At 71.3% G+C, this 57,109-nt stretch carries 50 protein-coding genes, 2 tRNA genes and 1 pseudogene (1 of these 53 cut by a window edge); 12 read left to right on the top strand and 41 right to left on the bottom strand.

Translation table 11 applies throughout. The features are described from left to right. Positions 1 to 2,463, bottom strand: partial view of a leucine--tRNA ligase gene (gene leuS, locus ACIRPX_RS05075; protein WP_404188395.1) — the 5' portion only. It extends 408 nt beyond the left edge of the window; only the first 2,463 of its 2,871 coding nucleotides appear in the window; its start codon is at positions 2,461 to 2,463; its stop codon lies off the left edge, out of view. A 420-nt stretch (positions 2,464 to 2,883) separates the two neighbouring features. Between leuS and ACIRPX_RS05070 the strand changes: the two genes are divergently transcribed. Next, positions 2,884 to 4,248 (top strand): cytochrome b/b6 domain-containing protein, encoded by a 1,365-nt coding sequence (locus ACIRPX_RS05070; RefSeq protein ID WP_404188393.1) that lies wholly within the window; start codon positions 2,884 to 2,886, stop codon positions 4,246 to 4,248. After that, positions 4,245 to 5,858, top strand: a complete 1,614-nt coding sequence (locus ACIRPX_RS05065; protein ID WP_404188391.1) for an NADH-ubiquinone oxidoreductase-F iron-sulfur binding region domain-containing protein — start codon at positions 4,245 to 4,247, stop codon at positions 5,856 to 5,858. The genes ACIRPX_RS05070 and ACIRPX_RS05065 overlap by 4 nt, the downstream gene beginning before the upstream one ends. A gap of 72 nt (positions 5,859 to 5,930) precedes the next feature. Here ACIRPX_RS05065 and ACIRPX_RS05060 read toward each other — a convergent pair. The 10 genes from ACIRPX_RS05060 to ACIRPX_RS05015 all read right to left on the bottom strand — a co-directional run bounded on the left by ACIRPX_RS05060 (position 5,931) and on the right by ACIRPX_RS05015 (position 10,945). Next, positions 5,931 to 6,003 (bottom strand) — tRNA-Ala (locus tag ACIRPX_RS05060). A 101-nt stretch (positions 6,004 to 6,104) separates the two neighbouring features. Then, complete coding sequence (locus tag ACIRPX_RS05055) at positions 6,105 to 6,338, bottom strand: hypothetical protein (RefSeq protein WP_003976229.1); 234 nt, start codon at positions 6,336 to 6,338, stop codon at positions 6,105 to 6,107. Between the two features lie 3 nt (positions 6,339 to 6,341). Next, entirely contained in the window at positions 6,342 to 6,515 is a 174-nt protein-coding gene (locus ACIRPX_RS05050; protein ID WP_404188389.1) for a hypothetical protein, read from the bottom strand. A 210-nt stretch (positions 6,516 to 6,725) separates the two neighbouring features. Next, positions 6,726 to 6,798, bottom strand: a tRNA-Ala gene (locus ACIRPX_RS05045). A 72-nt stretch (positions 6,799 to 6,870) separates the two neighbouring features. Then, complete coding sequence (locus ACIRPX_RS05040; RefSeq protein WP_404188386.1) at positions 6,871 to 7,542, bottom strand: histidine phosphatase family protein; 672 nt, start codon at positions 7,540 to 7,542, stop codon at positions 6,871 to 6,873. Beyond that, positions 7,542 to 7,985, bottom strand: coding sequence for a ribosome silencing factor (gene rsfS / locus ACIRPX_RS05035; RefSeq protein ID WP_404188384.1), 444 nt, complete (start codon positions 7,983 to 7,985; stop codon positions 7,542 to 7,544). The genes ACIRPX_RS05040 and rsfS overlap by 1 nt, the downstream gene beginning before the upstream one ends. Positions 7,986 to 8,088: 103 nt before the next feature. Then, entirely contained in the window at positions 8,089 to 9,795 is a 1,707-nt protein-coding gene (locus ACIRPX_RS05030; protein ID WP_404188381.1) for a LytR C-terminal domain-containing protein, read from the bottom strand. Between the two features lie 16 nt (positions 9,796 to 9,811). Further along, positions 9,812 to 10,438 (bottom strand): nicotinate-nucleotide adenylyltransferase, encoded by a 627-nt coding sequence (nadD, locus tag ACIRPX_RS05025; RefSeq protein ID WP_404188379.1) that lies wholly within the window; start codon positions 10,436 to 10,438, stop codon positions 9,812 to 9,814. A 71-nt stretch (positions 10,439 to 10,509) separates the two neighbouring features. Next, positions 10,510 to 10,677, bottom strand: coding sequence for a hypothetical protein (locus ACIRPX_RS05020; protein WP_404188376.1), 168 nt, complete (start codon positions 10,675 to 10,677; stop codon positions 10,510 to 10,512). Positions 10,678 to 10,783: 106 nt separating this feature from the next. Continuing rightward, on the bottom strand, positions 10,784 to 10,945 hold the full coding sequence (locus tag ACIRPX_RS05015) for a hypothetical protein (RefSeq protein WP_404188374.1): 162 nt from the start codon (positions 10,943 to 10,945) through the stop codon (positions 10,784 to 10,786). 127 nt (positions 10,946 to 11,072) lie between these two features. Here ACIRPX_RS05015 and ACIRPX_RS05010 point away from each other — a divergent pair, with 127 nt between their 5' ends. Next, complete coding sequence (locus ACIRPX_RS05010) at positions 11,073 to 12,200, top strand: M48 family metallopeptidase (protein ID WP_404188371.1); 1,128 nt, start codon at positions 11,073 to 11,075, stop codon at positions 12,198 to 12,200. Between the two features lie 30 nt (positions 12,201 to 12,230). Here ACIRPX_RS05010 and ACIRPX_RS05005 read toward each other — a convergent pair whose 3' ends face one another. From ACIRPX_RS05005 to proB, 5 genes are all read right to left on the bottom strand, one after another. After that, positions 12,231 to 13,301: a hypothetical protein gene (locus tag ACIRPX_RS05005; protein WP_404188368.1), complete on the bottom strand. Its 1,071-nt coding sequence runs from the start codon at positions 13,299 to 13,301 to the stop codon at positions 12,231 to 12,233. A gap of 124 nt (positions 13,302 to 13,425) precedes the next feature. Next, a complete protein-coding gene (locus tag ACIRPX_RS05000; RefSeq protein ID WP_404188365.1) occupies positions 13,426 to 14,028 on the bottom strand; it encodes a hypothetical protein in 603 nt (200 codons plus the stop codon). 112 nt (positions 14,029 to 14,140) lie between these two features. Beyond that, the gene (locus ACIRPX_RS04995) at positions 14,141 to 15,427 is read right to left on the bottom strand and encodes a glutamate-5-semialdehyde dehydrogenase (RefSeq protein WP_404188362.1); all 1,287 of its coding nucleotides are present in this window, start codon (positions 15,425 to 15,427) and stop codon (positions 14,141 to 14,143) included. Between the two features lie 73 nt (positions 15,428 to 15,500). Then, entirely contained in the window at positions 15,501 to 15,962 is a 462-nt protein-coding gene (locus ACIRPX_RS04990; protein ID WP_404189258.1) for a hypothetical protein, read from the bottom strand. 173 nt (positions 15,963 to 16,135) lie between these two features. Further along, positions 16,136 to 17,242, bottom strand: a complete 1,107-nt coding sequence (gene proB / locus ACIRPX_RS04985; protein WP_404189255.1) for a glutamate 5-kinase — start codon at positions 17,240 to 17,242, stop codon at positions 16,136 to 16,138. Between the two features lie 211 nt (positions 17,243 to 17,453). On the opposite strand from proB, the gene ACIRPX_RS04980 reads away from it, so the two are divergent. Beyond that, the gene (locus ACIRPX_RS04980; protein WP_404188360.1) at positions 17,454 to 18,851 is read left to right on the top strand and encodes a polysaccharide pyruvyl transferase family protein; all 1,398 of its coding nucleotides are present in this window, start codon (positions 17,454 to 17,456) and stop codon (positions 18,849 to 18,851) included. A gap of 140 nt (positions 18,852 to 18,991) precedes the next feature. Here ACIRPX_RS04980 and ACIRPX_RS04975 read toward each other — a convergent pair whose 3' ends face one another. The 18 genes from ACIRPX_RS04975 to ACIRPX_RS04890 all read right to left on the bottom strand — a co-directional run bounded on the left by ACIRPX_RS04975 (position 18,992) and on the right by ACIRPX_RS04890 (position 42,806). Then, positions 18,992 to 20,233, bottom strand: coding sequence for a glycosyltransferase family 2 protein (locus ACIRPX_RS04975; RefSeq protein WP_404188357.1), 1,242 nt, complete (start codon positions 20,231 to 20,233; stop codon positions 18,992 to 18,994). Between the two features lie 238 nt (positions 20,234 to 20,471). After that, positions 20,472 to 22,556: a hypothetical protein gene (locus tag ACIRPX_RS04970; protein WP_404188355.1), complete on the bottom strand. Its 2,085-nt coding sequence runs from the start codon at positions 22,554 to 22,556 to the stop codon at positions 20,472 to 20,474. A 199-nt stretch (positions 22,557 to 22,755) separates the two neighbouring features. Then, positions 22,756 to 24,252, bottom strand: a complete 1,497-nt coding sequence (locus ACIRPX_RS04965) for a D-ribitol-5-phosphate cytidylyltransferase (RefSeq protein WP_404188352.1) — start codon at positions 24,250 to 24,252, stop codon at positions 22,756 to 22,758. A 185-nt stretch (positions 24,253 to 24,437) separates the two neighbouring features. Further along, the gene (locus ACIRPX_RS04960; protein WP_404188349.1) at positions 24,438 to 25,634 is read right to left on the bottom strand and encodes a hypothetical protein; all 1,197 of its coding nucleotides are present in this window, start codon (positions 25,632 to 25,634) and stop codon (positions 24,438 to 24,440) included. Between the two features lie 97 nt (positions 25,635 to 25,731). Continuing rightward, positions 25,732 to 27,282 (bottom strand): alkaline phosphatase D family protein, encoded by a 1,551-nt coding sequence (locus ACIRPX_RS04955; protein WP_404188346.1) that lies wholly within the window; start codon positions 27,280 to 27,282, stop codon positions 25,732 to 25,734. A 304-nt stretch (positions 27,283 to 27,586) separates the two neighbouring features. Further along, entirely contained in the window at positions 27,587 to 29,023 is a 1,437-nt protein-coding gene (obgE, locus tag ACIRPX_RS04950; RefSeq protein ID WP_404188344.1) for a GTPase ObgE, read from the bottom strand. 136 nt (positions 29,024 to 29,159) lie between these two features. Further along, positions 29,160 to 29,414, bottom strand: a complete 255-nt coding sequence (gene rpmA, locus ACIRPX_RS04945) for a 50S ribosomal protein L27 (protein ID WP_023550764.1) — start codon at positions 29,412 to 29,414, stop codon at positions 29,160 to 29,162. Positions 29,415 to 29,428: 14 nt separating this feature from the next. Continuing rightward, positions 29,429 to 29,749, bottom strand: a complete 321-nt coding sequence (rplU, locus tag ACIRPX_RS04940) for a 50S ribosomal protein L21 (RefSeq protein WP_384260991.1) — start codon at positions 29,747 to 29,749, stop codon at positions 29,429 to 29,431. A 230-nt stretch (positions 29,750 to 29,979) separates the two neighbouring features. After that, entirely contained in the window at positions 29,980 to 30,573 is a 594-nt protein-coding gene (gene rfbC, locus ACIRPX_RS04935) for a dTDP-4-dehydrorhamnose 3,5-epimerase (protein ID WP_404188341.1), read from the bottom strand. An 11-nt stretch (positions 30,574 to 30,584) separates the two neighbouring features. After that, a complete protein-coding gene (locus tag ACIRPX_RS04930) occupies positions 30,585 to 32,585 on the bottom strand; it encodes a glycosyltransferase family 2 protein (RefSeq protein WP_404188339.1) in 2,001 nt (666 codons plus the stop codon). Continuing rightward, entirely contained in the window at positions 32,582 to 33,493 is a 912-nt protein-coding gene (gene rfbD, locus ACIRPX_RS04925; protein ID WP_404188337.1) for a dTDP-4-dehydrorhamnose reductase, read from the bottom strand. Before rfbD ends, ACIRPX_RS04930 begins: the two co-directional genes overlap by 4 nt. Before the next feature lie 84 nt (positions 33,494 to 33,577). Continuing rightward, positions 33,578 to 34,591 carry a dTDP-glucose 4,6-dehydratase gene (rfbB, locus tag ACIRPX_RS04920; RefSeq protein ID WP_404188334.1) on the bottom strand — a complete coding sequence of 338 codons (1,014 nt, stop codon included), beginning with the start codon at positions 34,589 to 34,591 and terminating at the stop codon, positions 33,578 to 33,580. Further along, a complete protein-coding gene (locus tag ACIRPX_RS04915) occupies positions 34,588 to 35,655 on the bottom strand; it encodes a glucose-1-phosphate thymidylyltransferase (protein WP_404188332.1) in 1,068 nt (355 codons plus the stop codon). The genes rfbB and ACIRPX_RS04915 overlap by 4 nt, the downstream gene beginning before the upstream one ends. A 202-nt stretch (positions 35,656 to 35,857) precedes the next feature. Next, the gene (locus ACIRPX_RS04910) at positions 35,858 to 39,703 is read right to left on the bottom strand and encodes an Rne/Rng family ribonuclease (protein WP_404188330.1); all 3,846 of its coding nucleotides are present in this window, start codon (positions 39,701 to 39,703) and stop codon (positions 35,858 to 35,860) included. A gap of 260 nt (positions 39,704 to 39,963) precedes the next feature. Continuing rightward, positions 39,964 to 40,728 (bottom strand): TIGR03936 family radical SAM-associated protein, encoded by a 765-nt coding sequence (locus tag ACIRPX_RS04905; RefSeq protein WP_404188327.1) that lies wholly within the window; start codon positions 40,726 to 40,728, stop codon positions 39,964 to 39,966. 48 nt (positions 40,729 to 40,776) lie between these two features. Further along, the gene (locus ACIRPX_RS04900) at positions 40,777 to 41,769 is read right to left on the bottom strand and encodes a hypothetical protein (protein WP_404188325.1); all 993 of its coding nucleotides are present in this window, start codon (positions 41,767 to 41,769) and stop codon (positions 40,777 to 40,779) included. Between the two features lie 43 nt (positions 41,770 to 41,812). Next, positions 41,813 to 42,112 (bottom strand): hypothetical protein, encoded by a 300-nt coding sequence (locus ACIRPX_RS04895; RefSeq protein ID WP_404188322.1) that lies wholly within the window; start codon positions 42,110 to 42,112, stop codon positions 41,813 to 41,815. Positions 42,113 to 42,251: 139 nt separating this feature from the next. After that, positions 42,252 to 42,806 carry a helix-turn-helix domain-containing protein gene (locus ACIRPX_RS04890; protein ID WP_404188320.1) on the bottom strand — a complete coding sequence of 185 codons (555 nt, stop codon included), beginning with the start codon at positions 42,804 to 42,806 and terminating at the stop codon, positions 42,252 to 42,254. Between the two features lie 216 nt (positions 42,807 to 43,022). Between ACIRPX_RS04890 and ACIRPX_RS04885 the strand changes: the two genes are divergently transcribed. After that, positions 43,023 to 44,114 (top strand): ABC transporter permease, encoded by a 1,092-nt coding sequence (locus tag ACIRPX_RS04885; protein WP_404188317.1) that lies wholly within the window; start codon positions 43,023 to 43,025, stop codon positions 44,112 to 44,114. Between the two features lie 95 nt (positions 44,115 to 44,209). Here ACIRPX_RS04885 and ACIRPX_RS04880 read toward each other — a convergent pair whose 3' ends face one another. From ACIRPX_RS04880 to ACIRPX_RS04865, 4 genes are all read right to left on the bottom strand, one after another. Next, positions 44,210 to 45,163 (bottom strand): hypothetical protein, encoded by a 954-nt coding sequence (locus ACIRPX_RS04880; RefSeq protein ID WP_404188315.1) that lies wholly within the window; start codon positions 45,161 to 45,163, stop codon positions 44,210 to 44,212. After that, positions 45,163 to 45,813, bottom strand: coding sequence for a cytochrome b N-terminal domain-containing protein (locus tag ACIRPX_RS04875; RefSeq protein WP_404188312.1), 651 nt, complete (start codon positions 45,811 to 45,813; stop codon positions 45,163 to 45,165). Before ACIRPX_RS04875 ends, ACIRPX_RS04880 begins: the two co-directional genes overlap by 1 nt. After that, positions 45,810 to 45,998, bottom strand: a complete 189-nt coding sequence (locus ACIRPX_RS04870) for a hypothetical protein (RefSeq protein WP_404188310.1) — start codon at positions 45,996 to 45,998, stop codon at positions 45,810 to 45,812. The genes ACIRPX_RS04875 and ACIRPX_RS04870 overlap by 4 nt, the downstream gene beginning before the upstream one ends. A 227-nt stretch (positions 45,999 to 46,225) precedes the next feature. Then, positions 46,226 to 46,639 (bottom strand): arsenate reductase ArsC, encoded by a 414-nt coding sequence (locus ACIRPX_RS04865; RefSeq protein ID WP_404188307.1) that lies wholly within the window; start codon positions 46,637 to 46,639, stop codon positions 46,226 to 46,228. Between the two features lie 102 nt (positions 46,640 to 46,741). Here ACIRPX_RS04865 and ACIRPX_RS04860 point away from each other — a divergent pair, with 102 nt between their 5' ends. Next, positions 46,742 to 47,050 (top strand): ArsR/SmtB family transcription factor, encoded by a 309-nt coding sequence (locus ACIRPX_RS04860; RefSeq protein WP_404188305.1) that lies wholly within the window; start codon positions 46,742 to 46,744, stop codon positions 47,048 to 47,050. 110 nt (positions 47,051 to 47,160) lie between these two features. Next, on the top strand, positions 47,161 to 47,931 hold the full coding sequence (locus ACIRPX_RS04855) for an aquaporin (protein ID WP_404189253.1): 771 nt from the start codon (positions 47,161 to 47,163) through the stop codon (positions 47,929 to 47,931). A gap of 124 nt (positions 47,932 to 48,055) precedes the next feature. On the opposite strand, the gene ACIRPX_RS04850 is transcribed toward ACIRPX_RS04855, so the two are convergent. After that, complete coding sequence (locus tag ACIRPX_RS04850) at positions 48,056 to 48,430, bottom strand: ArsR/SmtB family transcription factor (RefSeq protein ID WP_404188303.1); 375 nt, start codon at positions 48,428 to 48,430, stop codon at positions 48,056 to 48,058. 163 nt (positions 48,431 to 48,593) lie between these two features. On the opposite strand from ACIRPX_RS04850, the gene ACIRPX_RS04845 reads away from it, so the two are divergent. Continuing rightward, positions 48,594 to 49,958, top strand: coding sequence for an FAD-dependent oxidoreductase (locus ACIRPX_RS04845; RefSeq protein ID WP_404188300.1), 1,365 nt, complete (start codon positions 48,594 to 48,596; stop codon positions 49,956 to 49,958). Between the two features lie 326 nt (positions 49,959 to 50,284). Here ACIRPX_RS04845 and ACIRPX_RS04840 read toward each other — a convergent pair whose 3' ends face one another. After that, on the bottom strand, positions 50,285 to 51,115 hold the full coding sequence (locus ACIRPX_RS04840; protein WP_404188297.1) for a S1 RNA-binding domain-containing protein: 831 nt from the start codon (positions 51,113 to 51,115) through the stop codon (positions 50,285 to 50,287). 680 nt (positions 51,116 to 51,795) lie between these two features. Between ACIRPX_RS04840 and ACIRPX_RS04835 the strand changes: the two genes are divergently transcribed. Together ACIRPX_RS04835 and ACIRPX_RS04830 are read left to right on the top strand one after the other, a co-directional pair. Then, the gene (locus tag ACIRPX_RS04835; protein WP_404188294.1) at positions 51,796 to 53,154 is read left to right on the top strand and encodes an alpha/beta fold hydrolase; all 1,359 of its coding nucleotides are present in this window, start codon (positions 51,796 to 51,798) and stop codon (positions 53,152 to 53,154) included. After that, positions 53,154 to 54,743 (top strand): alpha/beta fold hydrolase, encoded by a 1,590-nt coding sequence (locus ACIRPX_RS04830; RefSeq protein WP_404188291.1) that lies wholly within the window; start codon positions 53,154 to 53,156, stop codon positions 54,741 to 54,743. Before ACIRPX_RS04835 ends, ACIRPX_RS04830 begins: the two co-directional genes overlap by 1 nt. A 77-nt stretch (positions 54,744 to 54,820) precedes the next feature. Here ACIRPX_RS04830 and ACIRPX_RS04825 read toward each other — a convergent pair. Then, positions 54,821 to 55,060, bottom strand: a pseudogene (locus ACIRPX_RS04825) (aminoglycoside phosphotransferase family protein); the annotation flags it as partial. 589 nt (positions 55,061 to 55,649) lie between these two features. On the opposite strand from ACIRPX_RS04825, the gene ACIRPX_RS04820 reads away from it, so the two are divergent. Then, complete coding sequence (locus ACIRPX_RS04820) at positions 55,650 to 56,087, top strand: hypothetical protein (protein WP_404188288.1); 438 nt, start codon at positions 55,650 to 55,652, stop codon at positions 56,085 to 56,087. A gap of 71 nt (positions 56,088 to 56,158) precedes the next feature. Beyond that, a complete protein-coding gene (locus ACIRPX_RS04815) occupies positions 56,159 to 56,542 on the top strand; it encodes a hypothetical protein (protein WP_404188286.1) in 384 nt (127 codons plus the stop codon). Positions 56,543 to 57,109 lie beyond the last annotated feature (567 nt).

Raw genomic sequence — 57,109 nt, 5'->3', positions numbered from 1 at the left:
GCCCTCCAGGTCCTGGCGCACGCCGTCGATCGCCTTGTGCAGGGCGCGCAGCGTCTCCTCGTCGGGCGCGGCGTCCGAGACGGTGACCGCGCCGCTGTCCTCGTCCACGACGTTGCGCCACAGCCGCTGCAGCAGCCGGAACTGGCCCACCACCGCGCGCGTGTCCCACGGCCGTGACACGTCCAGCGGGCCCATCGCCATCTCGTACAGGCGCAGTGTGTCGGCGCCGTACTCGGCGCAGATCTCGTCCGGGGTGACCGCGTTCTTCAGGGACTTGCCCATCTTGCCCAGCAGCCGGGAGACCTTCTCGCCCTGGTGGTAGTACGCGCCGTCGCGTTCCTCCACCTCGGCGGCCGGCACCGCGATGCCGCGGCCGTCGCGGTAGACGTAGGCCTGGATCATGCCCTGGTTGAACAGCTTGTGGAACGGCTCCGCGGAGGAGACGTGCCCCAGGTCGAACAGCACCTTGGACCAGAAGCGCGCGTACAGCAGGTGCAGCACGGCGTGCTCGGCGCCGCCGACGTACAGGTCGACGCCGCCGTGCGGCATGCCCTCGCGCGGGCCCATCCAGTACCGCTCGATCTCCGGGTCGACCAGCTCGCGGTCGTTGTGCGGGTCCAGGTAGCGCAGCTCGTACCAGCAGGAACCGGCCCAGTTGGGCATGGTGTTGGTCTCGCGGCGGTACTTCTTCGGCCCGTCGCCCAGGTCCAGGGTGACGTGGACCCACTCGCCGTTGCGCGACAGCGGCGTCTCGGGCTCGGTGTCGGCGTCGTCCGGGTCGAAGGTGCGCGGCGAGTAGTCGTCGACCTCCGGCAGTTCCAGCGGCAGCATCGACTCGGGCAGCGGGTGGGCGATGCCCTCCTCGTCGTAGACGATCGGGAACGGCTCGCCCCAGTAGCGCTGGCGGCTGAACAGCCAGTCGCGCAGGCGGAAGTTGACCGTGCCCTCGCCGATGCCCTTGCGCGCCATCCACTCGGTGACGCGCGCCTTGGCCTCCGCGACGCCCAGCCCGTCCAGCGAGATGTCGTCGTTGGAGGAGTTGATGATCCTCGCGTCGTAGGACGCGAAGGCGTCCTCCCACGTGGAGGTGTCGGTGCCGCGGCCGTCGGTCGGCTCGACGATGCAGTGGATCGGCAGCTCGAAGGCGCGCGCGAACTCGAAGTCACGCTGGTCGCCCGCCGGGACGGCCATGATCGCGCCCGTGCCGTAGCCCATCAGGACGTAGTCGGCGATGAAGACGGGGACCTGCTCGCCGTTGACCGGGTTGGTTGCGTACGCGCCGATGAAGACGCCCGTCTTGTCCTTGGCCTCGGCCTGGCGCTCGACGTCGGACTTCGCGGCGGCCTGCGCGCGGTAGGCGGCGACGGCCTCGGCGGGCGTCGCGTGGCCGCCGGTCCACACCTCGTGGGTGCCCTCCGGCCAGGCGGCCGGGGTGAACTTCTCGACCAGCGGGTGCTCGGGGGCCAGCACCATGTAGGTCGCGCCGAACAGCGTGTCCGGGCGCGTGGTGAAGACCGTGATGCGCTCGCCGTCGATCGGGAAGTCGACCCGGGCGCCCTCGGACCGGCCGATCCAGTTGCGCTGCTGCAGCTTGATCGCCTCGGGCCAGTCCAGCGCGTCCAGGTCGTTCAGCAGCCGGTCGGCGTAGGCGGTGATCCGCATGTTCCACTGGCGCAGCTTGGCCTTGAAGACCGGGAAGTTGCCCCGCTCGCTGCGGCCGTCGGCGGTGACCTCCTCGTTGGCCAGCACGGTGCCCAGGCCGGGGCACCAGTTGACCGGGGCGTCGGAGGCGTACGCCAGGCGGTACTCGCCCAGGACGTCGGCGCGCTCACCGGCGCTCAGCGCGTCCCAGGAACGGCCGCCGGGGACGGCGCGCTCACCGGTCTCGAACTGGGCGACCAGGTCGGTGACGGGGCGGGCCTTGTCCGCCTCCTCGTCGTACCAGGAGTTGAAGATCTGCAGGAAGATCCACTGGGTCCACTTGTAGTAGTCCGGGTCGATCGTGGCGAACGACCGGCGCTTGTCGTGGCCCAGGCCCAGCGCCCGCAGCTGCCGCTTCATGGCCTCGATGTTGGCCTCGGTGGACACGCGCGGGTGCGTGCCGGTCTGCACCGCGTACTGCTCGGCGGGCAGGCCGAAGGCGTCGAAGCCCAGGGTGTGCAGGACGTTGTGCCCGGTCATGCGCTGGAAGCGGGCGAAGACGTCGGTGGCGATGTAGCCCAGCGGGTGGCCCACGTGCAGGCCCGCACCGGAGGGGTAGGGGAACATGTCCATGATGAACTTCTTGGGCCGGGCGACGACCGCGGGGTCACCCGCCAGGTCGCCCTCGGGGTTCGGCGCCGCGTACGTGCCGTCGGCGTCCCAGAAGTCCTGCCAGCGTGCCTCGATCTCGGCCGCCATGGCGGCCGTGTAGCGGTGCGGCGCTGCCGCCTCGGCGGCGGCAGCGGGGTTCGTCTCGCTCATGATCCTCAAAGCTCCATCGATCGTCTCTGCCGACTGCTGCGACTTCCCGGAAACGAAAAATCCCCTCGCACAGGAGGGGACGCCGCGCCGATTCCGACCATCCGGGTCGCCCGGCGGTCGGGACTGATCAGCGCGGCTCGCTAAGCAGAAGGCGTACGGCACGCATGCGGTTAGGGTACCGCAGCGCTTGAGCACGACGCGACGCGCTTGCGTATGGGTCTCTGGCCCCGGTGTCACACCCGGACAACAACTGAACAGAAGTCAAAAGTTACTTCGCGTAACAGCCGACACCTGGACATCGCAACAACCGCACTGTCCTTGCATAACAACCCAATAACTCAAACCTCGTACCCATCGGTATGGCGCCACCTAGAGTTCGGCAGCGGGACCGCTTTCCCGATACTGCTCGGAGTTGCCCCCATGAACCCTCGTCGTAGCAACAGCACGCTCCCCAAACCCGGCCGGTCGGCCTACGGGGTGGCGTCGGCTGTCGTGCTGCTGCTCATACCCGCCGTGGTCATCCTCGGCGGCGACTGGCTGCAGCAGTTCCTGAACTTCGGTGCGGGCGTCCTGTCGCTCGTCTGCCTCACCTGCTCGGTGATCTGGGGCCTGGTGGCCCAGGACCGGCTCATCCTCAACATCCGCCAGCGCATCGTGGCCCAGGGCATCCACCGGGTGACGGCCGTCGCCTCGATCGCCTTCCTCCTGGTGCACATCGGAGTCAAGCTCGCGCTGGACCACGCCGACTGGATCGCGGCCGTGATCCCCTTCGGCTGGCTGTTCACCGGCACCGGCACCGCGAACCCCGGCAGCGCCACCCTCGTCGGCATGGGCTCGCTGGCCGCGTACCTCATGATCTTCGTCGGCATCACCGGCGCCCTGCGCAACCAGTTCGCCTCCCCGGCACCGGTCGCGGCGCGCTGGCGCGCGATGCACATGCTGGCCTACCCGGCCTGGTGCGCGGCCCTGATCCACGGCCTGTTCGCGGGACGCCCGGCGAAGACGTTCTTCATGGTCTCCTACGAGCTGTGCGTGGTCGCGGTCGCCGCGGCCCTCGCCCTGCGCGCGGCCCCGCGCCCGTTCAAGCGGAAGGTCGCCGACCGCCTCGCCGTGCTCCTGGGCAACGACCCCGGGGCGGCCCGCGAGGAGCTGGAGGCCAGCCGCGCGCGCGTGGCCGACGCCGCCGCCCCCTCACGCCCACGCGCGCGGGGGGCCGAGACCGCCTCCGCGCTGCCGGGCTACGAGAACACCCGGGCGCCGAGGCAGCCAGCGGCGGACGCGGGGGCGTCCGCCACGGCCGGCTTCTACGACACCGCCTCCTCCCGCGCCATGTCCCCGGAGTCCACCGGCGGCTTCGCGGCCGCCTACCGCGCCGTCACCCCGCAGCAGCAGGGGCGCCAGCAGTACGGCGCCGACCGGACCGCCCGCATGGACCTCCCCCTGGACATGCAGCCCACGGAGGCGATGCCGCGCGCCGACGCCGCCGGCACCACCGCGGGCAGCTGGCCCGTCCCCTCGCCCCCGCCGGTCGGCGAGGCTCCCCCGTCGGCGTACGACCCGCTCCAGGACACGGGATACAACATCCCCACCTACGACAATTCGGGCGCCGCGGCCTATCGCAACAGTGATGTGTACGACACCGGTGAGACGAATGCCCAGTACGGCGCGTACAACTCGAACGACACGTACAACAGCGGTCCCGCCGACGAATCGACGCCCGGTGCCTCCTGGGACGCACCGGGTTCGGGCGAAGCGTGGAACACGCCTTCCGGAGGCTATAGGTGAACGAGGCCCTGCCCGACGTTCCAGAAGTCCGCGTGGTCGGACTTCCGCAACTCACGTCTGGCTTCGACCTTGTCGAACGGCTGGATCTGTCCATGCACCTCAAGGTGCACGGCCCGCTCGAGCCGCTGGGCGGCGAGCAGCTCGCGAAGCTCGCCGAGAACATCAACCTGAAGGGCCGCGGCGGCGCCGGCTTCCCCTTCCACAAGAAGCTGCGCTCGGTCGCCGAAGCGGCGATCAAGCGCGGGGTGCGGCCGGTCGTCGTGGTCAACGGCAGCGAGGACGAGCCGGCCTGCCGCAAGGACACGGTCCTGATCAACCGCGCCCCCCATCTGATCCTGGACGGGGCACTGCTGGTCGCGGAGGCGCTGGGTGCCCGCACGCTCGTGGTGGGGGTCACCCGTGAGTCGACGCAGCGCTCCATGGAGGCCGCCCTCGCCGAACGGGGCCTCAGCAACGGACGCCGCTCTGCGCTCAAGGCCTGGGTCCAGCGCAACCCGGTCCGCATGGTCACCGGCGCCGCCGCCTCCCTGATCCGCTCGATCGACGGCGGCCCGGCCATCCCGCCCGGCCGCAAGATCAGCGCCTCGCAGAGCGGCGTCGGCGGCGCGCCCACCCTGCTGTCGAACGCCGAGACCTTCGCCCAGCTCGCCATCGCCGCCCGCATCGGCCCGGAGCGCTACGGCAACACGGGCCTCTACGACGAGCCGGGCACCGTCATGCTGACGGTCTCCGGCGCGGTCGCCCGCCCCATGGTGCTCGAGGTCCCCACCGGCGTCCCGCTGCGCTACGTCCTCCAGCTGGCCGGTGCCCCGCCCGTCCCGCAGGGCGTGCTGACCGGCGGCTACCACGGCAAGTGGATCGACGCCGCGACCGTCGACGAGGCGGTCGTCTCCCGCAACTCCCTGGACGCGGTGGGCGGTTCGCTCGGCGCGGGCGCGATCCTGCCGATCAGTCAGGAGACCTGCCCGCTGGGCGAGTCGCTGCGGGTGGCGCAGTGGCTGGCCGACGAGAGCGCGGGCCAGTGCGGCCCCTGCTACCTCGGTCTGCCGGCCGCCGCACGCGGCATGGAGGACATCCTGGGCGGCGGCGGCCCGGCCGCCCTGGAGGCCCTCAAGCAGGTCGCCAAGAACGTGAAGCGGCGCGGCGCGTGCTCGCACCCGGACGGCTCCGCGATGTTCCTGGAGTCGACCATCAAGGCCTTCACCGACGACCTCGCGGCGCATGTCCTCGGAAACGGCTGCGGACGGCCCGTGGAGGGCGTTCTGCCGCTCTTCGAGGGCGGCCAGATGCCCGCGGGCATCACGGGCGGCGCGCAGCCCGCGGAGACGGGCGCCAGCCGTCAGAAGATCTACGTCGACTGGACCCTGTGCCGCGGCCACGGCCTGTGCGCGGACATCCTCCCGGAGGTCTTCGAACTCGGCGCCGACGGCTTCCCGACCGTCGCCCAGGCCCAGGTGCCGCGCTACGCGGAGGCCAAGGCGCTGCGCGCGGTGCGCCGCTGCCCGGCACTCGCCCTGCGCATCGAGGAGGAGGCGCCGCGCGACCGGGCTCCGTCCCGCAACCTGCCGGTGCTCTCCCAGGGCCGCGGACGGCGCGCGCTCGGCCGCTGAGCCGTGTGACGGCCGATCGCCCCGTACACACAAAAATCCCGCCGGATCTTCACGATCCGGCGGGATCTGCCGTGGAGCTAAGGAGAATTGAACTCCTGACCTCCTGCATGCCATGCAGGCGCTCTACCAACTGAGCTATAGCCCCGTGCAGTGGTCCGCCAGGTTTCCCCGGCGGCGACGCCAACATTACACGGTCCAGCGGGTGCAACACCAAATCGTTTCCGTGGGCCCGGCGGGGCCGGCACGTCAGGCGGTGACGAACGAGTAGAACCGCTTGAGCGTGCAGTGCTCCTCGAGCAGACGGCCGTAGATCGGCTCGCCCTCCAGCTCGCGGTACGTCTCGATCGGGTCGCCCTTTATGATCAGCGCCCGCGCGCACTCCTCGCACCAGTACTGGTAGTCGGGGTTGACCGGCTCCATGTCGCGGACGATCGGCGTACCGCTGCCGCACCAATCGCACTTGCGCCTGTGTGCACCCATCGATCAGCTCCAGCTGTGGCCGCAGGCCGTGCACACGTAGGAGATCCCGCCGTTGTCGCCGAGGACTTGTGCGACATGTGCGGAACCGCAGGAAGGGCAGCTCAGACGGGTGACCGTGTCCCGTGCAGATGCCGCTTCGAGGAGGTGGCCGACCTCCTCGACGATGCTCGCAGGCATCACAGCTCCCTCCCGTCGGGCCGCGGTCCCTACCGGCCGTTTGATTCTGCCACGGCCAGGCCAATACGGTCAGCGACGCCTGAGTACCAGTACGGACACGCACGCCGAGAGCGCCTCCACAGAGGTATACGCCTTCGGGACCGCAAGTGACTCAAGTCGTACAGGAACAGACAGAAAATCCCGTCTCCTGACGGAGACGGGATCTTGTTGTGGAGCTAAGGAGAATTGAACTCCTGACCTCCTGCATGCCATGCAGGCGCTCTACCAACTGAGCTATAGCCCCATCAGGTTCTTCCCGCTCGGCGGGGCGAACAAGAAGAACTCTAGCCTGCGACCTGCCGGAAAGTGAAATCCGCTAGTCGTCGTCGCCGAGCACCGGTTCGGGCAGCGTGCCGGCGTTGTGCTCCAGCAGGCGCCAGCCGCGGGCGCCCTCGCCGAGGACGGACCAGCAGCAGTTGGAGAGGCCGCCGAGGCTCTCCCAGTGGCGGGGCTCCAGGCCCAGCAGGCGCCCGATGGTGGTGCGGATCGTCCCGCCGTGGCTGACCACGACGAGCGTGCCGTCGTCGGGGAGCTTCTCGGCATGCCGCAGCACGACCGGGGCGGCGCGGTCGGCCACCTCGGTCTCCAGCTCGCCCCCGCCGCGGCGGACCGGCTCGCCGCGCTTCCACGCGGTGTACTCCTCGCCGTGCCGCGCGATGATCTCCTCGTGCGTCAGGCCCTGCCAGACGCCCGCGTAGGTCTCGCGCAGCGCCTCGTCGTGGGCGACCTCCAGGCCGGTGAGCTCGGCGAGCTCGGCCGCGGTGTTCGCGGCCCGCCGGAGGTCGGAGGCGACGATCGCGTCGGGACCCAGCGAGGCCAGCAGCCGGGCGGCGCGCCGGGCCTGGGCGACACCGGTCTCGGTGAGGGCCACGTCCGTGGTGCCCTGGAAGCGGCGCTCCACGTTCCAGGAGGTCTGGCCGTGGCGCCACAGGATGACGCGGCGTCCCCGGCCGGGCCTGCCGGCCGACACCTCACCGGTGGCGCTCATCACCACTCACCGCCGAGGTCGGCCGCCTCCTCGGCGGCCTGGTCCCGGGCGTGCTCCTCGGCCTTGCCGCGGGTGGCCTTGGCGTCGGCGGGCAGCTCGAGCTCGGGGCAGTCCTTCCACAGCCGCTCCAGGGCGTAGAAGACGCGCTCCTCGCTGTGCTGGACGTGGACGACGATGTCGACGTAGTCGAGCAGGACCCAGCGGGCCTCGCGGTCGCCCTCGCGGCGCACCGGCTTGGCGCCGAGCTCCTTCTGCAGCCGCTCCTCGATCTCGTCGACGATCGACTTGACCTGGCGGTCGTTGGGCGCGGAGGCCAGCAGGAAGGCGTCCGTGATCGACAGCACGTCGCTGACGTCGTAGGCGATGATGTCGTGCGCGAGCTTGTCGGCGGCCGCCTGCGCGGCGGTGTTGATCAGCTCGAGGGAACGGTCAGTGGCGGTCACTACGCGGCTTTCGGTCGGCGGTCTGTTGACACCAAGGGTCTCACGGACCGCCGGGCGCACCCCACGTGATGAAGGGATCACGTGGGGCGCCCGCCCGGGACGGTCAGGAGGAGGACGGCTTGTAGTCCTGGCCGAGGATGACCGAGACGTCGGCGTTCGAGGTGGTCTTCCCCTTGGTCACGGAGCCGGCCGGCAGGCCCAGGGTCTTGGCGACCTCGGTGGCGTTCGCCTTGTCCCCCGCGTCGGTGTAGACGACCTTCGACGTGGCCGACGTGGTGCCCGCGGTGCTGCCCCCCAGGAAGGTGAAGCCGCCGTTGAGGAGGACCACACGGGCCTTCTCGGTGTTGTCCTTCGTGCCCGTGGCGTTCTGCACCGAGACCCGGACGGCCGAGCCCTGGTCGGGGCTCTTGGCCGTGCCGCCGAGGACGTCCTTGACCACGCTGGCGCCGTCCTGCGCGCTCATGGTGCCGTCGCTCCGGACGGGCAGCAGGGCGGTCTTGTAGTCGCCGCCCTTGGCGAGGTCGGCGAGCCTGGCGAGGAAGGCGCCGAGGTCCTTGTCGGTGAGCGACGGGTCCAGGATCTGGGCGAGCGTCTGCACGGTCGTGGTCGCGGCCTGCGGGTCGGAGGACATCTTGCGCAGCACGCCCGCCATGACCTGGCCGAACCGCACCAGCTGGGCGTTCTGGGCCTCGCCGGAGGCGCGGTAGGTGGCGTAGGCGACGGCCGTCTTGCCGCTGAGGGTCTGGTCCTTGCCCTTGTGGACGAGAGGTTCGGCGCCCTTCTTCTTGGCGGCCGGGTCCGGTACGTCCGCGTCGGTGTCGACCTCGATGTTGCCGATCAGGTCGACCAGGTTCTGCAGATAGGGGGTGTCCAGCCGCCAGGTGCCCTCGATGTCGGTGCCGAGGACCGTGTCGAGGGCGTCGCGGGTGCCGGAGGAGCCGTCCCCGTCGACCGACTTGGCGAGGGTGGTCGTGGTGCCGTCGTCGTCCGTCAGGGAGAGGGAGTTGGGCAGCAGCACGGTGGTGCCCTGCTTGGTGGTGGTGTTGTCGACGAGCAGCGCCGTGGAGGTGCCGCCGCCCTTGGTGTTGTGCAGGTGGACGACGATCACGTCGCGTTTCTGGGCGCCCCCGGCCGTGGCGGTGCCGCCCTTCCGGGAGCCGGACGAGGACAGGCCCGGCAGCTTCCCGGCGTACCAGAGGTAGCCGACGCCGCCGACCGCGACCAGGGCCAGCGTGACGACGAGGGCGATCAGGCGGCTGCGGGCGCGGCGCCTGGCCTCCTCGCGGCGCTCGGTGCGGTTCTCGGTGAAGTTGAGCCAGTCGATGACGTCCTCGGAGTCCCCGTCGGGCTCCTCGACGAAGTCGAACTGGTCGGTGCGGTAGTCCCGTTCGGCGGGGGCCGCCTCCGGTGCCTGCTCCCCCGGGCCCGCCTGCTGCGGGATGTAGGCGGTCTGCTCGGCGACCCGGGGCTGCTGCGCGCCGGCCGCGGCCCGCCCGTAGGGGTCGTACGGCGCCCCGGGCGCGCCGCCCTGGGGCGCACCGGTGCCGTAGGGGTCGTAGGAGGGCGAGGGTGGCGTGACCGGCTGCTGTCCGGTGCCGTAGGGGTCGTACTGCTGCGGGACCTGCTGCTGCGAGCCGGTCGCGTACGGGTCGTATCCGTAGCCCTGCTGCTGCGCGTACGGGTCGTAGGGCTGCTGCGGTGCCTGCTGCTGGGCGACCGGCCGGTAGACGGGCCGGCCGTACTCGTCGTAGCCGACGAGCACGTACTGCTCGTCGTGGTCGCCGTAGCCCGCGTCGTATCGGTCGTTCACCGGTGCCCCTCTCGGCTCACTCGCCGCGGTACAGCTCACGCTTGTCGATGTAGCGCACGACCCCGTCCGGCACCATGTACCAGATGGGGTCTCCCTTGGCGACCCTCGCACGGCAGTCCGTGGAGGAGATGGCCAGCGCGGGAACCTCGACGAGCGAGACACCGCCCTCGGGAAGACCCCGGTCGGTCAGATGGTGTCCGGGCCGGGTGCAGCCGATGAAGTGCGCCAGGGAGAACAGCTCCTCGGAGTCCCGCCAGGTGAGGATCTGGCCGAGGGCGTCGGCGCCGGTGATGAAGAAGAGGTCCGTGTCGGGGTTGAGCGCGCGCAGATCACGGAGCGTGTCCACGGTGTACGTCGCGCCGCCCCGGTCGATGTCGATGCGGCTCACCGAGAACTGCGGGTTCTCGGCGGTCGCGATCACCGTCATCAGATAGCGGTCCTCGGCCGGGGAGACGTCGCGGTGCGTCTTCTGCCACGGCTGGCCGGTCGGCACGAAGACCACCTCGTCCAGGTGGAACTGCGCGGCGACCTCGCTCGCCGCCACGAGGTGCCCGTGGTGGATCGGGTCGAACGTTCCGCCCATGACGCCGAGGCGGCGCTTGCCGGGGTTCGACGGGCCGGTAGGCATGTCCTGCTCTCCCATGCGTGCAGACCATACCGGCCCCGCCTGAGAGGACCGGGCGGGCCGGTCCCCGGCGGCGGCGCGGGCGGGACTCAGCGGTCGCGGTTGAAGCGGGTGGTGATCCACAGCAGGAGCAGCAGGACGAGCAGGGCGCCGCCGCCGGTGATGTACGGGCTGAGGCTCTCGTGATTGCCGCCGTGCTCCTCGCCCTCGGCGGCGAGAGTGACCAACTGAGCGGCGGCAGCGTGGAAGCTCGTCATCGGCAGAACCTATCCGGTGTGGGCGGGATGAAGATGTCGGCCCATCGTAAGCGGGCGCCGGCACGGCGATCACGCCGACTCCGCCGTGGGGAACCCGGGGCGGTGCTCAGTCGTCCTTCTGCTTGTAGCCCCGCAGCAGGAACCACCCGGTCAGCGCGCAGCCCACCATCATCACGACCAGCACGATCCGGAGCAGATCCCCCGGCCCTTGGTGCGGGGACGCGCTCGCGGCCTGGACGAGCCACAGGGCTGCGGCAGTGTGCTCCATGGTGCGGGACTCCTTCGGTGTAGTGCCCGTCCACGGTAACTCCGCCTAGGCTGGGCCCTGCTTCGGGGGCGCAAAGGGCCGCACAAGGGTCCGCAAAGGGCCACTCACACGCACATGGGGGACACACATGTCCGACGACGGCCACGAGCACAACGGGCACGAGCACGTTCCGAGCAGGCAACGCCGACGCTTCCCGGGGATCTCCTCGCGCGCGTACGAGCACCCCGCCGACCGCTCCGCGCTGGTCGCGCTGCGCAAGCTGAGCGGCTTCGACACGGTCTTCAAGGCGCTCAGCGCGCTGCTGCCCGAGCGCAGCCTCCGGCTGCTGTTCCTGTCCGACTCGGTGCGCGTCTCGGACCAGCAGTTCGCGCATCTCAACGACATGCTGCGGGACGCCTGTTACATCCTGGACCTGGAGAAGGTCCCGCCGATGTACGTCAACCAGGACCCGCAGCCGAACGCGATGTGCATCGGCCTGGACGAGCCGATCATCGTCGTCACCACCGGCCTCGTCGAGCTGCTCGACGAGGAGGAGATGCGGGCCGTCATCGGGCACGAGGTGGGCCACGCCCTCTCCGGCCATGCCGTGTACCGCACCATCCTGCTCTTCCTGACCACCCTCGCGGTCCGCGTCGCCTGGATCCCGCTGGGCAACCTCGCGATCATGGCGATCGTGACGGCGCTGCGCGAGTGGTTCCGCAAGTCGGAGCTGTCCGCGGACCGGGCCGGCCTGCTGGCCGGGCAGGACCTGCGGGCCTCGATGCGCGGCCTGATGAAGATCGCGGGCGGCAACCACCTGCACGAGATGAACGTGGACGCCTTCCTCAAGCAGGCCGAGGAGTACGAGGCGGGCGGCGACCTGCGCGACTCCGTGCTGAAGATCCTGAACCTGCTGCCGCGGACCCACCCCTTCACCACCATCCGCGCGGCCGAGCTGAAGAAGTGGGCCGAGTCCCGCGACTACCAGCGGATCATGGACGGCCACTACCCGCGCCGCGACGAGGACAAGGACACCTCGGTCTCGGACTCCTGGCGCGAGTCGGCGGCGAGCTACGCGAGCAACGTCAAGGGCTCGAAGGACCCGCTGATGAAGCTGGTCAGCGACATCGCCGGCGGGGCCGGCGGGCTGGGCGGCCGGGTGCGGCGCGGCTTCGACGGCTTCACCGGCTCGGCGCCGCGCGGGGACCGGCCGCCGGCGGACCCGCCCGCCGGGGACACGCCCCCCGAGGACACCCCGCCGCGCGACGGCGACTGAGCCGCGGCGGGTGCGCCGCCAAGGGGGTGCTCACACCGCCGGCTGCGCGCCCGCCGCGAGCGAGCCGCACAGCGCCGTGAAACCGCTCGTGGCGTACGGGTCCGTCCCCGCCGGGCCGCCCGCCCGGGCCGTCTGCCCGGCCAGCAGCGGGTGCAGGTGGTTCGTGGAGTCCTCGGCGCAGGACAGCGGGCCGGCCTGGACGTAGGAGACGACGAGCTGGGCCTGGCGCAGGCGGAGGTCGTCGCGGTCGAAGCGGAAGTGCAGCTCGCGCCGGACGGTGAAGAGGGAGGCCTGCGCCGTGGCGCCGGAGCCGGTCGGCTTCAGCGCGTAGACGAAGGTGTGGTCCGCGGTGACCTCCAGGGTGGCGGAGTCGGTCTCGGCGGCCCGCAGGGTGCCCTGGACCCGGATCCTGGCGTCGGCGAGCCGGGCGCGGGTCTGGTCGAAGCGGACCAGCCATCCGGTGGGCTGGTGCCGGCCGTCGGCCACCGGGTGCTCGAAGCTCTGGTCGAACTGATCGAGTTGGCCGCTGTCGAGCATGACCCGCACGGCGCGGACGTCCTGGCCGGCCACGACCTCGGGGTCCAGCGCGGACCGCACGATGTAGTCCTTGGCCGTGGTCAGGGCGGCCACCACCTGGCTGTCGGAGAAGTGCGCGGTGCGCCGCGAGGCCGGCAGCGGTATGCCCTCGGCGCCGACCCGGAACTGCGCCGCGGGGCTGTGCGCGTACAGGTACTCGGGGTCGGCCGCGCCGGGCACCTTGCCCTGCGGGGAGAGCGGGATGACCGTCATCCGCAGGGGCTCGACGGGCTGCCGGGCGGACGGCGTCTGGTAGGGGTGGCGTACGCCCATGTAGATCGCGGTGCCGAAGGCCACCGCGATCAGGAGCACCAGGATCAGCGCCTGCCGGGACAGGCCACGGCGCAGCGGGGGGCGGCGGCGCACGGCGGGCGCGTGGTCGGCCATGCGCTCCTGCGCGGAGAACTCCTGGAGGCGGGCAGCGCGGACGAACGATTCGTCGAACACGACGGATCGGTACTCGTCCTCACCACCTGCGCCGGCGCCCTCGGGTGTCCCCTCAGGTGGGTCTCCAGGCCCTCCCATATCTTCAGGGTAGGTCTCCGGGCCCCCGGGTAAACGCCCGGCCGCACGACAAGTTCTGACAGGTTCTCACCAGGATCGGACCATGTTGAGCACGCGCGCACGTAGGCCGTGCCCGGGTCGGTGCTCAGGGGGTGCGCGGGATGACCGAGATCGCGGGCGGGGCGGTGTCGGCGGAGGCCGAGGGCGGCACCGCGCTCCCCTGTTCCAGACCGGTCGACGCGGGCGGGGGCACCTGCTCGCGGTTGCCCGAGGAGGCACCGCGGTAGACCGCCGCGAAGGCCAGCGCGACCATGCCGATGCCCATCACGATGGCGAGCATCCAGGCGACGGGGCGGTGCCAGCGGACCGGCTTGCCGTACGGTCCGGTCGCGCCGTAGCGGCCCTCGAGGACGTCGCCGTCGTCCGGGTCGTCGAGATCGGGATCATGGCCGAAACCGGTGCGGTCGTCGGGGCCGAAGCCGTCCTCGTAGCGCTCGCCGCGGGCGTGGGCCCGGCGGGCCTCCGCCTCGGAGGCCTCCGCTCTCGCCTGGGCCGCGGCCAGCAGGCGCTCCACGGCCGTCGGCTCATGGACGGCTGCCGCCCGCACGAAGGCCTCGTCGAACACCACGGAGGCGAACTCTTCGTCCGACACCCCGCGGTCGTGGTCGTCGTCGGGCTCCCAGCCGTCAGGGAACGGCGTGCCCCCCACGTCCTCCGGCACGCATCCAGAGTAGACCTGGGGGGTCAATTTGGGCAGACGGTATGGAAATTCATCCGCCTGCTGAGACACCTCCGCCGCTGCACGGGCGCGCACCGGGAGCGCATGCCCCTTGCATATGCGCCCCCGCTTCGCGGCTCCGTCAGCGCCGGATGTGGCCGTCGCCGGTGACGATGTACTTCGTGCTCGTCAGCTCGGGAAGCCCCATCGGGCCGCGTGCGTGCAGCTTCTGCGTGGAGATGCCGATCTCCGCGCCGAAGCCGAACTGGCCGCCGTCGGTGAAGCGGGTCGAGGCGTTCACCGCAACGGTGGTGGAGTCGACCAGCTGGGTGAAGCGGCGGGCGGCCTGCTGGGAGGTGGTCACGATCGCCTCGGTGTGGCCGGAGGTCCACAGCCGGATGTGCTCGACGGCCTTGTCCAGCGAGTCCACCACGGCGGCGGCGATGTCGTAGGAAAGGTACTCGGTGTCCCAGTCCTCCGGCGTGGCCTCGACGACGGTCGCCTTGGAGTCCTTCGCGTAGGCCAGCACGCGCGGGTCGGCGTGCACGGTCACTCCGGCCTCGGCGAGGGCGTCCAGGGCGCGCGGCAGGAACTCGGGGGCGATGTTTTGGTGGACCAGGAGGGTCTCGGCGGCGTTGCAGACGCTGACCCGCTGGGCCTTGGAGTTGATCAGGATGTCGATGGCCATGTCGAGGTCGGCGTGCGCGTCGACGTAGACGTGGCAGTTGCCGGTACCGGTCTCGATGACCGGGACGGTGGACTCCGAGACGACGGTCTGGATCAGGGAGGCGCCGCCGCGCGGGATCAGGACGTCGACCAGGCCCCGGGCGCGCATCAGCTCGCGCACGCTCTCCCGGCTCTCGCCGGGCACGAGCTGGACGGCGTCGGCGGGCAGTCCGGCACCGCCCACGGCGTCCCGCAGGACCCTGACCAGGGCGGCGTTGGACTCGTAGGCGGAGGCGGAGCCGCGCAGCAGGACCGCGTTGCCGGACTTCAGGCAGAGCGCGGCGGCGTCGACGGTCACGTTCGGGCGGGCCTCGTAGATGATGCCGACGACGCCGAGCGGGACGCGGACCTGGCGCAGGTCGATGCCGTTGGGCAGGGTCGAGCCGCGGACCACCTCGCCGACCGGGTCGGGCAGCGCGACCACGTCGCGCACGTCGGAGGCGATGGCGCGCACCCGCTCCGGGGTGAGGGTGAGCCGGTCCACGATGGCCTCGCCGGTGCCGGCCGCCCGGGCCTTGGCGACGTCCTTGGCGTTGGCCTCGACGATCTCGCTCGTGCGGACCTCCAGGGCGTCCGCGACGGCGAGCAGCGCGTCGTCCTTGTCCGCGCGGGGCAGCGGGGCGAGGTCCGCGGCGGCGGCCTTGGCGCGGTAGGCGGCCTGCGTGACCGGGGACATGGAGTCGTACGGCGAAAGCGTGGTCATGGGGGAAGAGTAGTGCGCCGCGCGGGAGCGTCCACCGGACATCCCAAACCCCGAGACACCCGGCGAAGGGCGCTCAAAAGGGATGCACGCCGACCGGGCTCGCGGGCGGCGGGCCGTACCCCTCGGCGACCCGCTGGTGGTAGGTCTCCCGGTCGACGACCTCCAGTCCGACGATCTCCCAGGGCGGCAGCTTGGCGGTCTGGCGGTGCTCGCCCCACAGGCGCAGCGCGACGGCGGCCGCGTCGTGCAGGTCGCGGGCCTCCTCCCAGTAGCGGATCTCCGCGTGGTCGTTCGCGTAGCGGCTGGTCAGCAGAAAGGGGTGGTCGTGGGCGAGCTGTTCGAGGCCGCGCCGCACCTCCTTCAGCGGGGCCTCCTTGCCGGAGACGCTGAGGGTGACGTGCCACAGGCGGGGCAGGTCGGCCGGCTCCTCGTACCGCTCGCCCGCCGCGACGCTCGTGAGGGCGCGCTCCTCGCCGACCGTGCGGGAGGCGGTGGCACTCCCGGCGCCGCCGCGGGACGGCGTCCCAGGGCGCACTCGTCTCACGACGGCCTCCTTCACGCGACGGTCGAGCAGGGCTCGTGCGGAATGTGTCCCTGAGACAAAGTTGAGCAGGCCGCAAGGGTCCGTGGGGCGGTTTTGCGGAACGTCCACCTCAGGAGCGGGCCGTTTTACGGGGCGTTCCCCCTGTTTTCGGCTTCTGACGGGCGTCAGGGATGCAGGATCACCAAGTCGTCGCGGTGCACGACCTCGCGTTCGTAGGCCGGGCCCAGCTCGCGCGCCAGCTCCCGCGTCGAACGCCCGAGCAACTGGGGGATCTCCTTGGCGTCGAAGTTGACGAGCCCGCGGGCCACCGCACGCCCCTCGCCGTCCCGCAGCTCGACCGGGTCCCCGGCGCTGAACTCGCCCTCCACGGCGGCGATCCCGGCCGGCAGCAGCGAGGTGCGCCGCTCGACGACCGCCCGCACCGCACCGTCGTCCAGGGTCAGGTGGCCCTGCGGGGTGGAGGCGTGCTGGAGCCACAGCAGGCGGTCGGCGGAGCGCTTGCCCGCGGGGTGGAAGTAGGTGCCGGTGTCCTTGCCGGTCAGCCCGTCGGCCGCGTGGACCGCGCTGGTGAGCACGACCGGGATGCCGGCCGCGGCGGCGATGCGGGCCGCCTCGACCTTGGTGACCATGCCGCCGGTGCCGACGCCGGCCCGGCCCGCGCTGCCGATCTCCACGTGCGCCAGGTCCCCCGGCTCCCGCACCTCCGCTATCCGCGAGGTGCCGGGCCTGCTGGGGTCGCCGTCGTAGACGCCGTCGACGTCGGAGAGCAGGACCAGCAGGTCGGCGTGGACGAGGTGGGCGACCAGGGCGGCGAGCCGGTCGTTGTCGCCGAAGCGGATCTCGTCGGTGGCGACGGTGTCGTTCTCGTTCACGATCGGGAAGGCGCCCATCGCGAGCAGCTTGTCGAGAGTGCGGGAGGCGTTGCGGTGGTGGGCGCGGCGGCTCATGTCGTCGGAGGTGAGCAGCACCTGCCCGACGCGGACGCCATGGCGGGCGAAGGAGGCGGCGTAGCGGGCGACGAGCAGTCCCTGGCCGACGCTGGCGGCGGCCTGCTGGCGGGCGAGGTCGCGCGGGCGGCGGCGCAGTCCCAGCGGGGCCAGGCCCGCTGCGATGGCGCCGGAGGAGACCAGGACGATCTCCTTCTCGCCACCGCTGCGCACCCGGGCGAGCACGTCGACGAGCGCGTCGACCCGGTCGGCGTCGAGTCCGCCCGCGGCGGACGTCAGCGACGAGGAACCCACCTTGACGACGACCCTGCGGGCCTCGCTCACGCCCTGCCTTGCCCCTGCCACCTTGGTCTTCCGTCCCCTCGCGCTCCGGCATCCCCGCCCGGCAATCTACGCGAAGGGGACCGGCTCCCGCGCGCCGGTCCAGTCCCCGGACAGGCACCCTGTAACTGTGTGATCACGCGTCGCTTACGGCAAAAAGGTTGCACTGGTTGCCCATAGAAATCAAAGGGCAGGCAAATCTAGGTTTAACGTTGTGCAATCCAGAGACGTTCGCCCCACGAAGCGCATCCTTCTGCGCTCGGGCAAGAGCCCCTTCGACGTCTTTCCCGTGGAGGAAGCCCTCCATCGGGACGTCATCGCCACCAACGCGGGCAACCTGATCTTCAGTGACGCCTCCCACAAGATCCTCGAGACACCGGGCACCGAGGTCGTCACCAACGGCATGCGGTCCGAGGTGGCCGCGGCCGAGCGGATCAACGAGGAGTTCGACGCCTTCGTCGTGCCGCTGGCGAACGCCTTCCGGCCCTCGTTCGAGGCGTCGCTGAAACGGCTGACGCGGTTGATCGGCCGGCTGCGGATTCCCGTGGTGGTGCTGGGCATCGGGGCGCAGGCCGGGCTGGACCAGGACGCGGCGCGGCTGAAGCCGATGGAGGCGACGGTGCGCGCCTTCGTCTCCGCGGTGCTCGACCGCAGCGCCTCGATCGGGGTGCGGGGCGAGTTCACCGAGCAGTACCTCAAGGACCTGGGATACCGGGACGTCGAGGTCATCGGGTGCCCGTCGCTGTTCATGTACGGCAAGGAACTGGCCGTACAGAAGAAGGCGCCGGAGCTGACGGCAAGCTCCCGGATCGCGGTCAACGGCTCGCACAGCGCGGTGCAGAGGCAGGGACTGGACCAGGTCATCGACCGTGCGTACGCCCGCTACCCGCACCTGACCTTCATCGGCCAGAACCTCAGCGACGCGCGGCAGCTGCACTGGCGGGACGTCTCCCACCCGAACGCCCGGGTGCGGGCGATCCCCACACACCCGGACCACCCGATGTACCGGGAGGACAAGGTGCGGGTCTACATCGACCCCGTCACCTGGATCGACGACCTGCGCGGCTACGACTTCTCCTTCGGCTCCCGCATCCACGGCAACATCGCGGCGCTGCTCGCGGGCACGCCCGCGACGGTGCTGTGCGGCGACTCACGGACGCTGGAGCTGTGCCGCTACTTCGGCATCCCGCACCGCCGCATCGACAAGCTGACCCCGGCGCGGCTCTACGAGGAGGCCGACTTCACCGGCCTGACCGGCGGCCACCTGGAGCGCTTCGAGCGGTTCACGGCCTTCCTGGACCACAACGGCCTGGAGAACACCTTCTCGCACGGCGACGGCGGCGCGTCCTTCGACGCCCGTATGCGCGCGCTGGCCTTCCCGCCCGGCATCCGCGCCTGGAACGACGCCGACGTCGCCTCGCTCACCTCCCGCTTCGGCTGGCTCCAGACCCGTATCAGCGAACTGACCCTGGACAACGCCCACTTGAAACGGGAGCTGGAACGCGCCGGGGCCCGGGCCGTCCCGGTTCCGCCGTCCGTGTACCGCCGCGCCCGCCGCGTGGTGGGCCGCCCGATCCGCAAGGCGCTGCAGTCGGGCAAGCAGCAGGCCTGAGCCGGCGGGGCGGCCCCTTGCGCGGCGGCGCCGCCCGGAGGCCGCCAGACCCGCCCGGAGGCCGCCAGGCCGCTCTCGGGCACGCCCTGGGACCGCTCTGGGGCCCCTGGGGCCTCCTGCGGGCCTCCCTGGGACCGCTCTCAGGCCGCCGCCGCGGTCCCGCCCGGCGTGCGCGTCCGCGCCGCCGCGTCACGGGACCTGAGCACCCCCCGGGCCCTGCGCGCCGCGCGGCGCAGCAGTGCGCCGCCCGCCGAGTGCTCGCGGTAGCCGGGGAAGGCCCGGGCCTCACGAGGGGCCGCCAGATAGATCGTGTCGGGGACGGCGGCCGCACTCCCGCGGAAGTGCGGGTAGACCAGGTAGACATCGCGGCCGCGCCGCTCCAGCACGGCGGGGGCCTGCTTCTTCGCCTTGACGAACTCCACGACCTCCTTGAGGAGTTCGGGCTTCTCCTCGGCGACCAGGTGCAGACGCAGCCGTTCCTCGACCTTGAGGCGGCGGGCCACGCCCTCGCTCCAGAACTCCTCCATCAGCGGCTTCGCCAGCTGGAACTTGTGCTGCCGCACCTGCTCGCCGTCCTTGAGGTAGCGGGGCCCGAACTGCGGCAGCAGCGTCACCAGGAAGGGCCTGACCAGCAGCGCGTCCCGGCGTTCGCCGGGCGGTACGTGCTCGGCTATCAGGTGCATCAGGGCGCGGGCGGAGTCGAAGCGCAGCGAGTAGCCACCGCTCTTCGTCACGTGCTTGCCGTCCTCCCGGCCCACCAGGTAGTAGCAGGTGTGGTCGGCGATCACGGAGACGCCGTCCGCCCGCAGATACGCCTCCATGGTGAACAGCGCGTCCTCGCCGGTCCACAGCGACTCGTCGAACCGCATCCCGTGCTGTTCGAGCAGTTCCCGGCGGAACAGCTTCTGCGCGCTCAGGGTGAACTTGATGTTGGAGGAGAAGACGTCCGTCCGGTCGAGCGTCTTGCCCCACATCGTCTGCGGAGGCTTGCGGTTGATCCCCTCGACCCGGCCGAGCACCACGTCCGTGCCGTTGCGGTCGGCCATCGCGACCATCCGCTCCAGCGCCTCCGGTCCGAGCCGGTCGTCGGCGTCGAGGAAGAAGACGTAGCGCCCGGCGGCCTTGCCCAGCCCGACGTTGCGCGGCCCGCTGGGACCGCCGGAGTTGTCCTGCCGGATCACCGTCACCGGCATGGCGGCCCGCCGCGCGAACTCCTCCAGGTACTCCCCCGTGCCGTCCGTGGAGCCGTCGTCCACCGCGATGACCTCGATGCGCCCCCGGCCGATGGTCTGCGCCTCGACCGATGCGAGGCACTCGACGAGATACGGCATCGCCTCGTACGCGCCGATGATCACACTGACATCAGGCTGCGCGACGGTCACATTTCCCCCTTGGTCAAGGTGCATTTCCCCCGAATCCGCATATTCGCAACGTGTTAGACGGGTACTCGACTACGGAGGTTGCCTCACTGATCGACATGGGTGACGCAACTCACGGGAAGGTACGTACCGGCGGGGGGAGTTGCTCAGGACACGGCGCACCGGGCGGTAAGAAAAGCGAAAGAGCCCGGCCCCGAGGAGCGATCCTCGGGGCCGGGCTCCTCCGTGACGGAGGCGGGCGTCAGCGCTGGGTCGTGCCGTCCGGATCCCCGGCCGCCGGCACCGGCTGCGCCGGGGACAGCTGGTCCGACAGCTCGTCCGCGCCGGCCGCACCGGCCGACGTGCGGGACTCCTGGCCGAGGTTGCGCGTGTGCGCCTTCAGCGCCAGGTCCGCCACCGCGCTGTTGAACTGCTCGATGGAGGTGGGCTCGTCGGGACCGAGCAGGTACTGCTTCAGCTCCTTGCGGTCCTCCGCCAGCGGGTCACCGTCCGGGTTCCGTACGGCGCCCAGCAGCTCGCCGAGTTCCGCTGCGCTGTTGGAGAGGATGACCGCGGCCCGCACGGCGGTGTTCTGCCGCTTGAACTCCTCCACGCCCAGCTCGGCGGAGTCGGTCACCGCGTACGGCTTGCCGCTCGCGATGAAGTCGGAGACCACCGAGGAGATGTCGGAGACCATCGCGTCCGAGACGTTGAAACAGTCGTACAGTCGCGGCTCGGCGCCCGCGATGACACGGTGCTCGAAGCTGCCGAAGGAACGCCAGTACGCGTCGTTCCACTCGCCGCGCAGCCGGGCGATCTCCTCGTGCTTCCCGACGTCGGCCACGCCGTCCCGGGTGGCCTCGGCCTCGTCGCCGCGGTCGCCCGCGGAGCCCGACAGCTCGGCGAGGCGCGCCTCGATCCGGGCCAGGTCGCCCTTCGCCTGCTCCTGGGCGGCGGCGTCGACGCTGAAGCGGGAGTCGGCGGCGCGCTCGGCGGCGGCCTTCTCCACCAGCGCCATGATGCGCTGGTGCGCGCTGCCGGCGGCCTTGCTGACGGTGCCGGTGAACGGGTGCGGCTTGTACAGGACACGGACCGGCGGGTCGGCCTTCACCAGCTTCTTGACGATGTTCTCGCCGGCCAGCACCAGCGAGGTGTTGCCCGGGTTGGCGTCCCAGCCCTCCCAGGTGGGCGCGTACAGCACCGTCGGGACGCGGCTCTCCGGGACGTCCCGCCGGCTCTGGATCGGCGCCAGCTGCGGGCGGCCGACCTCCACGATGTCGTCGTCGCGGACGCCGACGTCGGCGATGGCGTAGCGGTCGCGGCCCGCGCGGCCGGCGGTCCACACCTCGTCGTACACCTTGCTGAACGGGTTGACGCTGGCGAGCTTGTCGCTGTCGCCGTGGCCGATGAAGACGTGCTTCATGGTGGGCACGCGCAGCATGTGGATGTTCTTGCCGACGTTGGCCGCGTACAGCGCGACGCGCACGGTCGACAGCTCCATGTTCATCAGGTGCACACCGCCGGGCACGCAGATCACGGGTGCCGTGGTCGGGGCCAGGCTCGCCAGGATGACGCGCTCACGCAGGATGACCAGCGGCCTGGAGTCCAGCTGCTCCATGGTCTCCAGCCACATGTTGACCTGGTACGCCGAGTCCTTGGAGCCGGAGAAGTACAGCACCGTCTGCGGCCGGTACTCGCGCAGCCAGTCGTCGACGGCCGCGAGCACCTTCTCCGGGTTCGGCGGGATCTTCTTGCCGCGGACGTACGGCACCAGCGCCAGCACGTACAGGCAGCCGAGCAGCAGGGTGACGCAGATGCCGACGAAGCCGGGCACGGAGGTGCCCGCCGCCGCGGAGACCAGGATGCCGACGACGGCCGCGAGGTCGAGGTGCAGCATCTTCTCGGCGGAACGGTCCAGCAGGTGGCGTGAGGGGGCGTCCGGGATGCGGATGCGCGACTTCAGGTCCACGTTGCGGGTGGCGACCGGCATCCGGCGGCGGTTGCGGATCAGCGTGACCAGGGCGCCCTGCGGGGCCTGCAGGCCGTAGAAGGCGATGAAGCAGGCGACCGCGCCGTAGTAGATCAGGTTGTCCGCGAGCGCCATCCGGGCCAGCAGCAGTATCAGCAGCAGCTGCCGGATCAGGAAGCGGATCGACAGACCGGCACGGACCTTGCTGAGCCGGCTGACCAGGTAGCTGTCCTTGCGGTGCAGATAGTGGTCCGCCAGGTACGTGACGGCGGCCGCGGCCGCGAAGGCGTAGACGCTCGGGATGAGCGCGGCCAGCATGAGCGCCGGGAAACCCAGCATCATGAGCGCCGCCGCGGCCAGCTCAGCCGCGCTGCCCACTCGTGCGACGCGAATAGCGGTGGATATCACGGAGAACCTGCTCTGGGAGGGGGGAGTGCCGGTCTTTATCTGGACTGTGCAGGGTGTGCGGCAATTCGTCGGGGGTACGGATTTAGGCCCCTGCGTCGGCCCGGTCAATGCGCTGCATGGACACCGGAAAGCAGAGGCCTGAATACGGAAGGCTAATTCCCGACGATTATTACACGCCGTCCTGTCGGTCCAGCACCGAGGCCAGCGCCTGCTCGAAGCCGGAGGCCTTCGCCGCGCCCGCCGTCGGGTCCTGCTGGCGGACGTCGATGACATGCCCGGTCAGCTCGGACAGCAGCACGTCGAGGGAGGTGCGGGCGACCGCCTCGGAGGAGAGCAGGGTGCCCGCGGGCTCCTGGCCGAAGGCCTTGGTGCGCATGGGCGTGGCGGTGCGCTCCGGGTTGATGCAGTTGACGCGGACGCCGTCGCCGGCCCACTCGTCGGACAGGGCCTGGGTGAGGTTGACCATGGCGGCCTTGGTCGAGGAGTAGAGGCTGTACTCGGCGCGGCCGCGGGTGTAGCTGCTGGAGGTGTACAGCAGCAGCTGGCCCTTGGTCTCCGCCAGGTACTTGTAAGCAGAACGAGCGATCTGCACCGGCGCCAGATAGTTGACCTTCAGCGCTTCCTCGATGGTCGCGTTGTCGGTCTCGGCGAGCTTGCCGATGCGCAGCACGCCCGCGGTGTTGACGACGTGGTCGATCCGGCCGGTCTCCGCGTACGCCTTGGACAGCGCGTCGTCGACCTCCTCCGGGTTCTCCACATGGGTGCCGGTGGTGGAGCGGCCGAGCGCGTACACCGTGGCGCCGTAGGACTCGGCGAGCTCGGCGATGTCCTTGCCGATGCCGTACGAGCCGCCGAAGATCACGACGGTCTTGCCGGTCAGCAGCTCGCGGTAGGCGTCCTCGCTCACCTGCTCGGGCGCGGCCGTCGAGGCGAGCTGGAACAGCTTGTCGGCGATGAAGACGTCGACGGGCTGAGTGACCTTCATGTTGTACTCGTCGCCCGCCACGACGTGGATCGGCACGTCCGGCAGGTACTTCAGCACGACGGAGCAGTCGTCCGTGGCCTGGAAGTTCGGGTCGCCGGCCGCGACCTCGTAGGCCCGCCGGATCGTGGACAGCTTGAAGGCCTGCGGGGTCTGGCCGCGGCGCAGCCGGGAGCGGTCCGGGATCTCGGTGATGAACTCGCCGTCCTCGCCGTGCGTGCGCGTGACGATGATGGTGTCCGCGGACGGGATGGCGACGTCGACGGCCTGGTAGCGCTCCAGCGCGCTCACGCAGTCGCCGATCACGCGCTGGGCCAGCAGGGGGCGCACGGCGTCGTGGAAGAGGACGTTGAGGTCCTCGCCCTCGGCCAGGCCCTCGCCGAGGGCCTCGATGGCGCGCTCGGTGGTCTCGTTCCGGGTCGAGCCGCCCTCGATGATCTTCTTGACCTTCGTGAACCCGGCCTTGGCGACGATCTTCTCCACGTCGGGCACGTACCCCGGCGCCATCAGCACGATGACGTCGTCGATCGAGTCGGCGTGCTCGAAGGTGGTCAGGGTGTGCTCGATGACTGCCTTGCCGGCGATCTTCAGCAGCTGCTTGGGGATCGAGAGACCCACCCGCTGGCCGGTGCCACCGGCCAGGATCACTGCGGTGGTACGGGGCTTGGCTATGCGCTGGGACACAGAGGACCTACCTTGGGGCGTCAGGGAACGGGGAAATGGTCCCACTTGCGGTTACCGCTGTGCAAGGTGAGCGCCCTTCACCGCATATGTACACGCCACCTGGCATTCACCTTGCACTGCTGGTGACGCGGAGACGCCCTCCGCCGGATCCCGCGGAATTGCCGTGTGAGTAACTGCACAGCGGGTCAGCGCCGGCCCAGCTTCCTCAGACAACGGTGGCCGAGCACCTTCACCAGTTCCGCCGAGGACGTCTGGTGCACCGTGCGCGCCTTGGCCGGAGAGCTGTGCCGCACCGGCGCCTCGGCCGCCGCGGCGAGGGCGCCGTACAGGGCGTGGGCGGCGACGTCGGGCGCGATCCGCAGCTCCCCCGGCTGCTCGCCCGCGGGCTTCGGCAGGGCGGACAGCAGGGCCGGGTCACCGAGCACGCGTGCGCCCGTACGAGTGATGCCGTCCACCATCTCGCCACCGATCCGCGCGGCGGCCTCGGCGGCCCATTGCGGCGTCGAGATCTTCACGTCCTGCGGCGTGGGACTGCACGTGTTCTTCATATGCATGACCGCGCCGTTACGCACCAGTCTGGAATACAGCTCATCGGGAAGTCCATTGCCGCGGAATTCCTTGTTGAGGTTGCGCAGCATTTCGGTCTCGGCGAGGGTGAGCGAGCGATTCGCCGTGTCCGGAACGGACCTCAGGAGATGCGCGGGCAGTCCGAGCAGCGCCTCGAAGGTGCGCATCAGTCCGTCCCGGTCACGGTCGTCCACCACGACGACGGAGACCCGCTCCGGGCCGACCGCGCGCACCCACCGCTCGACCAGCCGGTCGTGGCGGTGCCGGCGCCAGAAGCTGGGGTTGGGCTGCTCGTAGGGGGCCTTGCGGAGCATGTGCTCCAGCCAGTCCTCGTAGCCCATCCGCAGGCCGTTCTGCACGTACTGCTGCCACTGCGAGGGCATGATCCTCACCAGGGGGCGCAGGGTGACCAGGACGTGCACGCGGTCGCCGCCGAGCTGCTCGACGATCCGTGCGATCGTCTCGTCGTCGTCGGCGTCGGCGAAGAACTCGCTGCTGACCACCGCCGTGCGGTCGCCGGTCGCGCGCACCTCCTGCACCAGCTTCGACCAGTGCTGCTCGGTGGGCACCGCGTCGCCCATCATCCCGGGCCGCGCGACCGCGGCGAGCACGGCCTCCATCGGATGCCGGGTGCGCCCGGGGAACTCGACCCCGTGGGCGGGCAGCTGGTCCTTCGCGGCGAACAGCGCGCCCTGGATCGAGGTCGTCCCGGTCTTGTGCGGGCCGATGTGCAGCAGCCGGCATCCGGAGGGCAGCGGGGTGGGGCGGTCGGTGTCGTTCACCCGGTCGTCATCTCTCGTGCAGTCGGTCTCCATGGTTAAGGGATGGTAAGACTCACACGTGAGACTTACCTGAGAAAGGCCTGGGGCAGGGATGAGCCGCAGGATTTGGTCACACGGTCTTCACACCGAATCAGGCGAGTTCGACACCCGGGCGGCCGTTGTCCACCCGCAGCCGCGCCACCGTGCTCGGCACCGCCTGCGGCCGCACCACCGTGTCCACCACCCGCACCTGCGCGTCGATGCCGTCGCGGTGGATGTCGAAGAGGTGGTAGCCGCGGTGGGCGTCGATGAACTTCCAGTGCGGGTTGTCCGCCATCAGCGGGTCCCACTGGGCGTGGAAGGCGGCTTGGTCCTGGTCGCCGTTGCTGGAGATGGACGTACCGACGAACTCGGCGCCCACGACCTCGGAGCCCGGGTCGGAGTAGTCGGTCCTCAGGTCGCTGATCATCGTCAGATGGCGGTCGCCGCTGAGCACGACCGGGTTGCGCACGTCGGCGAACCGCTCCAGCAGGGCGTTGCGCTCGACCTGGTAGCCGTCCCAGGCGTCGTAGTACCAGAGCTTGCCCTCGCCGGGCAGGATGTCGGTCTCGGCCATCATGATCTGCGAGGCGACGAGGTTCCAGCGGGCGGGCGAGTCCAGCATCCCGTCCAGCAGCCAGGCCTTCTGCTCGGCGCCCAGCATGGTCATCGACGGGCTCTCGGCACCGGCCGGCGTGGTGGCCTGGTCGCTGCGGAACTGGCGGGTGTCGAGGACGTTGAGGCGCACCAGGCGGCCGAACTCCAGCCGCCGGTACATCTGGATGTGCGGGCCGCTGGGGATCGCGGTCGCCCGCACGGGCATGTGCTCGTAGTACGCCTGGAAGGCCGCCGCCAGCCGGGCCACGAAGGCGTCGTGGGACTGCTTGTCCGGGTCCTGCGGGACCTCGCCGGCCCAGTCGTTGTCGACCTCGTGGTCGTCGAAGGTGACCACCCAGGGCGCGCCGGCGTGCAACCTCAGCAGATCGGGGTCGCTCCGGTACTGCGCGTACCGGTTGCGGTACTGCTCCAGGGTGACCGGCTCCCCCGTGCCCTCGTGCCGGCGCGGTCCCGCCGAGGACGGCGTGGACTCGTAGATGTAGTCGCCGACGAACAGGACGAAGTCGGGATCCTGCTCGACCATGTCGGCGTACGGCGTGAAGTAGCCGTGCTGCCAGTTCTGGCAGGACGCGAGGGCCACCCGGAGGAAGCCGTTCCTGGCGTGCGCGTGGGGCGCGGTGCGGGTGCGGCCGGTGTCCGAGAGCTGGCCGCCCGCCCGGAAGCGGTACCAGTACGCGCGGTCGGGGCGCAGACCGCGGACGTCCACGTGGACGCTGTGCCCGTACTCGGGGCGGGCCGGGGCGACCCCCCTGCGCACCGTCCTCCTGAGCCGCTCGTCCTCCGCGATCTCCCACTCGACCTCGACCACCCGCTCCGGCATGCCGCCGCCGTTGAGCGGGTCGGGAGCGAGCCGGGTCCACAGCACGATCCCGTCCGGCAGCGGGTCGCCGGAGGCGATCCCCAGGCCGAAGAGCCCGTCGGGCAGGGTGCCTTCGGCCGCCCGGGCCGTGCCCGGCAGCCAGACCATGGCGGAGGCGGCGGCGCCGAGCGCGACGGTGCCGGCGGTCAGAAAGCGGCGTCGGTCGGGCGAGCTTGCTCTTGTCATCGGCGAACTCCCTTGCCTCGCAGACCTCTTGGACACGTGAAAGCTCACGCAGCCGGACGGTCGGCGGACTGAACGCGAGCCTTCGCGTGCATGACAAATGGGCAGACAACAGAAGATCCGTTGCGACACAGGAACAACGCGGGAAACGCGCTCCGGTCACAGCGGATCTCGCGCCGCCTCAATTGACGGGCATCGAGGACTTGTTCGGTACGGGAAGATCGAGCCGATTTTCGCCTTCGTGCCGACATGCGGCGTGGACCGGCGCCGGTCACCGGCGCCGGTCCACGTGGCTTGGTTCAGCCGGTCAGAACGGTTCGAACCCGTCGAACTCCTGGAGGGACTCGTCCCGCTCCGCCTCACGGTCCCGCCGCCGCTGCGCCGCGGGCCGCGGCGCCTCGAAGCGGTGGTCCTCGCCGCGCCGCCCGAGCATCTCGGCTCCGGACATCATCGACGGCTCCCAGTCGAAGACGACGGCGTTGTCCTCGGGGCCGATCGCCACACCGTCGCCGGAGCGGGCGCCCGCCTTCATCAACTCCTCCTCGACACCGAGGCGGTTGAGCCGGTCGGCGAGATAGCCGACCGCCTCGTCGTTGTTGAAGTCGGTCTGCCGCACCCAGCGCTCGGGCTTCTCACCGCGCACCCGGAACAGCCCCTCGTCCTCCCGCGTCACCGTGAAGCCCGCGTCGTCGACGGCCTTGGGCCGGATGACGATCCGCGTCGCCTCCTCCTTCGGCCGCGCGGCGCGCGCCTTCGCCACCAGGCCGGCGAGCGCGAACGACAGCTCCTTCAGCCCCAGATGGGCCACCGCCGACACCTCGAACACCTGGTAGCCGCGCGCCTCCAGATCCGGCCGCACCATCTCGGCGAGGTCCTTGCCGTCCGGGACGTCGATCTTGTTGAGGACGACGACCCGCGGCCGCCGGTCGAGCCCGCCGTACTGCCTCAGCTCCTCCTCGATGACGTCGAGATCGGAGAGGGGGTCGCGCTCGGACTCCAGCGTCGCCGTGTCGAGCACGTGCACCAGCACGCTGCACCGCTCCACGTGCCGCAGGAACTCCAGCCCCAGGCCCTTGCCCTGGCTGGCGCCCGGGATCAGCCCCGGCACGTCGGCGACGGTGTAGACGGTCGAGCCGGCGGTCACCACGCCCAGGTTCGGCACCAGCGTGGTGAAGGGGTAGTCGGCGATCTTCGGCCTGGCGGCGCTCAGCACCGAGATCAGCGAGGACTTGCCCGCACTCGGGTAGCCCACGAGCGCCACGTCGGCGACGGTCTTCAGCTCCAGGACGATGTCCTGCAGATCCCCCGGCTCACCGAGCAGCGCGAAGCCGGGCGCCTTGCGGCGGGCCGAGGCCAGCGCGGCGTTGCCGAGTCCGCCGCGGCCGCCCTGGGCGGCGACGTAGGAGGTGCCGTGGCCGACCAGGTCCGCGAGCACGTTGCCCGCCTTGTCCAGCACCACCGTGCCGTCCGGCACCGGCAGCACCAGGTCCTGGCCGTCCTTGCCGGAGCGGTTGCCGCCCTCGCCGGGCTTTCCGCCCGTGGCCTTGCGGTGCGGGGAGTGGTGGTAGTCCAGCAGCGTCGTCACCGACTGGTCGACGGTGAGGATCACGTCCCCGCCGCGCCCGCCGTTGCCGCCGTCGGGCCCGCCCAGCGGCTTGAACTTCTCACGGTGCACGGAGGCACAGCCGTGGCCTCCGTTACCCGCGGCGACATGCAGTTCGACGCGGTCCACGAAGGTGGTCATGGTGGGGTGCCTCCAGCACTGCGAAAACGTACGGATATGTCTCTTCAGTAACACGCGAAAGGCGGACCCGCCTTCCCGCTGGGGAAGTGAGGTCCGCCTCGCGAAACGTTCGGTCTCGGCCGTGAAGTCCGGGGACTCAGGCGACCGGAACGATGTTCACGACCTTGCGGCCGCGGTGGGTACCGAACTCCACCGCACCGGCCTGCAGCGCGAACAGCGTGTCGTCGCCGCCACGGCCGACGCCCGCACCGGGGTGGAAGTGGGTGCCGCGCTGGCGGACCAGGATCTCACCCGCGTTGACGACCTGACCGCCGAAGCGCTTCACGCCGAGCCGCTGGGCATTCGAGTCGCGACCGTTCCGGGTGGACGATGCGCCCTTCTTGTGTGCCATCTCTCCTCAGTCCCTTACTTCGCAGCCGTGGGGATCTCAGTGACCTTGATCGCCGTGTACTGCTGGCGGTGGCCCTGGCGACGGCGGTAGCCGGTCTTGTTCTTGTAGCGCAGGATGTCGATCTTGACACCCTTGTGGTGGTCCACGACCTCGGCCTGGACCTTGATGCCGGCCAGCACCCACGGGTCGCTGGTCACGGACTCGCCGTCGACAACGAGCAGGGTCGAGAGCTCGACCGTGTCGCCAACCTTGGCGGTGGAAATCTTGTCAACCTCAACGATGTCGCCGACAGCAACCTTGTGCTGGCGACCACCGCTGCGCACGATGGCGTACACGCGGATCTCACTCTCTCGCTCGGGAACGGCACCCCCGCAGTCCAGCCGTCCGGACGACGGGCGGCCTCTCCGCAAGGACCGGTGCAGGGCACCCGGCGCTTCCGGAGGAAGAGGTTTACGGGGATGTGGCGTGCCCTAGTCCATGGACACGCCGACGGTCAAGGTTACGGGGCCGTTCAGGACTGGTCAAACCGGGACCGGGACCGGGCCGGGAGCCCGGGCGCGTCCGGTCAGGACCCCAGGCTCTCCCGGTACGCCGCACACGCCTCGTAGGAGGGCAGCAGCCCCTTCTCGACGGCCTCGGCCAGGGTCGGTGCCTGCTCGTCCTTGGCGGACAGCAGCGGGGTGAGATCGGCCGGCCACTCGATCCCGACGGCGGGGTCGAGCGGATGGATGCCGTGCTCGCGCTGCGGGGCGTACCCCTCGGAGCACAGGTAGACCACGGTCGCGTCGTCCGTGAGGGCCATGAAGCCGTGCCCGAGGCCCTCGGAGAGGTAGACGGCGTGGTGGTCCCGGTCGTCCAGGCGGACGGCCTCCCACCGGCCGAAGGTGGGCGAGCCGGTGCGGATGTCCACGATCACGTCGAGGACCGCGCCGCGCACGCACTTGACGTACTTGGCCTGGCCGGGCGGCACGTCCGCGAAGTGGATGCCGCGCAGGGTGCCGCGGCTGGAGACGGACATGTTGGCCTGGGCGACGGTCAGCGGGTGGCCGGCCGCCTCCTCGAAGGCGGGCGCCTTGAACCACTCGTGGAAGCTGCCCCGGCCGTCGGGGAAGACCTTCGGCTCGTGCACCCAGGCACCGGAGATCGAAAGAGGTCGCATGACAGGGGTCCTCAGCTGTTCTTCTTCTGGTTCGTCACGACGGACTTGAGCCGTCCGGCGGCCCGGCGCCACAGCGGGCGCGGCGCGGCGGGCGGCTGCGCGGCCGCCTTCTTCGCGGCGGGCCGGGCCGGCGGGACGTTCCGGTCGATGACCCGGGCCGTGCCGGCCTCGTCGACCACCACGTCCACCGGCAGACGGGTCCACTTCGCCGTGCCGCGCGCGGGGGACGGTACGCCGATACGGACCGCCCAGCGCCTGCCGGTGAGCTGCTCCAGCGGCAGGCGGGCGGTGAGGGCGGTGCCGTCGGCCGTGGCGTCGGCGGGGTACTTGCCGACGTTCTTGCGCTCGAAGCGGAGCTGCAGCGGCTCGCCGTCGCCCGCCGCGAGATGCAGCGGGAGCGGCAGCCGGACCGTGGCGCCGTCGACCGAGGCCGCCGCCGGGTCCATCCGGGCCACCGCCTCGCCCTCCAGCTTGTTGGTGTGCTGGTCGACGTCGAGGGAGAGGTTGCCGGGCCCGTCGGTCCAGTACGGCAGCACCAGGCGGGCCGGGGCGCCGAGGAACGCGGCCGTGCGGGCGGCCTCCACGTCCTCGCCGCGCACGGCGCCGAGCCGGGTCTCCTTGCTCCAGCCGCAGGACTTGATGCGCAGGTGCAGGTCCCAGATGCCCCGGCCGAGCGGGACCCCGCCGGCGGCCGTCATCGGGTCGAGTTCGGCGCGGGCGGAGATCCACTGGCGGAAGGCGTCGTCCCCGGCGGGCAGCTCGTGCCGCTCGCTGGTGACGGGCAGGTAGAACTGGCGGGCGTCCTCGCGGTGACGGACCACCAGGTCGACGTCGCTCTCGGCCAGCGGGGCGTCCAGCTCGACGCCCTGCCCGGCGAGCGCCTCGATCGCCTCCGCCGGCAGCGGCAGCCCGAGCAGCTCGCGCCCGCCGTCCCGGCGGAAGGTCATCGGCTCGTCGTCGATCCGGTACTCGGCCTCGAAGCCGACGCGCAGTCTGCCCTGCGCCCACTGCAGCGAGGTGAGGCTGCCGGTGGACCGGATGTCGGCCTCCCACCGGGCGAGGTCACGGATGTCGTCGTAGCGATCGGCGAAGATCAGCCCGGCGACCACCTTCTGGGTGAGGCCGAGGCCGGCCACGACACCGGGGCCGAAGCGCTCGGTGACCACGCCGTGGATCTCGCGGTAGAGCTCCTCGGCGTAGTCCTCGGGGAGCTTGAGCAGGCGCTGGCCGCGCAGCCGCTCGACCATCTCGTTGCGCAGCCAGCGGGTGAACAGCCTGTCGCGCAGCGGGCCCGGCTCGGTGAGCTCCTCCACCACGTCGAGGGCTTCCCGCAGGTTCTTGAAGTAGCCGGCCGGGTCGAAGCGCTGGAAGCCGGCGTTGGAGCCGTCGTCGCGGGTGATGTGGTAGTAGCACAGGTAGTCGCCGAGGACGGAGACGTTCTCGGCCCGCAGGTAGGTCTCGACGACGAAGACGTGGTCCTCGAGCCGGCGCCGGCCTTCCTTGAAGCGGATGCCGTGCTCGTTCAGGAACTCCCGCCGGAACATCTTGTGCGGGGTGAGGCTGTCGATCAGCGGCGTGTCCTCCACCGAGGCGCGCGGCCGGTTGGTCCGGAACAGCTCCTGCGGGACCGGGCGGCCGATGCCCGCCATCTTGCCCACGACCACGTCGGCGCCGTTCGCCTTGCCGTAGTCGTACATCCGCTCCAGGGCCTCGTCGCCGAGCCAGTCGTCGTGGTCGACGAACATCACGTACTCGCCCTTGGCGGCCGCGATGCCGGTGTTGCGGGGCCGGCCCGACCAGCCGGAGGACTCCTGGTGGATGACGTGGATGTGGGGGTGCTCGGCCGCGAGCCGGTCGAGGCGGGCCGGAGTCTCGTCGGTGGAGCCGTCGTCGACGAAGAAGACCTCGAACTCGTCCGTGGGCAGGCTCTGGCGCAGCACGCCCGTGATGCAGTCCTCGACGTACTTGCCGGGGTTGTAGACCGCTATGACGACACTGACCTTGACTGTCACGCCGGGTTCTCCTTCTCGTGCACTCGGTGGATCTCCGGGAACGCCTCGGCGAGGGCCGCGCGCCAGTCGCGCAGCGGCTCGACGCCGGCCTCGGCGAACCGCCCGTGCCCGAGGACGCTGTAGGCGGGGCGGGGGGCGGGGCGGACGAACGCCGCGCTGGTGGTGGGGCGGACCCGGTCGGGGTCGGTGCCGAGCAGGCGGAAGATCTCCCGGGTGAGGCCGTACCAGGTGGTCTCGCCGGAACTGGTGCCGTGGTAGATCCCGGCCGGGGCGGTGCCGGCCAGTGCGCCGCGCCCGAGGGCGAGCAGCAGTCCGGCGAGGTCGGCGCTCCAGGTGGGCTGGCCGCGCTGGTCGTCCACGACGTCGAGGGTGTCCTTGACGCCTTCCAGCTTGATCATCGTACGGACGAAGTTGGGGCCGCCGGTGCCGTACAGCCAGGCGGTGCGCACGACGTAGCCGCCGGTGGGCAGGGCCTTGAGCACGGCCTGCTCGCCGGCCAGCTTGGTGCGGCCGTAGGCGCTGCGCGGGGCGGTCGGGGCGTCCTCGGCGTACGGGCTGTCGGCGTCGCCGGCGAAGACGTAGTCGGTGGAGACGTGCAGCAGGACCGCGCCGGTGCGGGCGCAGGCGGCGGCGAGGTGGGCCGGGCCGTCGCCGTTGATCGCGAGCGCCTCCGCCTCCCGGGTCTCGGCGTCGTCGACGGCGGTCCAGGCCGCGCAGTTGACGACGACGGCGGGCCGGTGCTCGGCCAGGGCCCGTCCCACGGCCTGCGGGTCGGTGAGGTCCAGCGCCGCGCGGTCCAGCGCGACGGCCTGTTCGCCCTCGGCCGCGAGGGCGGCCAGCACATCCCGGCCGAGCATGCCGCCGGCTCCGGTGACCAGCCAGACTGCCTGTTCCTGTGTCGGATTCATGTCTCTTCTTGACGTGTGTGGTGTGCGGAACACATGGACAGGAACGGGCCCGGGTGCCCGGGTCCGTTCCTGGCGGACGGTGCCTCAGCCGAGGGCGGCGCGCTCCTTGAGCGGCTCCCACCAGGCGCGGTTGTCGCGGTACCACTGCACCGTCTCCGCCAGGCCCTGCTCGAAGCTCTTGCGTGGTGCGTAACCGAGTTCCTCGCGGATCTTCGTGCAGTCCACCGAGTAGCGGCGGTCGTGGCCCTTGCGGTCCTCGACGTACTCGACGCTGGTGTCCCAGTCCGCGCCGCAGGCCTTCAGCAGCAGCCCGGTGAGCTCCTTGTTGGACAGCTCGGTGCCGCCGCCGATGTTGTAGACCTCGCCGGCCCGGCCCTTGGTGCGCACCAGCTCGATGCCCTGGACGTGGTCGTCGATGTGCAGCCAGTCGCGGACGTTGCCGCCGTCGCCGTACAGCGGGACCTTCCTGCCGTCGAGGAGGTTGGTCACGAACAGCGGGATGACCTTCTCGGGGAAGTGGTGGTGCCCGTAGTTGTTGGAGCAGCGGGTGACCCGGACGTCCAGGCCGTGGGTGCGGTGGTACGACAGCGCGATCAGGTCGCTGGAGGCCTTCGCCGAGGAGTACGGCGAGTTGGGCTCGAGCGGGTGCGTCTCGGGCCAGGACCCCTCGTCGATGGAGCCGTAGACCTCGTCGGTGGAGATGTGCACGAAGGTCTTGATGCCCGCGCGGTGCGCCGCGTCGATGAGGGTGTGGGTGCCGACCACGTTGGTGCGCACGAACTCCGCGCCGCCGTCGATGGAACGGTCCACGTGCGACTCGGCGGCGAAGTGCACCACCTGGTCGTGCTCGGCCATCAGCTTGCCGACCAGCTCGGGATCGCAGATGTCGCCCTGCACGAAGGCGAACCCGGGGTGCTCGCGCACCTCGTCCAGGTTGGCCGGGTTGCCCGCGTAGGTCAGCTTGTCCAGCACGGTGACCGCGACGTCACCGGGGCCCTCGGGGCCGAGCACCGTACGGACGTAGTGCGAGCCGATGAAGCCGGCACCGCCGGTGACCAGGATCCGGGTCGGGCGGGCCGGAACGGAGGAGGCTGTCATGAGGAGATCTGCACCTTGCTGTGATCACCGAGCACGAGCCGGTGGGCCGAAGGATTACGGGGTGCGGGCGTGACCTCGACGTCGCGCCCGATGAGCGAGGCCTCCACCCGGCGCACGCCGGTCACGGACGAACCGCGCAGCACGATGGAGTACTCGATTTCGCTGTCCACGATCCGGCAGTCCTCGGAGACGGAGGTGAAGGGGCCGATGTAGGCGTTCTCCACCGCCGTACCGGCACCGACGACGACCGGTCCGACGATACGGCTGCCGCGGACGCTCGCGCCCGCCTCGATCCGCACCCGGCCGATGATCTCGCTGCTCTCGTCGACCGTGCCCTCGCTGACCGGTTCCAGGGTCTCCAGGACGGACCGGTTGACCTCCAGCATGTCGGTGACGTTGCCGGTGTCCTTCCAGTAGCCGGAGATCGTGGTGGATCTGACGTCCCGCTTGTCGTCGATCAGCCACTGGATGGCGTGCGTGATCTCCAGCTCGCCGCGCCAGGAGGGCTCGATGGACCGGACGGCCTCGTGGATCGCCCGGGTGAAGAGGTAGACGCCGACGAGCGCGAGGTCGCTCTTGGGCACCTTCGGCTTCTCCTCCAGGCCCACCACACGGCCCTCGCCGTCGAGCTCGGCGACGCCGAAGGAGGTGGGGTTGGGCACCCGGGTCAGCAGGATCTGCGCGTCGGGACGCTCGCTGCGGAACTCCTCCACCAGACCGGTGATGCCGCCGACGATGAAGTTGTCGCCGAGGTACATGACGAAGTCGTCGTCACCGAGGAAGTCCTGGGCGATCAGCACGGCGTGGGCCAGCCCCAGCGGCGCTTCCTGCGGGATGTAGGTCACCTTGATGCCGAACCGGGAGCCGTCGCCGACCGCCTCGCGGATCTCGTCCGCGGTGTCGCCGACGACGATGCCGACCTCGGTGATCCCGGACTGGGCGATCGCCTCCAGACCGTAGAACAGCACAGGCTTGTTGGCGACGGGCACCAGCTGCTTGGCCGAGGTGTGGGTGATCGGACGGAGTCGGGTACCCGCTCCTCCGGAGAGCACAAGAGCCTTCACTTATCGGTCCCCACGTTTGACGCCTGCACCGAGGCGAAAATCTCAGTTTGTCGGAATTTACTGTCAACTTCAGACAGCAGCATAACCATAAGCATTCACTGGCCATTCACAGGTTCCCCCCTCCCGGCCTCGCCCGGGAGAACGCACTCCGCCCCCGGTCGTTCGGACCGGGGGCGGAGCACGTCTTCGGTGCGGCGGGGCGTCAGCCCTCGTCCGCCACCGTGGCGACGGACGAGACCGGCTGCTGCTCGGCGGCCGCCGTCTTCTTCGCCGTCTTCTTGGCGGTCGTCTTCTTCGCCGCCGTCTTCTTCGCCGCCGTCTTCTTGGCCGCGGTCTTCTTCGCCGCCGTCTTCTTGGTGGCGGCCTTCTTCGCGGTGGCCTTCTTGGCCGTCTTGCGGGCCGCCTTCTTGGCCCGCGCGGGCTCCGCGTCCTCGGCCTCCGCCGACGGGACGACCACGACGGCGGCGTCCTCGGACGCGGTGGGCGCGGTCTCCCGGCGCACCGCCCGGCGCCGCGGACGGGCCGGAGCGGCGCTCTCGGCGGCCGCCTCGGCCGGCTCGGACGCGGCCTCACCGGCCTGCGCCGCCTCCGCGACCGGTGACTCGGCCGCGGGCGTGGTCTCGGCGACCGTCACCACCGCGGCCTCGGCACCGGCCGGCGAACCGGCGGGGGCGGAGACCTTGCGGGTCGCGCGACGGCGCGTACGGCCCTTGGGCGCGGCCTCCTCCGCGGCGGCGGGCGCCACCGGAGCGACGGCGTCCTCCACGGCCGCAGGCTCGGCCAGCACCTCGGCGGCGGGCTCCGGCCGCACCGGACGCTCCGCCTCGGCCTCGGCGGTGACCTGCTGGGCCGTCGGGGCCTCGGCCTTCCTGTCCTCGCGGCGCGGCGCACCCGCCGGAGCGGACGCCCGGCGGGCCGACCGGCGCCGCGAACGGCCACGGCCGGCCGCGGCCTCCGCCTCGGCGACGCTGCTGTACAGCTCCTCGTCGGGCGCGAAGGCGGGCTCGGCGAGCGCGACCGGAGCCGCCGCCTCGGCCGCGACCTCGGCCTCGGTCTCCTCGGGCGTCTCCGTCTCGACGGCCGCCGCGGTCTCGTGCTCGTGCACGTGAGCGTCGCCGCCGCGCCCGCGCTTCTTGCGCTTGCCGCCGCCACCGGCGGAGGACGGCTGCTCCAGGTGCACGATGACACCGCGGCCGTTGCAGTGGACACAGGTCTCGGAGAAGGACTCCAGCAGGCCCTGGCCGACCCGCTTGCGGGTCATCTGGACCAGGCCCAGCGAGGTGACCTCGGCGACCTGGTGCTTGGTCCGGTCCCGGCCCAGGCACTCCAGCAGACGCCGCAGCACCAGGTCCCGGTTGGACTCCAGGACCATGTCGATGAAGTCGATGACGATGATGCCGCCGAGGTCGCGCAGCCGCAGCTGGCGCACGATCTCCTCGGCCGCCTCCAGGTTGTTCCTGGTGACGGTCTCCTCGAGGTTGCCGCCCTGGCCGGTGAACTTGCCGGTGTTGACATCGACGACGACCATCGCCTCGGTCCGGTCGATCACCAGCGAGCCGCCGCTGGGCAGCCAGACCTTGCGGTCCAGCGCCTTGGAGAGCTGCTCGTCGATCCGGTACGTGGCGAAGACGTCGACCTCGGAGGTCCACTTCGACAGGCGGTCGGCCAGATCGGGGGCGACGTGCGAGACGTAGCCGTGGATGGTCTGCCACGCGTCGTCGCCGCTGACCACGACCTTGGTGAAGTCCTCGTTGAAGATGTCGCGGACGACCCGGACGGTCATGTCCGGCTCTCCGTACAGCAGCGTCGGGGCGCTGCCGTTCTTCGACTTCTTCCGGATGTCCTCCCACTGCGCCTGCAGCCGCTCGACGTCGCGGCGCAGCTCGTCCTCGCTCGCGCCCTCGGCCGCGGTGCGCACGATGACGCCCGCGTCCTCGGGGACGATCTTCTTGAGGATGGTCTTCAGCCGGGCCCGCTCGGTGTCGGGCAGCTTGCGGCTGATGCCGGTCATCGAGCCCTCGGGGACGTACACGAGGTAGCGGCCCGGGAGGGAGACCTGGCTGGTCAGGCGCGCGCCCTTGTGGCCGATCGGGTCCTTGGTCACCTGGACGAGGACCGACTGGCCGGACTTCAGGGCGGACTCGATGCGGCGCGGGCCGTTGGCCATGCCCAGCGCCTCGAAGTTGACCTCACCGGCGTAGAGGACGGCGTTGCGGCCCTTGCCGATGTCGATGAAGGCGGCCTCCATCGACGGCAGCACGTTCTGGACCTTGCCCAGGTAGACGTTGCCGACGTACGAGGTCGACTGCTCCTTGTTGACGTAGTGCTCGACGAGCACGCCGTCCTCCAGGACGCCGATCTGCGTGCGCTCGCCGCTCTGGCGGACGACCATCACGCGCTCGACGGCCTCACGGCGGGCCAGGAACTCGGCCTCGGTGATGATCGGCACGCGGCGGCGGCCCTGCTCACGGCCCTCGCGGCGGCGCTGCTTCTTGGCCTCCAGACGCGTGGAGCCCTTGATGGACTGCACCTCGTCGGACGGCTCGGACTTCGGGCGCGGCTCGCGGACCTTGACGACGGTGCGCTCGGGGTCGCCCTCACCGGGCTCGGTGTCCGTGGAGGAGTCACCGGCGCGCCGGCGGCGGCGCCGGCGACGGCGGCTGCTGGAGGACGAGCCGCCGCTCTCGTCGGCCCCCTCCTCGTCGTCCTCGGCCTGCTCGGCCGTGTCGTCGGCGTCCTGCGCGGCGGCGCGTTCGTCGGACTCGTCCGGCTCGTCGTCCGCGCCGGAGTCGGCGGACTCGCCACGACGGCGGCGGCGGCCGCCCCGGCGACGGCGGCGGCGCGAACCGGTCTCCTCGGAGTCGTCGCCCTCGGCGGCGTCCTCGGACTGGTCCTCGGCCTCCTCCGGCTCGTCCTCGGCCGTGTCGGTGGTCTCGGTGGTCTCGGCGGTCCGCGTCTCGGCCTCCTCGCCGGCCGCTCCGGCGCGGCGACGGCGCCGGCGGCGGGCCCCGGACCGCTCCTCGGACTGCTCCTCCGGGTCGGTGGTCTCCTCGGCCTGCTCGGCGGCGGCCTGGGCGGCGGCCCGCTCCGGCGTCTGGAACTGGGGCTCGGTGAAGACGGGCGCCTGGAACACGGCGACGGCGGGGCGCGCCGGGCGGCGCGGCTCCTCACCCTCGGTGTCGTCGGCCTGCTCGGCGGCCCGGGCGGGCGCGGAGAATCCGGTCGCGGCCTTGCGGGCGGTCCGGCGGCGCGAACGGCGCGGCGCGGCCTCCTCCTCGGCCTGCTCGGCGGCGGGCGCCTGCGCCTCCTCGGCGACGGCGGCGGGCTGCGCGGCGGGCTCGGCCTCGGCCGCGGGCTGCACGGCCGCCTCCCCTGCGGACCCGGCGTCGGCCGGGGCCGTCTCGTCGGCGGCCGAGGTCACGCGGCGCGTGGCCCGGCGGCGGGTGCGACGCGGGGCGGCCTCCTCGGTGGCCTCGGCGGACTCGGCGGGAACCTCGCCCGTCTCGGCGGCGGGCTCCTCGGCCTCGGCAGGCGCGGCCTCGGCGGCGGGTGCTCCGGCCGGCGCGGACGCGCGGCGCGTGGCCCGGCGCCGCGTGCGCGGGGCGGGCTCGGGGGCTTCGTCGGCCGGAGACTCGACCGCGGCCGTGCTCTCCTCGGCCTCGGCCTCGGCGGGCGCGGCGGCCACGACGGTCCCGGCCGTCCCGGCGGCGGGCGCTCCGGCGGGCGCGGAGGCACGACGGGTGGCACGGCGCCGCGTACGCGCGGCGGGCGCGGGCGCCTCGGTCTCTTCGGTCTCCTCGGTCTGCACGGCCTCGTCGGACGCGGCGGTGGCCACCGCCTCGGCGGTCTCGTCCTCGTCGGCCTTCTGGTCGTCCTCGGCCGGTATGGCCGGCGCGACGATCTCCTCCGGGGTCTCGGAGGCGGCCGCGGCGGGGGGACCCGCCGGGCGGGAAGCGGCACGGCGCCGACGACGCGGCGGCAGGGTGTCGCTCGGAGTGTTCAGTTCGGAGCCCGTCGAGGACTCTGCGGGTTCGGTCGGTTCGAGCATGCGGGCATTTCTCCCGTCGGGCTCCCGGGCGCCGCGCCTGGTCCGGCAGACCGCCGGTGACGTCCGCGGCTCGCGCGATGCGCGGTGCCGCCGTCCGGGGCGCGGGCGCCGCACGGGAGCTTTCTGTGTCCTGTCTCGCCGGTTCCGTACACCTCATGCGTACGGCCTGGCGAAAGTCTTCTGGTCGGTGCGCTGCCCGACCCAGGTGGCTCCCGAGTACGAGGGCGGCGCTTCGACGTCCGTCCTTCGCGGGACCTTCCTTACACCGGCGCCTTCGCGGCGGCAGCGGAGTCGGCCATGGGTAGGGCCGTCGCCGCCTCGCGGTCGGGCGCGAGCGGGTCGGTCACCGTGCCGGTCTCTTCATCGAACAGCCCCTGCGCCAGCCTGGTCACCGCTGCGGGGACCGGCGGCGCCAGGTCGGCCACGGCGCGGAGACCGGACAGGACGTCGTCGGGTCGTACGGCAGGCGTCACGTGCCGAACAACCAGCCGCAGTATCGCACAGGGCCGGTCGGTCGGCCTATCAGCCGTCGAACGGTGCGTTTCCAGTTCTGCGACCGCCGAGCGGGCGTCGAAGGTCCGCACGCCGTTCTTGGCCCTGCGCTGGACCTCGACGGTCCCGGCCGCGTTGAAGGCCGCGACGGCGCGGTCCGCCTCCGCCGGGTCGACGCCTTCCAGCCGCAGCTCCCACACGGAAGCCGTGAGCCGGTCGGCGAGCCCGGAGGTGCGGGCCTCGACCGCGTCGACGACGTCGAGCCCGTCGGGCAGCGACACGTCGAGCAGCGCTCTCAGCCGCTCCGGATCCCGCGCCTCGGTGAGGGCGATCTCCAGGTACTCCGCCTCACTGCCCGTGCCGGTGGGTGCGGCATTGGCGTACGACACCTTCGGATGCGGCGTGAACCCCGCCGAGTACGCCATGGGCACCTCGGCGCGGCGCAGCGCACGCTCGAAGGCGCGCTGGAAGTCACGGTGGCTGGTGAACCGGAGGCGGCCGCGCTTGGTGTAGCGCAGTCGGATGCGCTGCACCGCGGGTGCGGGCGGCGGGCCTTCGGGCTGTCGCTTGCCCAGTGTCGTTCAGTCCTTCGTGAGAGCGGTCGTACTCCTACCAAGAGTACGTGCCGCGCGGCCCGGAGGTTCCCGCCGGTCCACGGCGCCGGCCGGTTTCGGGGGCTCGCCGAACAGCATGCGCCGGACGTCGGCCCGTGCCCGCCGTACCGATTCCAGGGCGGAGGCCAGTACCGGCCGGACCGCGCGGCCCACGCCGCGCGCCGCCTCGGCGGCGGGCCGCAGCACGGCGTCGCGCACGGCGTGGCCGACGGGGGTGAGCACGGCCCGGTACAGCCGGCGCACGGGCTCCACGAAGATCCACCGCACGAGCGAGCCCAGCGCCCGGCCCACGGCGAGCGAGATCCGCCCGGCGACGCGCCAGGCATGCCCGAGCGCCTGGCCCACCTCCTGCCCGAAGACGGCGAGGAGGCGCCCGACCGGTACGAGGGCCCACCGCCACAGTACGAGCGCGGGGAGCACCAGCAGCACCCGCAGGATCCAGTACAGGACGGTTCCCACACCGGTGAGGACCAGGCCCACGCCGCGCAGGAGCCCCGTCAGGCACCAGGCGATCGCGCGCCCCGCCGGCGCCAGCACCGCGGCGTACAGCCACAGGGCGGGGGCGACGAGCAGGTGGCGCGCGAGCCACGCGAGCGCGTGTGCGAGGGGCGTCAGGACGGAGCGGTGCAGCCACTCGAGCGGTACGGCGACGAGTGCGTGCCCGAGCCGTGCGAGCACCCTGCCCACGGGGACGAGGACGTACCGCCACAGGGCGGCGAACGGCCACACGAACAGCGCACGGGCGCTCCACAGCAGCGCCCGTCCCACCGGCCGCAGCACGCTGTCGCCGAGGAAGCGCCCGGTGACGGCGAGGGCGTCCCACGCCATCCGCAGGGGCAGGACGAGCACCAGGACGACGATCCGCACCGGAAGACGGATCGCGACGACGAGACACCCCTCGGGGTCCGGCCGCGCGGGCTGCTGCTCCGGTGTCCCGGCGGGCGGCTTCTGCAGGTCCATACAGGCATGGACGCCGCAAACGCCGCCGCGGATCCCGGACCGGTCAGTCGCACAGGGCCTGGTCGGCCGCCAGCAGTGTGTGCCAGTACCGGTAGTAGCGCACCCCCTCGGGATGCCCGCTGAACTCGCAGTACTCGACGGCGGCGGCAAGGGCCTCGAGCACCGGCGGGTAGACGGAGGAGGGTATGTCCGTGTCCGGGGCGGGGGCGGTCAGGCCGCGGATCGCCTCGTGGGCGGCGGCGATCACCTCGCCCTCCAACGCGGGGAGGTGCCTGCTCAGCGCCGCGTAGTACTTCAGGTGTTCCTGCCGTGCCGTGGTGAGGAGATCGCTCGTCCCGGCCATAAGACCTCCCGCGCAGGTGAGGAGAACCGCGTGCTGCCGACAGAGGTCAGACTAGGACGCCCGCCGCCGAACCGCCCTTCCTCGGGCGGGGAGTTCGCGAGCGGGCCGCACCAGGTCCGCAGCGGCCGGCCCGTCCTCCTCACCGGCTCAGCAGGCTCCGCACCAAGGGCAGCAGGTCGTGCGGGCCGGCGGCCGCCAGCTCCTCGAAGGCGCCGGAGGTGCGGCCCATCAGCACGCCGACGAAGGCGGCCACCGTGAATTCGGCCCTCAGCTGCGGCCGGTCCAGCCCCTGCCTCTCGTAGGCCTCCTTCAAGGGCGCGATCAGCCGGATCCGGAGTTCCTCGTGGGTGGCGGTCTCGACCGCGGGGTCGCTCGGGCGCTGGACCGCGGCCTGGAAGACGGGTCCGGGGCCGCGCTGCCCGATGCGCTCGAACAGCTCCCCCACGCGCGCGGGGTCGGACAGGTCCAGCTCCAGGTCGTCGCCCGCCTCGGCGCGCAGGACGGCGATGAAGAGCTGCGCCTTGCCCCCGAAGTACCGGGCGATCAGGGCCTGGTCGAGCCCCGCGCGCTCGCCGATGTCGCGCACGGTGGTGCGCTCGAACCCGCGCTCGGCGAGCAGCTCGCCCGCGGCCCGCACCAACAGCTCTTTGCTGCGCGCGGAGTCCCTCCGGCGCGGGGGCTTCTCGGCGCTCATCGGCCCGGGGTCCCTCCTGTCACGGCCTGTCACTCCCGGCGACTCTGCCATGCCGAGGCCGCCGCTCGCGCACCAGGAGGCGATCCGCCGCCCCGGCCCTCCTTGGACGGCGGCGGCCGCGTCCCCTACAGTCGTCATGTCAGCACTTGCTGACTTATGGGTGCGGGAGGCACCCGCCGCCTCCCCGGGAGGCGTGATGCACCAGGAGATGCGCTCGTGCTGAAGCAGGACGTCATGAAGCCCGGCACCCATCCGGACGTGGGCCGGCACCGCGCGGGGACACCGCCCGACGCGGCCCCCGTCCGGCCCGGACTGACCGGCTCCAAGGCGGTGCTGGCACCGGTCGTCACCGTGCTCACCATCGGGCTGGTCTTCGTCGCGGTCTTCCTCGCCGCCTTCCACACGCCCCGGGCCCACCGGCTGCCGGTCGCCGTGGCCGCCTCGGACCGGGCGGCGGCGCTCTTCGACGTACGGCTGCAGCGCGCCGCGCCCGACGCCTTCCAGGTGGAGCGCTACCGGGACGCCGACGCCGCCCGCTCCGCGGTCGAGCACCGCGCCGCGTACGCCGCCTACGTGGACACCTCGGGCCCGCCGCGCCTGCTGTACGCGGGCGCCAACGGTCTGGCCGTCCAGGCGATGGTCACCCCGCTCGGCCACGCCGCCACACCCGACGGCAGCAGGATCGAGGTGCGGGACATCCTCCCGCTGTCCAAGGGGGACAGCCGCGGGCTGTCCGTCTTCTACGCCTCCTTCGGGCTCGTGCTCGCGGGGTTCCTGTTCGGTCAGATGACGTACCAGCTGGCACCGCGGCTGTCCTTCGCCCAGCGCCTGCTCAGTCTCGTCGTCTTCGCCGTCACCGGGGGCCTGGCCACCGCGCTCATCGCGCATACGGTCTTCGACGCCATACCCGGGTCATTCCTCGCCCTGGCCGGCGTCATCGCGCTCATGGCCGGCGCCGTGGCGGCCGGCACCGGCCTGCTCATCCGGGTCTTCGGCTCGCTCGGCGTCCCGCTGGGCTCGATCTTCATGCTGGTCATGGGCAACGCCTCCAGCGGCGGCGTCCTGCCCCCGTCCTTCCTGCCCGGCTGGCTGCAGCCCCTGGCCTCCGTCATGCCGGCCGGTGTCGGGGTGCGGGCCATCAACGGGCTCGCCTACTTCCACCACGACGGGGTCGGGGACGGCGTGGTGATCCTCTCCGCGTGGGTGGTCCTGTGCATGGCGGCCGTCTACGGCCTCGACCGCGTCGCCGCCTCGCCCGGCATCCTGCACGTCGCCCACCGCGGCAGGTCCGCGCCGGCGGGCGCCTGAGCGGAACGATCACGGCCGGTCGTCGTGGCCCCGGGGTCCGTCACCCGCCGGCCGAGGCGCATCCCGACGACGACACCTCGGCCCGCCGGGCCGCGTCACTCCCGCCGATCGCGTTCCGTGGCCTGTTCGCGGTAGTACGTGCGCCAGATCAGCCGGTGCACCCGCGTCCAGCGCGGGAGCGAGCGCACTCCGGGGATGAAGGGGACCAGTATCAGGCCCAGGCTGAGCAGGGCCATCAGGCCCCAGATCAGGGCGTCGGCGTTGCCGGACGACTTGAAGGGCTCGATCTGGTACCAGAAGGTGTACAGCCACAGCCACGCCTGGCCCGGGTAGTTCCCGGTCTCGTTCATCATCCCCCACTGGTCGCCGCCGAGGTGCTCGGCACGAGCGCGGGACTCCAGGTAGGAGCCGTCGGAGAGGAAGAGCAGCGGGCGGGTGTAGTCGGTCTCGTAGAACGTGCCCTGCGCCTGGAGCTGGCCGTCCAGCGCGCCGCTGCGCGCCAGTTGGAGCAGGCGTGCGGTGAGCACGGGGACGGGCCCGTAGGCGCCCTGCGCGGGGACGGTGCCGTGGGCCTTGGCCAGGGCGTCGGAGTAGGCCGCGGTCCATGCCTGGTGCCGGGCGGCGGAGGCGGCGTCCCAGACGGCGAGGGCGGCGGTGACGGCGGGCGGCTCCGGGGCGGTGCGCAGCGGGCCCAGGACGAAGTCGTTCGCGGTGTCCACCGGGACGCGGACCCCGGCGGCGCTCTGCAGACCGACCGGGCCCAGCTTCTGCGCCGCACCCGGCGTGTGGTTGTACGGCGGGCCGTACTCGGCCGTACCGCTGGTGCCGCCGAGTTCGGACACGGAGGTCGCCGTGAAGTCGCCGCCGTCGGCCCTCGCCCAGGAGGCCAGCGTCACCGGCCTGACGTCGGGCGAGGAGAACACTGCGGCCAGGCCCGCGGTGAGCAGCGCGACCACGACCAGCGCGATCGTGAACTCCTTGACCAGGTCGTACGGCCTGGCCGGGAAGGAGGACGGAGCGGGCACGGGGGCCTTCGCGCGCCGGTTCATCACACCGCCTCCCGCGTGGTCCCGTCCGCGGCGGGCGGGGTGGCGTCGATCGGCGGCACGATCCCGCGCAGCCGCACCAGCAGGATGTGCCAGCCCGCCAGCAGGACCAGGACGAAGGGCAGCAGGACGATGTGCCACATCAGCATCTGGCCGAAGTCGAGCACGTTGAAGAAGGCACCGATGCCGACCGAGTTGAGCCCGTCCTTGGCCTGGCCGGCGATCCACTGGGAGTCGAAGTTCTGCTGGACCAGATAGCCGGTGAAGGCCGTGCCGATCGAGGCGAAGAAGCACACCGTGCCGGTGATCCAGGTCAGCGCCCGCCGACCGCGCCAGGCGGCCATGAAGAACTTGCCCCACAGGTGGATGACCATGAAGAACATGAACAGCTCGACGCTCCACAGGTGCAGGCTGTTCACGTACGCGCCGACGTCCGAGACATGCCACCAGGCGGGCCCCTTCAGAGCCAGCACACCGCCGGTGACCAGGACGACGATCAGCGAGGTGAGGGTGAGCACACCGAAGACGTAGATCCATGACGCCACGTACGCGGGCTGCGTGTCCGGCAGCAGTTTCTCCGGGGGCAGTGCCCGCACCGATCTGCGGCGTACCGCTCCGGTCCAGCCTCCGCCGGTCTCCGGCGCCCCGCTCATCGCCGGCCCCGCCCGCGCGGGAAGGGCAGGAGCAGGGCCGCCGCGAAGACGACCAGCATCACCCCGACGACCACGAGGTTGGCGACGGACACCTGCACCACACCCCAGTGCACGTAGTGCCCGGTGCCGTCGAGATCGATGGGCGCGGCAAGCGCGTGGCCACCGGAACGCGGATGTCCGTTCATGAGCCGGCTCCCCTCGGATGTCGAGAGCAAGTGAAGCGCCTCGTAAGACACTCGGCCCGCCGGCGGGCCCGGGCCATGGGCCGAACGGCTCAATCACCCGGAGAACGGCGGAGAAGCGCCTGCGCACAGGGCACCGCGCCGGTGCGGCAGCCGGGACGGGGCCGAAGCTCGTCGAGATCGAGGGGGACGGCTGCACGGAGGCCTTCCGGGCGCCTCGCGCCACGTGGTCACCGCCGCGCGGGCACACCCATGTCGTCGAGGAGCCCGCGCACTCGGCGTTCGATCTCGTCGCGGATGGGGCGGACCGCCTCCACGCCCTGGCCGGCCGGGTCGTCCAGCTGCCAGTCCAGGTACCGCTTGCCGGGGAAGACGGGGCAGGTGTCACCGCAGCCCATGGTGATGCAGACGTCCGATTCCCGGACCGCGTCCACGGTCAGGATCTTCGGGGTCTCGGCGGAGATGTCGATGCCCACCTCGGCCATGACCGCCACGGCCGCGGGGTTGACCTCCGCGCCCGGGTCGGAGCCGGCCGACCGGACCTCGACGTGCCCCTCGGACAGGTGACTCAGCCACGCCGCGGCCATCTGCGAACGGCCGGCGTTGTGGACACAGACGAAGAGCACGGAGGGCTTGTCGGACATCAGAGGTCTTTCCTGGTCTCCCGCCTGCACGGCGGAACGGGAGGGCACACACGCATCAGCACCCAGTGATGTCAGTCACCACTGATGTGAGAGTATCAGTGCATGCTGACGTCAGTCGACACTGATCTGATCCGGGTGCTGGCCGACCCGCTACGGCTCCGGATCGTCACCCTGCTCGCCCAGGAGACGCTGTGCACCAGTCACCTCGTGGAGGAGACCGGCGCCCGGCAGACCAACCTCTCCAACCACCTGAGAGTGCTGCGTGACGCCGGGGTCGTGGAGACGGAACCGTGCGGCCGCTTCACCTACTACAAGCTGCGCGCCGACGTCATCGCATCGCTCGCCGGCCAGTTCGCCGAGCTGGCCGAGTCCGCCCGCGCCGCCGCGGGCAACAAGCGGTCCTGCCCCTGATCCCTCGCCGCTCCGGCGACCGCACCAAGGAGTCTTCGTTGACCGCCACGCACGAGGCCGCCGCCGGGTCACCGGCCCCGGCCGAGTCACCGACCCCGGCCGAGTCACCGATACCGGCCGAGTCACCGATACCGGCCGATGCACCGGCACGAGCGGCCGAGCCGCGGCCCGCGCCGGGCGCCACCCCGCCCCGCAGGCCGCTGGGCGCCCGCGCCGCGGCCGAGTTCATCGGCACCGCGGCCCTGGTCGCCGTCGTCGTCGGCTCCGGCATCCAGGCCACCGAGCTGACCAAGGACGTCGGGGTGCAACTGCTCGCCAACTCCCTGGCCACCGTCTTCGGCCTCGGCGTCCTGATCCTCCTGCTCGGTCCCGTCTCCGGCGCGCACTTCAACCCCGTGGTCACGCTGGCCGAGTGGTGGACGGGCCGGCGCGGCGGCGCGGGCGTGACGATCCAGGAGGCGGCCGTCTACGTCCCGGCCCAGATCGCGGGCGCGATCGCGGGCGCGGTCCTGGCGGACGCGATGTTCGGCAGGCCGCTGGTGGCATGGTCCACGCACGACCGGTCCGCCGGACACCTGCTGCTCGGCGAGGTGGTCGCCACGGCCGGGCTGATTCTGCTGATCTTCGGCCTGGCCCGCACCGGCCGGCTGCAGCACGCCCCCGCGGCCGTCGCCTCCTACATCGGCGCCGCCTACTGGTTCACCTCGTCCACGTCCTTCGCCAACCCGGCGGTGACCATCGGCCGCGCCTTCAGCGACACCTTCGCGGGCATCGCGCCCGGGTCGGTGGCGGGCTTCATCGGCATGCAGCTGGCCGGAGCCGTGGTCGGACTGGCGCTGGTCGCGCTCGTCTTCCCGTCCGGGCGGGAAGCGGCCGGGTGAGGGCGGCGGTCAGACACCCCCTGGGCCCGCACCCCGATGACTCAGGCCCGCACCCCGACGGTCCAGGCCCGCGCCCCGGTGATCCAGGCCCGCACCCCGGTGATCCAGGCCCGCACCCCGGTGATCACGCCGCCGGGGCGGTCGTCAGCAACCTGCCCATCGCCGTCAGCACCGAGGGCTCGACCCGGTAGTACACCCAGGTGCCGCGCCGCTCGGAGGACAGCAGCCCGGCGTCCTTGAGCTTCTTCAGGTGGTGCGAGACGGTCGGCTGGGAGACGCCCACGTCGGAGATGTCGCACACGCACGCCTCGCCGCCCTCGTGCGAGGCGACCGCGGTGAACAGCCGCAGCCGCACCGGATCGCCCAGCGCCTTGAACATCAGCGCGGCCGTCTCGGCCTCGTCGGCGGTGAACGGACGCTCGGTCAGCGGCGGACAGCACGGCACCGCCGCCTCGGGCACCTCGGGTTCGAGCAGCGGCAGCGCCTTCGTGTTCGACATACGTCTATGTTGACACATGTCGAATCAGGGGGGCCAGACCCGATCGGCGCAGCCGCCCGCCCGGGAGCGCTGATTCGATGAATGTCTATGTTGACGCTTGTCGACACAAGTGCCATCCTTGGCGAGCCAGACATCGACAGACGTCGAATCAAAGGGGAACATCGTGAACGCGCCCACCACCGACCAGCTACCCGTCGTGGTCGTCGGAGCCGGCCCCGTCGGCCTGGCCGCCGCCGCCCACCTCGCCGAGCGCGGCCTCGAACCGCTGGTCCTGGAGGCCGGACCCTCCGCCGCCACCGCCGTACGCGAGTGGGCGCACGTCCGGCTGTTCTCCCCCTGGGCCGAGGTCACCGACCCCGCCGCCGAAAAGCTCCTCTCCCCCACCGGCTGGAGCCGCCCCGACGGCGCCGCCTACCCCACCGGCGGCGACTGGGCCGAGCACTACCTCCAGCCCCTCGCCGACGCCCTCGGCGACAAGGTCCGCTACGGCACGGCCGTGACCGGCGTGGCCCGGGCGGGACGGGACCGCGTCGTCGACGCGGACCGCGACCAGCAGCCGTTCACCGTCCACGTCCGGACGGCCGACGGCCGCGAGGAGCGCCTCATCGCCCGCGCCGTCGTCGACGCCTCCGGCACCTGGGCCCTCCCCGGCCCCCTGGGCGCCGACGGCCTGCCCGCACTCGGCGAGAGGACGGCAGCCGCCCGGATCTCCTACCGCGTCCCCGACTTCAAGGACCCCGCCGTCCGAGCCCGGTACGCGGGCAGGCGCACCGCCGTCGTCGGCTCCGGCGCCTCCGCGTTCACCGCACTCGCCTACCTCGCCGACCTGGCCGAGGACGAGCCGGGCACCCACGCCGTGTGGGTCCTGCGCCGGGCCATCGGCGCCGGCACCTACGGCGGCGGCGAAGCCGACCAGCTCCCCGCCCGCGGGGCCCTGGGCCTGCGCGCCAAGGCAGCGGTCGAGGCCGGTCACGCCGGCGCGGTCACCGGCTTCCGGACCCAGGCGGTCGAGCGTGCCGGCGACCGGCTCGTCCTCGCCGCCGAGGACGGCCGCCGCCTCGACCCGGTCGACGAGATCATCGTGCTCACCGGATTCCGCCCCGACCTGTCCTTCCTGTCGGAGGTCCGCCTCGGACTGGACGAGCGCCTGCAGGCCCCGGCCGCGCTGGCCCCGCTCATCGACCCCAACGTCCACTCCTGCGGCACGGTCTACCCGCACGGCGTCAACGAGCTCTCCCACCCCGAACAGGGCATCCACCTGGTCGGCATGAAGTCCTACGGCCGCGCCCCGACCTTCCTGGCGATGACCGGTTACGAACAGGTCCGCTCCATCGCCGCCGCCCTCGCCGGCGACCGCGAGGCCGCCGAACGCGTGGAACTGACCCTGCCCGAGACCGGTGTGTGCGGCGGCGCGGGCCTCTACGACGACCCCGAGGCGGCCCAGAGCGGCGAAGGCGGCGGCTGCTGCGCGGCGCCGGCCACCCTGCAGATCGGCGTCGGCGCCCCGGCCGCCTCCGGCGGCTGCTGACGATCCGCCGAGACCGGAGGTCCGCACCGCCGAGGCCGAGACCGGATGCCTGCACGCCCGAGGCCGCGACCGGATGCCTGCACGTCCGAGGCCGAGACCGGACGTCCGCACGCCCGAGGCCGCGACCGGATGCCTGCACGTCCGAGGCCGAGACCGGACGTCCGCACGCCCGAGGCCGCGACCGGAACGGGGGACCGGTCGCGGCCTCGCGCCACCCTGCCGCCTGGTCTGCCGCCGGGCCCACGGAGCGCCGGTGCCGCTCGGTGAACGCACCGGGGACAGCCGGCGGGCGCCCGCACGTGCCCGCACGCGTCCTCCGCCAGGCCTCAACCACCCCGGCCGCGCGGCGCCTGCCGCCGGGAGAGGGTCAGCGTGCGTCGTTCGAGGTCGATGCCCGCGACGACGAGGGCGACGTCGTCGCCGACCTGCACGACGTCCTCCGGCGAGTCCACCGGAGTCGCCGCGAGCTCCTGCAGGTGCACGAAGCCCTCGAACCCGTCGGCAAGCTCGACGAAGACGCCGAAGGGGACCAGCTTGGTGACCCGGCCGGACAGCCTCCGGCCCACCGTCACACCCTCGGCGAAGACCCGGAAGGGGTCCGGCCGTGCGGCCCTCAGGGAGAGGCGAGCCTCACCGTTCTCCGAATCGAACTGCAGGAACTCGCACGAGACGCGCTGCCCGACCCGCACGACGTCCCTGGCGTCCTCGAAACGCCGCCATGACAGTTCGGGGAAGGTGATGAAGCCGACGCCGGGCAGCACAGGGTGGGCGGGACCGTCGTCCAAGGCCACGAAGACGCCGTACGCCTCGATCGCCGACACGACACCGGAGAGCAGGTCACCACGCGCCAGTCCCTTCAGGAACGACCAGAGGTCCGGGTTCTCCGTGGCAGCCGTCGACAGCCGCACCCGGCCCGCCTCCCGGTCGACGGCGATCACCTCAGCCGTCACCCGCCGGCCGACCTCCACGGCGACGGACCCGCGCCAGGACAGGTCCGAAGGGCCCACCGTCCCCAGCGGGCGCGTGGCGAAGCCGTCCAGCGTGATCGCGACACCACCGGATCGCATGACCTCGGCAACCGTCCCGCGGCAGACGTCGCCCACGCGAACCGCCGCCAGAAACGCCCGTACATCCCGCTCGTCCGACGCTTCCCCCATGCCGTCCACACTCTCACGGACAGCCGCGCCCGGACCCGCTCCGTCCCGGATCGGATCCCTTGACGGCTTCCGCCGCAACGCCCCACCCACGAAGGGCAACGGCGCCCGAACCCGGTCCTCGGCCAGGACGGCCCACGTCGGGCGGCCGAGCCCGGCGTCGGAGGGGCACCGTTCAACCGTCACCGAGAGCGCGGCCGACGCGGGGAGGGTCCCCGATGCGCCGCCGGTCTGCTCCAAGTGGAGCGCACGAGTGGTGCACGTCTCCCCTCGGCCACAGGCTTGCCTGGCGCGGTGCCCGCCCGAGCCACGCGGCGGCGCGCGGAGCCACGCGACGCGTTCCCCGGGCCGCCGGCCAGGGCGGCCGAAGGCCTGGGAGGAGACGAGACCTCATGAAGGAACAGGACATCAGAACGGCCTGCCCGCGGTCTGTTCGAGGAAGCGGCAAGTCCGGACGACGGCCGGCACGGCACAGGTATCCACCACGACGTTCCCGGGGCACGCGCGCCGCCGGCGCGCTCCTCACAGCCGGTCTGGCCTTCCTGGGCGCGCTCGGCCCGGCGCCGAGCAGCGCCGCGTCACCACCCGTCCGGGAGCCCACGCCAGGGACCCCGGCGCGGTTCGTGCCCGGTCCCTGCCCGGACACGCCCGAGCCCGTCCCCGGCCGATGCGGGGTCCTGGAGGTGCCCGAGAACCGGGCCCGCCGCAGTGGGCGGACCATCCGGCTGACCGTTGCCATCATCCCGGCCGCGTCCACGAGGCCCGCCAAGGACCCGGTGGTGTTCATGGAGGGCGGCCCCGGCGGCGACGCGATCGGGGCCATTCCCTTCCTGATCGCCTCCCACGTGAACCGGGATCGCGATCTGATCGTCATGTCCCAGCGCGGAGGGCTCCACTCGCAGCCGAACCTCGCCTGCCCCGAGGTCGACCGCTTCTCCGCGGACGCCGTGGGCCTGCCCTACGACGCACCCTCCACGGGGCGGCTCCTGGTGCGCGCGACGCAGCGGTGCAAGGACCGTCTGACAGCCCAAGGCGTCGAACTGCGCGCATACAACACCACCGAGAACGCCGCGGACTTCGCCGACCTGCGCACGGCACTGGGCATCAGGCGGTGGAACGTCTACGGCTACTCCTACGGCACCGACCTGGCCCTCACCTACCTGCGCCGCCATCCCCGGGGAATCCGCTCCGTGGCGATCGACTCGGTGGTACCCCCGCAGATCGTGAGCCTGCCGTGGACGTGGGACAGCGCCCGGGAGGGCATCGGTGCGATCTTCGCGGCGTGCGAGGCCCAGCCCCGCTGCAAGCGCCGCTACCCGGACCTCCCGCGCACGCTGACCGAGCAGGTCCGCCGCCTAGAGGCACACCCCCTCACACTGACGGTGCCCCCACCGGGGGGAGGAAGCCCGGTGAAGGTCGTTCTCGACGGGGGAGCCCTGGTGAACCTGCTGGTCGCCGACGGCGCCGTCCTGCCGGCCCGCGATGTCCCCGCCGCCCTCGACGAACTCGCCCGTGGACGCCCCGAGCGGCTCGCGCGCGCCCGCGCCGCCGCCGCCACACCTGCCATCGGCGAGTTCGCCTACGGACTGACGAACTCGGTGGCCTGCGCCGAGTGGGTGCCGGGCCACTCGGAGTCCGACCTGCTCAAGGCGGGGCGCCGGGCCTTCCCCGGATGGCCGGACACGGTGCTGGCCCAGGCGCCGCAGCTTCCCTTCCAGTACGACGTGTGCCGCGTCTGGGACGTCCCGGACCGCACCGCCGTCCAGCGGGTGGCCACCTTCAGCAAGGTGCCGACGCTCATCGTCAGCGGGACCTTCGACGCCAAGACCGGGGCGAGCTGGGGGCCGTACACGGGCCGCACGCTGCCCCGCTCGACCGCCGTGCTGATTCCCGGGATCGGCCATTGGGTGGTCCCCCAGTCCCCCTGCGCGCAGAGCGTCCTGGCCTCCTTCCTCGCCCGTCCGACCGCGGTCGACACCGCTTGCGTGGCAGGACTTGAGCCGCAGCCGTTCACCATCACCCCCGACCCGGAGACCGCCTGATGTTCCTTCGCCCGTCCCACGCCCGGCGCTTGCCGCGACGGCTCCCGGCCAGGCCGGCCCTGGCCGCGACCGGCGCCCTCGTCGTCGGCCTCGTCGCGATGCCCGCTCAGGCCGAGCCCGGCGCGTCGGCACCGCTCGGCACCGTCCCTCGTACGGCGGGTGACGCCCGCTTCGTGCCCGGTCCCTGCCCAAGGACGGCGGACCCGATCCCCGCCCTGGAAACGGCCCGCTGTGGAACGCTCACCGTTCGCGAGAACCGTTCCCGGCCCAGAGGGCGGAAGATCACCCTTGGAGTCGCGATCGTGCCCGCGGCCACCGGCCGACCGGCGCCGGACCCGATCGTGTGGTTGGCCGGCGGCCCCGGTGACGACGCCGTCTCCGAGATCCAGCTGGCGCTCGACGGGGGCCTGAACCGCGACCGGGACCTGATCTTCATGTCCCAGCGGGGAACGTACTCGGCCGATCCGTCGCTCACCTGCCCGAACATCGACACGTTCAACGCACGCGCTCTCGGCCTCGTCCTCGGTGCGCCGTCCACCGGGCGCCTGCATGTGGCGGCGACGCGGGCATGTCGCGACCGGTCGGCGAGCACGGGGGCCGACCTCGGCGCGTACAACACCACCGAGAGCGCGGCCGACTACGCCGACCTGCGCAAGGCACTGGGCATCAAGCAGTGGAACGTGTTCGGCATCTCCTACGGCACCGACCTGGCCCTCACCTACCTGCGCCTGCACCCCCAGGGCATCCGGTCGGTCGGCATCGACGGCGTCCTGCCGCCCTCGCTGGCCGGAGGAGCCGTGACCTGGCGCGCCGCACGAGAGGGCTTCGACGGCCTGTTCAAGGCCTGCGCGGAGCAACCCGCCTGCAACGGCCGCTATCCGCACCTGAAAGCCACCTTCGAGCGGCTCGTCCGCGAACTCGAAGCCCGACCGGTCGCCACCACCGTCACGGTCCCGGGCCACCCGCAGCCGGTGAAGGTCGTGCTGGACGGCGGAACGCTGGTGAACTGGCTGACCTCCGCCACCCACCTGGCGGCCGGAGTGCCCCGCTCCATCGACGAACTGGCCCACGGCAACCCGCAGCGGATCGCCCAGCAGCTGGCCGGCGGCAGGCTCAGCCCGCAGGCCGTCGGAAGAGTCGCCCACGGGCTGGCCTTCGGCGTCTTCTGCAGCGAGTGGACACCGTTCGAAAGCGAGGCCGACGTGATCCGCGCGGGCCGGCGCGCCTTCCCTTCCTTCCCCCGTTCAGTACTGGCCAACGCCCCCCAGCTCGCCTGGCTCCACGCGGACTGCCGCGCCTGGAACATCCCCGCGGCACCCCGCTCCGTCCGCGCGGTGACGCGCAGCGACATCCCGACCCTCGTCATGTCCGCCGGGTTCGACGCCCAGACCGCGCCGAGCAACGGGGCCTACGCCGCCCGCACGCTCAGCCGGTCCACCACCGTCACGGTCCCCTACGTCGCCCACGTGGCCTTCGCCGACTCGCCGTGCGCGCAAGCCATCACGACCTCCTTCTTCGACACCCCGGCCGCACCGAACACCAGATGCCTCGCACGTCTCCGACCGCCCCGCTTCGAGATCGCACCGTGAGGCCAACCGCGTCCGGTGTCGACGGCCGTGGTGCTCTCAGTGAACGTGCCCACCGTCCGACGCACCCTTCATGACTCTTCCTCCGCTAGCCACCGCGATACAGCCACCTCTGTGCGGGCCCTGGGCAACCACTCTTCCCCTCGCGCCACACGCACGATGGCCGGCACGGAGGCCAGCCGAAACAGCGCGTTCTCTCCGAGACGGATCAACTCTGCGCCTCTGTCATCGAGTCCTGCGGCACGGCACGCGGCAGCCATCACCCGCGCAGCCCTCGAAGACGTGAACCCCTCTTCCGTGCGAGCAGCGTCAACCGCCATGCCCGTACCAGCTCCCCTAGTCGCGCGCGATCAACCAGCGCACGCCCACGGGTGACCAACCCAACGCACGCCGGACACGACCACGACCGTATCGAGGGAAGCGCTATGAAACGAGAGGCGAGTTGCATGGGCCCATCGGTCGTGGTCTGACCACGCAACGGCCAAGCCACCGGTCGTTGACCTGCTCGACGTCACAAACATACACAAATAAAAAGAAATACAAAATCGTTACTCAATCGGCACACCTACACAGACCACGGGCTCCACCACTGCCAGGCCGATCGTCTCACTGCAGCACGAAGAAGCCCATTCGTAATGGGGCGTGATGCAAGATGAGTGTCGGCGGTTCCCCAACAAGTCCGTGATTTTAGCCTCTCCTGGAAGGATTGAATGCAGAATACATGATCGATAGATTCCCGGATGTCGACCACTGACCAGGCGACATTTGGGGAGAGAAATGAAAATCGTAAAAAGAGTGACAAGTCTAGCTCTTGCCGTGCTTGCCACGGCGACACTGACTGCTACCGCCTCTGCGGCGGAGCGATCTGCCGATACCTCTCAGCGGCCGCTCCGTACGGCTGCCGTTACGGTGACTGAACACACCGAGAGCAAAACCGTCACCGACAAAAATGCCAGCACGGTTGAAAAGTCAGTCGCGTCAGGACCTACGCATACCTTTACGCCACAGTCTCCTGATTACCGTGGCGACTCGGCGTACGGGCACTTCACTGGGCAAGTTCGGTATCACGATGGCGATTACATGCACTTCGCCTGGGGCCTGAAACTACACAAGAGCGTGGCGGCACAGGCAACTGGGCCGATGTTTGAGAAGGCCACGGTAACCCGGAACGGTCGTAGTTTCGGCTATTCCGACAGCCATGGCCCCATTGCGGCAAGCTACTTGGTTCACTCTTCGTTCCGAGTGAATACCAGCCACTACGTGCTGACGGTCAAAGAGCACTTTAAGATTGCCGGCGGCACGAAGTACATCACGACCGTCTTCGACTTTACGGTGACGCTGATCTGACATAGCCTGGCTGCTCCCCTTGGATCCTCCTCGGGCGGCGTAGTCACGATTTCACAATCAAGGATTCAACCGTGTCGAATCTGGAAGAGCTTGCCGAGAAAGTAGTACGTGACCTATCCGCGGGGTTCGACAAAAAACCCGTCATTACATTTCTGAATTCGAACAACGAAGGTTTTGCAGAAATCCTCCTCCGTGACGATTCGGGAATGACGGTGGGCTTCACCGTAGACCCCCTGGCGCCTGAGGTAGAAATCCTCTACGAAATGGCCTACCGAATCCCGACTGCCTACGTCGAGTTTTATTCCCTTGGGCTTCCTGTAGTGCCTGGGACAGAGCGACCTGCCTCACCGAGAATTATCCATGACTCGGTTGTTTGGGAAGATCCCAGCGAACAGGGAACATGGTCGTGCCCGGTTGGCGAATACACGTTGGACTATGGGTACGGGAGCGCCTAACCACGTGTCAAGTCACCCCAATCGCTGACACTTCATGATGGCCCGTCACTGCAAGCGACGGGCCATCATGCGCATACAAAGCCTGGGCTTTAGCTCCCACCTTGGCGTGTAAACGGTCAGAAGCGCGGACTACTCACGAGTGAGCCCTGATCTTGGCAGCTACACCCCGATTCTGCTCGCCGCGCACTCCTGCGCTTATGCAACATCCCCTCAGCGATCTCCTCGGGAGACACCCCACATCTGCCGCAGCACCGAGCCGCTCTGGTCACGTCCGCTGGGTGTATTGACGGCTACTCGGTGATCTCGTTTTGAGGTTATGCGGTGAGTTCGGTCGGGAGGACGGTGTCGTCGGTTTCTGACTCGATCGGGTGGAGGCGGGCCTTGGCGAGCAGGTCTAGTACCAACGCCGTGTAGTTAGGCGTGGGGTTGGTGTGTCAAGCCGTAGGAAGCAGAGATGGAGCTCCTGCTAGAACCAACGCCGTGTAGTTAGCGCTGGGTGTCCGGTGTCAAGTTGTGCGGGTGGTCTGGATGTCGATGCTGATGGTGGCTTTGTAGCTGGTTCTGTCG

Source organism: Streptomyces sp. NPDC101225, assembly GCF_044767585.1.
Classification (GTDB): domain Bacteria; phylum Actinomycetota; class Actinomycetes; order Streptomycetales; family Streptomycetaceae; genus Streptomyces.
This window is presented reverse-complemented; position numbering and strand designations above follow the sequence as displayed.

Excerpts from the sequence above, each read along its gene's own strand:
- ACIRPX_RS05020 (WP_404188376.1), bottom strand. The coding sequence starts at position 10,677 with ATGACGAGCTTCCACGCTGCCGCCGCTCAGTTGGTCACTCTCGCCGCC.
- rfbB (WP_404188334.1), bottom strand. The coding sequence starts at position 34,591 with ATGACAGCCTCCTCCGTTCCGGCCCGCCCGACCCGGATCCTGGTCACC.
- ACIRPX_RS04850 (WP_404188303.1), bottom strand. The coding sequence starts at position 48,430 with ATGTCGAACACGAAGGCGCTGCCGCTGCTCGAACCCGAGGTGCCCGAG.
- ACIRPX_RS05010 (WP_404188371.1), top strand. The coding sequence starts at position 11,073 with ATGTCCGACGACGGCCACGAGCACAACGGGCACGAGCACGTTCCGAGC.
- ACIRPX_RS04875 (WP_404188312.1), bottom strand. The coding sequence starts at position 45,813 with ATGAGCGGGGCGCCGGAGACCGGCGGAGGCTGGACCGGAGCGGTACGC.
- rfbD (WP_404188337.1), bottom strand. The coding sequence starts at position 33,493 with ATGAATCCGACACAGGAACAGGCAGTCTGGCTGGTCACCGGAGCCGGC.
- ACIRPX_RS04860 (WP_404188305.1), top strand. The coding sequence starts at position 46,742 with ATGCTGACGTCAGTCGACACTGATCTGATCCGGGTGCTGGCCGACCCG.
- ACIRPX_RS05040 (WP_404188386.1), bottom strand. The coding sequence starts at position 7,542 with ATGAGCGCCACCGGTGAGGTGTCGGCCGGCAGGCCCGGCCGGGGACGC.
- ACIRPX_RS05050 (WP_404188389.1), bottom strand. The coding sequence starts at position 6,515 with ATGCCTGCGAGCATCGTCGAGGAGGTCGGCCACCTCCTCGAAGCGGCA.
- rpmA (WP_023550764.1), bottom strand. The coding sequence starts at position 29,414 with ATGGCACACAAGAAGGGCGCATCGTCCACCCGGAACGGTCGCGACTCG.
- ACIRPX_RS04900 (WP_404188325.1), bottom strand. The coding sequence starts at position 41,769 with ATGGACCTGCAGAAGCCGCCCGCCGGGACACCGGAGCAGCAGCCCGCG.
- ACIRPX_RS04960 (WP_404188349.1), bottom strand. The coding sequence starts at position 25,634 with ATGGAGACCGACTGCACGAGAGATGACGACCGGGTGAACGACACCGAC.
- ACIRPX_RS04910 (WP_404188330.1), bottom strand. The coding sequence starts at position 39,703 with ATGCTCGAACCGACCGAACCCGCAGAGTCCTCGACGGGCTCCGAACTG.
- ACIRPX_RS05055 (WP_003976229.1), bottom strand. The coding sequence starts at position 6,338 with ATGGGTGCACACAGGCGCAAGTGCGATTGGTGCGGCAGCGGTACGCCG.
- ACIRPX_RS05005 (WP_404188368.1), bottom strand. The coding sequence starts at position 13,301 with ATGGGAGGGCCTGGAGACCCACCTGAGGGGACACCCGAGGGCGCCGGC.
- ACIRPX_RS05015 (WP_404188374.1), bottom strand. The coding sequence starts at position 10,945 with ATGGAGCACACTGCCGCAGCCCTGTGGCTCGTCCAGGCCGCGAGCGCG.
- ACIRPX_RS05070 (WP_404188393.1), top strand. The coding sequence starts at position 2,884 with ATGAACCCTCGTCGTAGCAACAGCACGCTCCCCAAACCCGGCCGGTCG.
- nadD (WP_404188379.1), bottom strand. The coding sequence starts at position 10,438 with ATGGGAGAGCAGGACATGCCTACCGGCCCGTCGAACCCCGGCAAGCGC.
- rfbC (WP_404188341.1), bottom strand. The coding sequence starts at position 30,573 with ATGCGACCTCTTTCGATCTCCGGTGCCTGGGTGCACGAGCCGAAGGTC.
- ACIRPX_RS04880 (WP_404188315.1), bottom strand. The coding sequence starts at position 45,163 with ATGAACCGGCGCGCGAAGGCCCCCGTGCCCGCTCCGTCCTCCTTCCCG.
- ACIRPX_RS04995 (WP_404188362.1), bottom strand. The coding sequence starts at position 15,427 with ATGACCACGCTTTCGCCGTACGACTCCATGTCCCCGGTCACGCAGGCC.
- obgE (WP_404188344.1), bottom strand. The coding sequence starts at position 29,023 with ATGACCACCTTCGTGGACCGCGTCGAACTGCATGTCGCCGCGGGTAAC.
- ACIRPX_RS04830 (WP_404188291.1), top strand. The coding sequence starts at position 53,154 with ATGTTCCTTCGCCCGTCCCACGCCCGGCGCTTGCCGCGACGGCTCCCG.
- ACIRPX_RS04895 (WP_404188322.1), bottom strand. The coding sequence starts at position 42,112 with ATGGCCGGGACGAGCGATCTCCTCACCACGGCACGGCAGGAACACCTG.
- ACIRPX_RS04870 (WP_404188310.1), bottom strand. The coding sequence starts at position 45,998 with ATGAACGGACATCCGCGTTCCGGTGGCCACGCGCTTGCCGCGCCCATC.
- ACIRPX_RS04865 (WP_404188307.1), bottom strand. The coding sequence starts at position 46,639 with ATGTCCGACAAGCCCTCCGTGCTCTTCGTCTGTGTCCACAACGCCGGC.
- ACIRPX_RS04840 (WP_404188297.1), bottom strand. The coding sequence starts at position 51,115 with ATGGGGGAAGCGTCGGACGAGCGGGATGTACGGGCGTTTCTGGCGGCG.
- ACIRPX_RS04955 (WP_404188346.1), bottom strand. The coding sequence starts at position 27,282 with ATGACAAGAGCAAGCTCGCCCGACCGACGCCGCTTTCTGACCGCCGGC.
- ACIRPX_RS04890 (WP_404188320.1), bottom strand. The coding sequence starts at position 42,806 with ATGAGCGCCGAGAAGCCCCCGCGCCGGAGGGACTCCGCGCGCAGCAAA.